This window comes from Asaia spathodeae NBRC 105894, from assembly GCF_025994195.1.
In the GTDB taxonomy this organism is placed as follows: Bacteria; Pseudomonadota; Alphaproteobacteria; order Acetobacterales; family Acetobacteraceae; genus Asaia; species Asaia siamensis.
In genome coordinates this window covers 54,347-104,231 of sequence record NZ_BAPY01000048.1, presented here as the reverse complement: position 1 = coordinate 104,231, position 49,885 = coordinate 54,347, and the positions used below count along the sequence as shown (strand labels likewise).

Here is a 49,885-nt window from a genome sequence, read left to right as displayed (position 1 = left end):
ATGATTTTATTATTAATACTTATTATATTTATAGCTTGGAACTTTATACATGAATACAAGCCATCATATCCGAAATTAAGATTCAGCTACGTGCCAAGAGCAATCGCCAACGATCCAAGTTGGCAGACATTCATTAAGCAACATTGCGAGTCACCTGCTGAAACTGCTTTTTTAGAAGCTATGGTTGTAGCCATGAACTACTTCCAGATAATAGCTCTCCGACTGTCCGACCGAAAATGAGTTGGGTGATTTCAGTAGGTTATGATTCATGGGTTTGCGACAACCTGATGAGATCATGATGGCCTGGACTGAAATCACCCGCGCACAGTATCGCCGGTACGATCTGGAGGTGATGTCACGTTAAGTCTGGCATGGTAGACGCGGGCGATGAGAGCGTCATCTGTGAGCTACAAACGGCACCGTTTTCCGGGTGAGCTGATTGCTCATGCGGTGTGGCTGTATTTCCGCTTCCCTCTGAGCTTTCGTCTTGTGGAAGAGATGCTGCTCGAGCGGGGGATCGTGGTTTCGTATGAAACCATCCGTCGCTGGAGTTTGAAGTTCGGGACAGCCTATGCCCGCTCCCTGCGTCGCAAGGCAGCAAGACCGGATGATATCTGGCACCTGGACGAAGTGCGGATCGTGATCCGGGACCAGCCTCACTGGCTGTGGCGGGCTGTCGATCAGGACGGGTATGTTCTCGACGAGATCCTGCAGCCCCGTCGGAACACCAAAGCGGCAAGGCGTCTTCTGACCCGGCTTCTCAAACGGCAGGGTTTGCGCCCCAGTCGTATGATCATAGACAGGCTCAAATCCTATGGAGCAGCGAGACGCAAACTTGGTCTCTCGATCCGGCATCTCTCGCATAAGGGTCTGAACAACCGGGCGGAGAACAGTCATCTTCCTTTGCGAAAACGCGAACGCATCATGCAGAAGTTCCGCTCACCAGGCGGATGTCAGCGCTTCGTGTCCGTCTTCTCCGCCATCCGTAATCTCTTCGTCCCACCCGCCTCCATTACCACCGCTCTTTCCCGGCACATCCACCGTGTCCGGGCTCTCGCCCAATGGAATAACGCGACCGCTCTCAGCGCCTGAAGATCTCTTTCTCGAGCGTCGCTTACCTCAAATCAGTTAACGTGACAGCCCCCAATTACTCTGTCTTTGTTGACGGATGAATAAATGGATCGTTTGAGGCCGTTCTTTTCCAAAGAGCCACAGAGTCATGGCGGCTTGTGATCGGCTCCTGACCAACACCTGCCGCCCATTCTGATTTCAACATCGCATAAATAAACTCGCTGCCCCATCTGCCATCAAAGCAATCGTTCTCAATGAGATGCGCTTCACATCGAAATCCCAAGCGTTCAACAACGCCGACGGAACGCAAATTTTCGGAGTCAAGGTGCGCGAAAATCCGATGGAATCCGACCTCCTCAAACCCGACCCTTACAAGGGCCTTCACGGCTTCGGTCGCATAGCCTTGGCCACCGAAATCCGGATTGAAAATATATCCGACTTCGCCTTGACGAGCCTGCTTACTCTCCAGCTTGAGAAGAACCTCGCCGATAAGTGCATGATCGGCTTTCTGCACAACCGCCAAGCGATAAACATCAGCATCATTATTGAACCTGACTACCTGCGCTCTCGCGAACTTCTGTTCCAGCGTCGAGCCAGCTGGTGCAGCGGCATACAGGTAACGATAAACGTCAGGTCGGCAATGGTATGCTGCAAATTGCGCTTCGTCGCCAGCCACAAATGGTCGAAGCATGAGGCGCTTTGTCTCGTATGGGGGCTTGAGATTGTTGAGGTTCATTCAATTTCCAGCGCGGATGTGTTGGGTGCTGCAATCCGGAGCAGTTACAGTTCCCTGTAAATTCCAGATCGACCGGGCTCCGACTGCTTTGCAGCTCGACTCTGCCAGCCACGTTTTCTGCCACGAGCTCTCGAAGCAGCAAAGCAGTCGCAGATTCACGTTGCGATCAGTCGCCACTCGAAACGGGCGCAAAGTGAATATCTCCGACATATCAACATGCGGATCTACCACCCAAAAGTTGACGTGACAGTACCAACTAGACTTCTCCAAGATTATGTAGTAACGTTTCTACATAACTATGAGGAGATGCGATATGCCTATCACGACACTCTCCAGCAGAGAGTTCAATCGAGATACCAGCCGAGCAAAAAAAGCTTGCCTTGGTGGGCCAGTCATCATCACTGATCGTGGTCTTCCAGCGCATGTCCTATTAAGCATCGAGGAGTATCGCAGACTGACGGCTCGCCCGAGGCGCATCGCAGAGGCTCTCGCTATGCCCGACGGTCCTGAGATCGAGTTCGAAGCACCGAGAGTCTCTCTTGGTCTGCGCGCAGCGGATTTCGATTGATGTATGTGCTCGACACGAATGTCGTATCCGAACTCAGGAAAGTCCGTTCTGGAAAGGCGGATCCTCACGTGGCGCGCTGGGCGGATCAAGTCGATGCCGGAGAGCTTTACCTGTCCGCCATCTCGATCATGGAGCTCGAGCTCGGCGTTCTTAGGATGGAGCACAAGGACTCAGCTCAGGGTGCCGTCCTTCGGGCCTGGCTGGACAAGCACGTTCTGCCCGAGTTCAACGATCGGGTGCTATCGGTTGATCTCGCTGTAGCTCTCAGATGCGCGCAGCTTCACACGCCTGATCCGGGTGCAGAGCGAGACACACTCATCGCAGCTACGGCCCTCGTCCACGGAATGACCGTTGTGACTCGCAATATCGCTGACTTCCGTCACTCCGGTGTCGCGCTGCTCAATCCCTGGGACCCGGCTGAGCGGTAACGCCGCAGCTGGGGCTGCAGGACAGGAAAAGAGCTGATAAACCTGCCTGCATCAGCGCCATCATTACTCAATCGATACAATGTATCAAGCCCGATATCCCGATCAGAGCCTCCCTTTGAGGCAGCCGCTCATTTCCTTTTTCAAAATCAGAAAAGAGAAAAATCTCCTGCTCATGATCCTGTGGGGTTGTGGTGTGTCGGGAGCCCTGTGGGCAGGGTAAAAGCCTGTCCATAGGGTGCCCGTATCCGCCCTGGCGGCACTCCACAAATCCATAGGATGGACTCCCTGTCACCAGAATTCACTTGCTTTTGCCTGGCGCGTTCTCCTTATGTTCTTTCCAGAAAGGAGGAGCACATGGACAACACCGCACTCGACTCATTGCGCAGACGCATCCGGCAGATCGAGAGACGCGACCATACAGACCACGCCACTCTACGCCTGGAGACAGGCTATGACCCGATCGATCGGCATCTCCGTGGCGGTCTGGCGGCTGGCGCGCTGCATGAGTTTCTGATCGCTTCTCCGCTCGAACGCGGCAGCACGCTCGCCTTTCTCCTGCCTTGCCTGGCGCGCAGCGATCGCCCTGTTTTCTGGCTCTCCACACGCCCCTCCCAACTCTTCGGGGCAGGGCTGGATGCGCTGGGCATCGCACGCCGACGCCTTTTCTGCCTCGAGCTCGTTGCCGATCGTCTTCTGCCGGTTGCCGAGGATATCCTGCGTCACGCAGAGCCCATGATCCTGGTTGTCGAGACCGATCGCGCGCTCACCCTGACCGAAGCGCGCCGGCTCAACCTGGCCGCTGAGGCGACGGGCGCTACCGGATTCATCCTGCGCCAGAGCAAGACAGGCGTGGGTGCTGCTCACGAAGCCTGTGCCTGCGCCACCAGATGGCAGATCACCGCCCAGAAGTCGCGCCCGCTGCCTCTGCCCGGTCTTACGCTGCCTCTTCCCGGCCCGCGCCGTCTGTCGGCCGACCTCCTGAAACTGCGCGCGGGATTGCCCAAACGCTGGATCCTCGATTGCCACGACCATGAGCCGATTCCTCGCTCTCTGGATGCCCTTCTTCTCGACCGAGCAGCTGCGCCGCGAGAGCAGCGCGCTTTATCCGGCCTCGCGCAAGCTGGTGCTGCACGCCACTGAGGGCAACAGACGCGTTGTGACAGCAGTTGATGCACCCGCCTGCCGCGCCGGGATCGGGGCTGGCATGACGCTCGCCCATGCAAGGGCACTCGATCCGGACCTGCTCGTCATCGAGCATGACCGGGAAAAGGACCGCGAGGCGCTCGCCCGCCTGACTACCTGGGGTCTATGGATGTCGCCGCTTGTGGCCGCCGACGCGCCGGATGGGCTCTTCGCCGATTTATCGGGCTGCACCCATCTGTTTGGGGGCGAAACCGCCTTTCTCGAGCGGCTTTGCGCCGATCTGCGCAATTTTGGACACAACGCGTTTGCCTGCATCAGTGACAGTGCAGCCGCCTCTCGCGCAATTGCCCGTTCAGGACAGACGGCGATCATTGCATCTGGAGCACATAAGGCAGCCCTGCGCGCCCTGCCCTGCAAATCCCTGCCGATCGACGAGGCCCTGGCACTGCGCCTTAAACGCCTCGGCCTGAAGACGATCGGAGCCTGCTTCGATCTGCCACGCGCACCCCTGGCCAAGCGCTTCGGGAGCGCCTTTCTCGATTGCCTCGATCAGGCTGCCGGCCTGCGCCCCATGCCCCTGTCATTCGTACAGGAACGTATCGGCGTGCAATGCGCCCGCTCCCTGTTCGAGCCGATCGGCACGGCGGAAGCGATCGCAACAGTGATCGAGGCGCTCGTGCCCGGGATCTGTGCGCAGCTCCTCGAGCGCGGGGAAGGCGCAAGGCTCGTCGATTTCCTCTGTACGCGTGTTGATAACACGATCCAGGCAGTGCGTGTGGGCACGTCCGACGCCACCTGCGATCCCGCCCGTCTGATCCGCCTGCTCTGCGACCAGATCCCGCAGATCGAGCCGGGATTTGGCATCGAGGCAGTGCAGCTCGTCATCGTGCAGTCTGCGCCCATCCGCCAGCATGAGACCGCCCTGCCCGGTTATGGCGAGACGCACAGCACCTGGCCGGCAACGCTGCTCGATCGTCTGGCCAATGCGCCGGGGCTGATCTCCCTCGCGCGGTTGCATCGGATCGATGCCGCCTGGCCTGAAGAATCACGCCATCTCAGCCTGCACGGACCGGTCAAACGGGAGCGCCAAATGGACATTGCTCACCGCCCTGTCGTTCTGCTCGATCGCGCCATCCCGATCGAGGTGACAGCCCTCCTCCCCGATGGAGCGCCACGTCAGTTCCGGCTCGGCCGTATGCTGCATCGTATCGTCTGTGCCGAAGGGCCGGAGCGAATTGCCGGCGCCTGGTGGCAGGATCCGGCCGCATTCGGGATTGTGCGCGATTACTGGACGATCGAGACGGAGAAAGGACAGCGCCTGTGGCTCTATCGTCTGGGAGATGGTGTCCATGACTGGACCGGTTCGGGCCAGTGGCATCTGCAGGGCCTGTTCTGATGACCCAGCCTGTCGATCCCCTGCTGAACGCCCGTCCCGAAGAGCTTGCCGACGCCCTGCAGCATGGGTTGCGCTATGACGGCAGGCGGCGTGTCCACGACGCCGACGAATTCATGGCCCGACTGGTCGCCGAGCGCCTGGTCGCCCATCTGCTGCGCTGCGGCTTCGTGCTCATGCGTCGCCCCGCGCCGGGTGCGCCCGATAGCAGCCGCCACCCTCATCCGCATCGCCGGATCGAGGACAAAGACCGGTCATGACCCAGACCCCGATCGTCGAGCTGGGGACGCTCTCGGCCTTCTCCTTCCTGCAGGGCGCAAGCCTGCCCGAGGAACTGATTGCCCAGGCGGCGCATCTCGGCTTTGAGACGATCGGCCTTGCCGACTGGCACGGCATATCGGGCGTGGTCCGGGCGCATCGGGCAGCGAAAGAATGCGGGATCAGGCTGATACCAGGAACACGCCTTACCCTGTCGGATGGCAGCGTGCTGCTCGCCTATCCGATCAACCGCACCGGTTGGGGCTGGCTGTGCAAGCTTCTCACACTCGGTCATTACCGGGGAGAGCGCGGGGTCTTCTCGCTCGACTGGTCGGATCTGCAACAGGCGGCCGATCACCTCGTCCTGATCCTGCAGCCCGGCATCGCGATCGAGACAACGCGCCTGCAGATCGAAGCACTCTGCGCCATCTCGCCCGATCGCAACAGGCGCTATCTCGGTCTCGTCTATCGGCGCGAGGCCTATGCCTGGCGCTGGCTGCATGGCTTGCAGGCCCTGGGGGCGCAAATGGGGATCGCGACCGTCATAACCGGCGATGTGCGACTGCACGATCCGAAGCGTCATCTCCTGCTCGATGTGCTGACTGCCATTCACACGAACACGCCCCTCGATGCGCTTGGCCCCGAGCGCATGGCCTGTCCGGATCTCGTCCTGCGCGGCCCTGACGAGCAACGCACTTTGTTCGCTGCCTTCCCCGACGCTTTGACAAACCAGAGCCGCATCGCCGATCTGTGCCGCTTTTCGCTGGACGATCTGCGCTACCAGTATCCGAGTGAGGCGACGATCGAGGGGGAAAGCCCTCAGGAGACCCTCGCGCGTCTGGTGCAAGGCGCCCTGCCCCGACGCTATCCGGCCGGAGCACCCGAAACAGTCCGCGACCAGATCAGACACGAGCTCACCCTGATCGAGCGGCTGGGCTATGCGCCCTATTTCCTGACGGTGAACACGATCGTCCAGCACGCCCGCTCGCTGGGCATTGCCTGTCAGGGCCGTGGCTCGGCCGCCAATTCGGCGATCTGTTATGTGCTGCGTATCACCAGCATCGATCCCGTCCGCTCAGGCCTGCTTTTCGAGCGGTTCATCTCCGAGGACCGCAAGGAACCGCCAGATATCGATGTCGATTTCGAGAGCGATCGTCGCGAAGAGATCATTCAGTGGATTTACAGCCATTACGGCCGTCATCGGGCGGCTCTTTGCGCGACAGTCCAGCGCTTTCAGCCCAAAGGCGCCTTGCGTGAAGTCGGCAAGGTGCTTGGCCTGCCCGATGACGTGACCGGCCAGCTTTCGCGCCATATCGCATCCTGTCTGGACGATCCGCAGATCTGCCGCGAGCGTCTGATCGAAGCCGGTCTCAACCCGAAAGATCGCCGTCTCGCGCTCACACTGCACATGGCGCGCCAGCTTCTCGGCTTTCCGCGTCAGCTGGGCACGCATCCCGGCGGGTTCGTCCTCACTCAGGATCGCCTGGATGAGCTCGTGCCATTGCAACCGGCCGCGATGGAAGGACGGCAGATCATCACCTGGGACAAGGATGATATCGACGCGCTGTGCTTCATGAAGGTCGATGTTCTGGGCCTGGGCATGCTGGGCTGTCTGCAACGCGGCTTCGAGCTCATGAGTGAGCATTATCGCCTGAGCATGGATCTGGCCTCGGTACCGGCCGAGGATCCCGAGACTTACAGGATGATTCAGCGCGCCGACACGCTTGGCACATTCCAGATCGAGAGCCGCGCCCAGATGGCCATGCTGCCACGCATGAAGCCCTCGACCTTTTATGATCTGGTCATCCAGGTCGCGATCGTGCGCCCCGGCCCCATCCAGGGCGATATGGTGCATCCCTATCTGCGCAGGCGCGCGAAGATCGAGCCCGTGACCTACCCAACAGCCACACTCGAGAACATTCTTGGCAAAACCCTTGGCGTGCCGCTCTTTCAGGAGCAGGCGATGCAGGTGGCCATCCATTGCGCAGGCTTCACACCGGGCGAGGCCGACCAGCTCAGACGCGCCATGGCAACCTTCAAGATGACAGGGGGTGTCTCTCCCTTTCGCGAGAAGCTCATCGCCGGCATGCAGCGCGAAGGCTATACGGCCGCATTCGCGGAAGAGACCTTCTCCCGGCTGGAAGGTTTCGGGTCCTATGGCTTTCCAGAAAGCCATGCGGCGAGCTTTGCACTCATCGCCTATGCCTCGTCCTGGATGAAGTGCCACTACCCCGACGTGTTCTGCGCCGCCCTGCTCAATTCCCAGCCCATGGGCTTTTATGCGCCTGCCCAGATCGTTCAGGATGCGCGCGCCCATAGCGTCGAGATCCGCCCCATCTGCGTCAACGCATCGCGCTGGGACTGCACCCTGGAAAGATCGGCAAAACCTGCCTCCAACAAAAGCACGGGATTGGCTTTGCGCCTCGGGCTGCGCCTGGTGCGGGGTCTGGCAAACAAGGATGCGGCCGCACTGATCGCGGCACGCATGCCGCTTTACGAGAGTATCGACGATGTCTGGCGTCGCGGCGATATCCCGCTGCAGGCGCTCGAGGCGTTGAGCAATGCCAATGCCTTCGCCTCTTTCGGCGTCGATCGCCGCGCCGCGCTCTGGGCGGTCAAAGGCCTCGATACAGCACCACTCCCGCTTTTTGCGGCGGCCGATCGCGGACGCAACTTCATCGAGCCGGAGGTGATCGAGCCCGATGTGACCCTTCCTGCCCTGCCGACGCCTGACGCGGTGCATGAGGATTACCGCATGACGGGGCTGAGCCTAGAGGCGCATCCGATCTCGTTCCTGCGTCCGCTTTTCGACCGCGAAGGCATGACGCGGTGCGGCGATCTGGCCACCATGCGGGACGGGGCGCGGATCTCGATTGCGGGGCTTGTGCTGATGCGTCAGCGACCGGGTACGGCGCATGGCACCATGTTCATCACGCTCGAGGATGAGACGGGGATTGCCAATCTGATCGTCTGGAAGTCCGTGCGCGAGACCTGGCGGCGACCACTGATCTCGGCCCATCTCATGGTGTGCCATGGCACGCTGCAGAAGGAGGGCGAGGTCATTCACGTCATCATGCGCGAGCCTGAAGACAGGACGGATCTCCTGAAAGGGTCCGAGCCCGTCAAAGCTCGTAATTTTCGATAGGAGAGAGGAATCATGGCAAAAAAGAACCGCGAGCCCGCCTATGAGAGCGGCCCCCAGACGAAGATTATCCTGCAGCCCTATCTGTGGCGCACATCCAAAGATGGAGAGGTTACGCTTGAAACTGCTCCTGCGACCGCGTGTCGCGACCCGGCACATGGTCTGCAGCTCCTCGACCGAATTGGTGCGGGAGGGACGATGTTCGCCGGCGCGCATCTTGTATGTGTTACGGCCGACCCTGAAGCCGGTGATTACAGCGAGCCGGAGTTTCTTGGGGAAATTGGCGACGTGCCGGAGGTCGGAGAATAAGTCACGTAAAGAAAAAAAGTGGCATGACAGGCCCCGGCGAGCAAAGAGCCCTCTGCTCGCCTCCTAAATACTGCCGACCGATCAGACCTGCTGGCCAGTCGGCCTTTTCGCAGCCCATTCACGACGCGTCATCTTGATCTTTCTGTAAAGCTCAGCGGCCACCAGAATGCATCCAGCTGCGCTATAGAAGAGGCGTAGCCACAGGAGAGGTCTGGGCACGCCATGATCGCCCGGCGAGATCACGGAACCATAGAGATCAGGGGTAATTTCACTACGGTTCGAACCAGTAAATGACTGCGTCATGCAATCAGTCCTTTGAAAATCGGATTTGAAAAAACTCTTCGAAGAAGATCGATACTTTGAGGATAAGTGACCATCAGGAGAGCGACCCAAGCAGGGTTATCCGATCAGGCCGCTCTGTTGGAGGCCTTACTTATTCGAAGAGATTGGCAAACGATACAGCAAGGCGCTGCGTCAGAACCGGCATCGCTTCTTCAAGCTTGAGATTGACCTTGTCCGCATAAGCCACGTCACGCAGCGTGTACTTCTTGAAGTCGGAAGTTTCGTCAATGTCCTGGACGCGCACATTCGCGTTGCTGTCACCCGACGAGGCTGCGCCATAGGTCTGTGCAGTGGAATCCGTAACACCGCCCGACAGGCGCGAGCTTCCCGAGCCGTGATGCGTATGCGTGTGCTGACGCACCTTGCCCCCGTTCACCGGTCGTTCCGAAAGCTGGATGTCGACGGTGATCGCATAGGTCACGTCTTGATAAGCGAAGTTGACAAGCGCTGAGGCTGCGGCAAGGCCAAGCCCGACACCCAGCCCTGCTCCGGCATTGCCGGTGAGACCGCCGACCAGACCGCCCGAAGCCGCACCGATTGCGAGCGACTGCAAAGGCTGACCGTAATTCGACGAAAGCAGCGCCGAGGATTGTTCTTTTGTCAGCTTGCCGGCCTGAAGAACATTGGCCTGCAGAAGGTAATGAGCACCCATGGCATCGGGCATGATCGTGTAGCCGCGCTGCTGCATGGCAGACGCAAGCGCGCTGCGGATATCCAGCTCAGGATAATCGGACGTGTTGCGGATACCGAGATAGACCGTCTTCTGGTTCTGCGGGACCGGATCGAGGAACACGGTTTCAGACATATGCGTATGCACGTCGAGTTGTCCGTGATTGGAGACGGCATCGAGGCCACTGCATGCTGTCAAAGCCAAGAGGAAGGCAGAGGCACCGATAATGCGCGGAAAGAAGAAGGATTTCATCGTAACTCCTGAAGCAGTGCGAGAATACACCGCAATGTTTTGTAACACAGTTGAAGAAGACGTTACACATGCGGAATGCAGATTTAGTGCGTTCCACTCGTGAAAGATCAGTGACGGTATTGTTTGTGCTCCCTGAGCACGGATCAGATGCAACTCATGGGCAAATCAGGTATTGAGAGCGCATGTCCTTTTTTCCCCCAGACCTCTTTGAAGAACGCGACCGCCTGGCCTCGGCATTTCCTGCCATGTTCGAGGGCTCGAACCCTTGGGCTTTTGGCATCAAGCAGCAGGTGCTGGCACAGCTTCCAGACGGCTGCTCTCCCGAGCGCACAGCTGCTGTTCTGAGATGGATTGCGACAAGCGAGCTTTATCACCAGGTCGTTCTTTCCGGGGCTGTCCGTCGCAATAGCGACGGAAGCGAGACGGTTCCCCCGACGACAGAGGAACTGGAAAACGCAAAGCGCGCCCTGGACGGGATCGAGAAGAAACGGCGCAAACTTCGTGAAGAGCGGAAGAAAGCGCGTGAACTGGCGAACAAACCGCCCGAGCCGGAAGCCCCGCCCGAGATGCCCCCAAAACGTCCTGTTCTCAAACTCAATTTGTCCGCCTGACTCATTGAGTTCATGATCAGCTACGGGTCTGACCCGTTTTCAGAACCGCATTGGCCGTAGCGGCCTTGGCCGCGCTGATATTATTCAGATCGTCAGAAGACGCCTCTGCCGAGATGGCCGTTTTGCCTGTCGAGATGGTCTTTCTGCCGTCTGTCGCTTCGCGGGACACGGTATCGAGGCTGATTGTCCCTGATTCCGCAGGCGCAAGAGGCGTAACTGCCTTTTCGTGGATCACCAGAGCGCCAGGTGCTGTGACGGCTGGCGCATCCGAGACCACATTGCTGACGCTCGGCACAGTCGCTGTAACCGGGGCCTGCACCAGAGGCGTTGTTGCCTGAACGGGGCCGGTCGGTTCGGCCAGAACGACGGGCTGGCTGTAAGCCTCCTTGTTAAGGATCATATGATCCTGTTCATGCGAGCTGGTCGGATCGGTGTCGTAGATATCGACCAGCTTGTCCGTCGTGCCATAGCAGAACAGAACTGTATGCAGCTGGGGGCGTGTTCCAGCCTTGATCGGTGCCCAGAAGAACTGGGCCACTCCGAGACTGGCGACGCTCGTCAAAATCTCACCTGCCTTCATGGCAGCACGACCGCCCGCGGTCAGGCCGGACGTATAGATTTTATAGATGTCACAGGGCCGACCATTCTTCTGAATCGTCCCATCAGCGCGGCCGACAGTGCTTACGATGTCAAAGCGATCCGTGTTCGCATTGAATTGGCTAAGAAGAACAGGCTCCGGCGGCGGGGCCGAACTGCCGCAAGCTGTGAGCGCAAGAGTAGACGCCAGAAGCGTCAAAAAACCAGCACGATGAGACATAAGGCGTTCCTCACCAAAAGCGTTAATCTTTCAGAAAACCTTTTCGGCCAGCGTGTCCTTGCGGTCGCCGCGTCTCCCGAGATATCTGATGTAACTTTATATATCTTATATAAGTTATCCTCGTCAATAAGTGATATAAGAAATTTCTTGGTCCGTCCTCCAAGATGCTCTAGGCTTGTCGAATGGGACGACCACCGCTCTGGGCTGAAGATATGCGAGCCCGCTTTCCGAATGGCACCTTCTCGCGCATCGCAAAGGTGTTGCGAGAGAGGGAAGACCGTACCGATTTCGTGCGCGAAGCGATCGAAAACGAGCTGCTACGCCGGGAAGCACTCGGCAATGCAACGTCCCCGGAAGAGCCTTCAGACATTTCATCCGACTGACGTTGAGCGTGTCGGCAAACTGGGTCATCGGCCGATCCCCAGCCCGATAGCGTTGCTGGCATCAAGACGAGCCATTGGGGCCTGATAAGTCAGGGCTTCTTCGCGGTTTCGAACATCACGCAGCGCATAAAGGCTCCGATCCAGGAAGAGCGCATTCTGCGCACCCCGCTCTACCAGCGCTCTGAAATACGCATCACGCGCATAGATGACCGCCTGCCTCTCAAGGCGCGACGCCATGACGATCACAGCAACCGCCGCCTGCAATCGGCCGAGCACCGTGCAGCCTTGTGCCCAGGCATGGTAGGACACGCCGATCTGTCCCGAGAGATACTCGGCCGCCTCAATTAGCTGCTCGGCCGTCGGTCTTGCACTTGGGCATATCTCGCGTAGAGCAGAGCAGATCCCCAGGTAAAACTGAGCGGTCCCCCTGAACCCTCGTAGAGCGCTTTCGCGTCCGAGGCGGTGACTTTCGACAGGTTCCTCTGACGGCTCACGCCGCATTGCCTCAATGCGATTGCGGCTGCAAGCCGCTACGGAGACTACTTTTTTGAGAGATAGATTGTTTTTTGTATCTGTATAGTGGGTCTCATTTTGCGTACCCATGGGTGTCATATTTGACGTCACGGACGCGTCGGATACTGCGTTATCCACAGGGGCTGATTGCTTGTACCGAAGGTCCTGGAGCGTACGAAGCAATTGGGCCATCTCGGCGTGTAGCGCGTGGAGTTTTGCCGGCTCGCTCGTCATCAGCCGGATACGCATCAAACGACGGGCATCAGCCATGATCTGGGGCTGATCAAGGGCGTCTGCCAAAAGACGCACCTGCTCATTGAGCGACGCAATTTCCTGTCGCAGAAAGCTGAGTTCTTCTCGCCTGCGCGTCTCTGCACGACTGAGGGCGACGAGGTCAGTCCAGCGATATCGGAGTGAGGCGAGATTGAAGCCGGTACGCATGGACTCCGTGCCCTGCCACCTCTTGCCACGCTGTCCGTTGCGTCCATCCTGAGCCACGAGAAACCGTGCCTCGGCCAGCTCACGAATATGACGCCGCAATGTCGCAAGCGATATGCCAGTCCAGTTCAGGAGCGTCTCATTATGGGCATACACAAAAGGCGTTTCCATCGCCGTCCAGTCTTCCGCCCTGGTGTGCTCGATCATGACGATCAGCGTGCTTGCTGCTGCAGCCGACACAGGCAGCGCGCCCCGCAGGGATTTCAGGAGCCCAAGCACTTCACGCCGAGCCGGATAGTCTGCCGGCACTGTCGTCAACTCTTCCTGCGCTTCGAGCATGGCGGCGCTGAGCCGCCGTCTGCCGGCACGATACGGCACGGCATGCCCTGCCCCGTCCTGCGTTGAGTTCCACATGGTCTGTCCAGTCGATAGATGGTTCTAGGGAACCACCTCCAGGCCAGGCACTGAGACAAACCTCTCCCGTTCGCAATTTAGTGCTTGCGTTTCGATCGGGGATATCGCTAGATGGGGGCCTGATTTCGAGCGGCCCACTAACTAACAAGTCTGTATCTTCCAGAGCCCTGGCTTTCCCGATTTGGCGATCGGGGGAGGCGGGGTTTTTGGTATTCGGGGGTTAGGTCATTGGAGATCCTCGAATTCGACTCGCAGCACGAGTCCCTCTGACGCGCATGCGATAACTGCGGATCGTGCGGCAGATCGCTGCTCGGAACAAGCCAGAAACGTCGCCGGAACAAAACTTTCCGTTTGATCTTGGGAACTTACACGGCATTCCGTGAGAAGGGATGGGCAGCAAGACAGGTAGACCCTTACATTCCAAGCGCGCGGCGATAGATGTCGAGGAGGGTTTCCTGCTCTTCGATCTCACTAGGTTCCTTCTTGCGCAGCCTGATAATGTCTTTGACGGTCTTCACATCGAAGCCTGCTGACTTCGCCTCACTGAAAATATCCTTGATATCTCCTGCCAGAGCTTTGCGCTCCTCCTCGAGCCGTTCGACACGCTCGATAACACTGCGGAGACGATCAACGGCAATACCGCCCACATTGGAATCAGGGTCGACCGCCTGACGCGCTCGGCTGGCGACCGTTTGGTTGATATCGAATGACATATCCATGAATTATTTTTCCCGTTCCGTTCGGATATGCAGGTCGATGCTGCCTGGCCCGAAGTCTTCCCGCATCGGTCAAGGTTACAGCGTGTCTGCAGGCGGCAAGCCGGTCGCATAAGTGCGCTGTTCAAACGTCTCGTAGAGGCGCCGGAAGGTTATCGATGCCAGCGCCTCATGGACGGCACGGCAGCAGTCGTCCGATCTCCAGCCACTCAGCGGATCGAAGATGCAGCCTGAATTTCCCTGGTTCTCTGACGAATTCCACCGGACTGGCCCCCGTCGTGTCACCCCATTCCCGTCTGCCGGGTTTGGCGTCTCTTTACTCACTGGTCGAAGCCTCCTGGCTGAATCTGGACGCGTCGAGGTGAAGGGCGCCCATGAAGCGCGCGAGCATAGGCGCGGGCATTGGACGAGCTGGTGCCCACATGAAAGAGCCCGCACTGGTCGCAAGCATAAGCACCTATTGCGCCCTTGCCCCGCTTTCGCATCGAATGCGCGGCGTCATGGGCGCGCGTAAGGGAAACAAACCTGATCTTGTTCTGGCATCCGCATGAATCTTGAGACATCTGTTCCTCCAGCAAGGCTAGACGACATGGCGCTCGGCTGCGCGTCCTTTGCATCGGTCCTGGAAAGGTTGCCTGTTGTGCAAATTCGACGTAGCCCCCCGGTTATGTCGGTTATAGGCTGATCACCGGCCAATGTCGGGCATCCGTCCTGCGCCAGGCTCTTCCAGCCCCGGGCGGGTGTCTTCCTTCTTCGACATGATGTTCTGATAGGACGTCGTCTGGCCTGCAGTCATGGCGATGATCGTCAGCATCATGGTCTTCCCCTGAGGTTTATGGCTGTGCAGTGTTGAGACGCGTCATTGGGTACGTTCGGCGAGAATTGTGACGCCAACCACCGGCCCCGCGGGCTCGCCATTCGACCTGACGTTTCCGGTCCGCTCTTGCACAGGAGCCACACAGTGAAGTCCTGCAACCGTAACGGAAGGCTGAAAGCCTAGGTCTTTAAAGCGCGGCTCCTCGAGAGAAAGATTACCTAATTTCGCCCCGTCTATTGCGAGATCGTCGGCCAGATGAACATCACCGGCGACGACGATGTTGCCATCCTTGTCCGGCAGTGCGTGGAATGTCCCGGATACGCCAGTGAAAGCAGATCCCGGCTTGACGGAGGTGTTTGAGCGTTTTCTTTCGTGGTTCGAGAGGGTCACTGCTGCCACATAAGCGGTCTCGCGCCCATTTTTGACAGAAATGTCTGAGCCATCCGCTGGCAGATACCCGTCAAATGCGACGATATCCGTCGTCGGCAGCTGAACAGGCGCATTCTTCGGGCCGCCACTGCGGAGCGAGACCAATCCCTCGACCCGTAGCGTCAGATGGATCCAGGCGGGCCCTGTGGTTTTCGGCGCCACTTTTTCACAGGGCGCGGGCTTAAACTTCGCCGCCGCGTGCGTGGGCGTTACTATTGCGGCGCTTACTGCCAGCACAAAGGCACCGACCATGAGCTGATTAAAGCCGGATATATTATGTGTCATGGTTCGCATCCTCATTTTCCCAGAACCTTCTCTGGCAAGGTGAGTGTACGTGCTGTCGATGTGAGTGCGTGACGTACCGTTGAAAAAGCAGTCGCATCGCAGCCCGAAATTAGCGCAACGCCACCTGCCATTCCGACGGCCAGCACGAGAAGGCGCAGCGTCAACACAGCGTGTTTCCCGGCCAGACGGGCGACACGCTGCGCTGGAAGCAGAGCCCCTTTTCCAGCCAGCGCCGTCACCAGGCCAATGCCGATCCAGAATGGCGGCGACCAGTGAAACTGGGGCGCGGGCCAATGACCGAGCAGATATGAGAGACATCCCGTGCGCAGAGGGATTGGCTGGTGCTGGCGCATCCATAAGAACAGCGGCTGAATCTGATCCGCGGTCAGAAAACCGTCTGCAAAGGCGCAGATCAGAGCAACGCACAATCCGCTCCCAGCGAGAATCACTGAAGGGGCCTTGTGAACAAGGTTGCTCGCTAACCGTTGTTTGTGTTTCGACGCGCGTGTCTGCGCATCACGAGCCAATTCGCCCCCCCCAGGATGCAGTCGACATTTTACATCAAACCGCCAGGAAACGGCGCTGCCAGCGGCGAAGGACCGATAGCTTGGTGGCGTTACCACCGCAGGGCCTTGAGGCGCTTGATCAACCAATTTGCCAGAAAGAGAGGGTCTAGCCATTCGTGACCGCCTCTGAGGCACCAGAACCCATGCGCTGCGTCACCGTGCTGTAATATTGCCCGACGGTCCAGCCGACCATATTGTTCTTAGCGAGAGAGCTGCTGGAGACAAATTGACTTAACGGGGTCTGAGAGTCCGGCGCCGAGGCAATCTCAGCACCAGCCTTCGTGCCAAACATATAGGCTCCGTACACCTGTGCCCCTGTGGCGGCTGCTCCCGTCGTCGCGCTGATGGAGCTCGCATAGTCGTCGATAATAGCGCTTGCGACTTTTGCCTGCACGGCAGGGTCAGTGCGATCAGCATCCGACAGACCAAGCTTGGAAGCATATTCGTTCCAGGTACCGTCCGTAACCTGCCAGACCCCGCTTGCGCTCGATGACGCGTTGCCAACATTCGAGAAATGGCTCTCGATCTGCCCAAAGGCCGCGAGGGTGTCCGGATTTATGCCCTGGGCCTGAGCTGCAGCGACAGCTGCTGCGCCGTAGCTTTGCGAAAGCATCGTGCTATAGGCGTCTCCCGTGCCCCAGGCGCCGCTATAGCTGGATGTCGAGGCAGTGCTCGATGCGCCTTGCGCGGAGGCGCTACCGGGAAAAGAGAAGCTTGGTGTGCCAAGCTCTCCCACTTCCGGCACGATCTGGGGCGGAACGGCCAGGCATACAGACGGCACGAACGCGCCTGTGAGTATCAGGTAGACGTTTCGAAGCACGTTATGCCTGCCGTCCATGGTCGTCACTTTGCAGGATGATCAAAAAGGACCATGCCATTGGCGGCCTCGCCTGCGACAACACAGCGCGTCGTGTTGCCTTTGACCAGCGGCTGATAAGGCACGACATCCGCCTCTGGAATCCAGGCAAAGCTCTTGCCCACACGAAGCACCTGACGCCAGCCATGAGTGACGACGGAGGTGACGGCGATCTGCGGCGCGGCCACTCCGACCCGTTCCGAGTTTCCTTCCGGCTCGGCGAAGAGCGGCTCGAAATCCTTTCTCGGGCTGCGGCACTCTACCGACACCGGCAGGGAACGCTTGACGTAAGATTCATGCGTAACGGGCGGCGGCGCCCCCCAATTGCGCGGCCCGATTTCTTTCTGACGTTCCTGCGCCATGCGGTCGAGGTGCTCGGGCGTGAAAGTCTGCGCATGAGCGACTGCACCCATCATTGTGGCGAGGGTAGCGCCTGCGAGACCAAGCGGGCGTCGAATCATCACGTCATCTCCATCAATGCTTGATGATCCGATTTTAGCGCTTCGCGATGTGAGTGCGTGACGCACATCAGGATCGCCTCGCAAGAAAGATGGAAAAAGGACGCATCAGGGGATGCGCGGCCAAGGGTCGCCGTGAAGGCTTCGGCTGCCGAGCGGCCTGACATCTGGTAAGGTGGCGTAGTGTTTCGCGCGTATTGCGCTCGATCGCACGCAGCACCGTATAGAGATCGTCGTCGCCCGGGGCGTACTCGGCGAGCGGGAAGGATCCTGCCATATCGTCCCCGTCGAGAGCCTGCGGGGCCGGGATGTGCTGCCAGTTCTCGGTCGCATAGGTGATCGCCTCGAAAAGAGGCTCTGACAGGGACTCAAGAAATTCCGCCTTTGGCGGGATGAAGGAGCTATGGAGATCTGTGCATTTTTGCTGATCCAGATCGATTGGTCGCCCGCCAATTACCCTGAATGCCGCGCGCCAGGTTGAGAGGTCGTGCTCGGCTGCAAGATAGGGATAGCTGCCAGAAGAAAGCTGCTGATAACGCTCGATGAAGAATATCTCATGCGGCAGGCTGGTTGTGGGGTAGCGTTCGCTTTCCGGGGACGGGAACCAGCGGCTGAGGGAGAACACCTCGTCGGGCCGCAGGAGACTCATCCCTAATGCGCAAGTGCCTGACGTAAAGATCGCACAGAAAACGAGAAGCTCGGGGCGTGGCTTCTCTAGAATGGCTGCCGCTCGATCGCAGATCTCAACCGGAAGAATGGCGCGATCACCGCAATGTCGGAGATCACGCGTGATCGCACTCATATCGACGAGATAGGTATGGGCAGGATCTTCATAGCGCCTCAGCACAATCCCCTGCCGGCTCAGGCGGTAGCGCCACAGCGTGAGCGTGGCATCGACAATATCGGTTTGGGGTGCAAACACTCCTAGCGGGAAAACTTCAGGTTCGCCGTAAGCCTTGAAGCGCCTGCGAACGGCTTTTTCATACCGCTCCCTTGCCGTCGTCTGCCCCACATATGCCGTCCCATCCGGAAAGAGGAAGCATAGCGTGTGTTGGGCGTTGCTGGTGTCACCGGCGTGCCAGGTCAATCGCGCCATCCTATATCCCTCGCCTGCCGTCATGTTTTTGCGCTCCTTGCGCGCCCTTGATCATGACAGGGAACAATGTGAGTGCGAACGTCCGGTGCGTTGTCGCACTCACATCGTTATGAAGGATAGTGATCCCAGGAGGATCACCCCATGCACGTCCCGAAAATACTGAGTGTGTTCGCGCTGCTCACGCCTATGTCCGCTTTGGCACAGCAATGCCCGGCGCCCCCGTCGCTTGCGCATCTTCCCTCAGTGGAAGGCTCGTTGCCACCAATCCTCTCGGCCGAAGCGATCGCGTCCAGCCCCGCCTTGCAGAGACTTGCAAGCCACGGGGCGCAACTACGCGATCTTGGCATTTCACACGGCATGCAAGGGGTGTTTGCCCAAAGCGGCAAGCAGTTTCGCGTCTTCTATCTCGCTCCCGATGGTAGAGCAGAAATAGGCGGAGTGATGTGGGACGAGACGGGCCGCAACGTGACCCGCAATCAGGTAGAAAAAATTCCCGGCGTCATTCCTACCGTCACATGGACGCCGCCTCGAAAATCGAATCAGGCGAGTGCCGTGGGCGCCGCCGAGCCGGCGCCTGCCGATCCTGTCGCTCGCCTTGAAGCGACCGATTATGGCCTGGTCGGACGGGACGGCGCGCCACGGGTCTATATGGTCATCGACCCGCTATGTCCGTTTTCGCAACAGGCCATGAAGACGTTGCAAGGTGCCGTCGATGCGGGCCGCATCCAACTCGCTTTAGTGCCGATTGCGATTAACGATCACGAGAATGGAAATCAAAGCACCCCGGCTGCCAATGCTCTCATTACAGCTGGCCGCGCAGGAATGGACACAGCGTGGCGTAAAATCATGGAGGACGGCAAGCTGCCGGAAAACGCGGAGACGGACCCTACGGCCCCTGCCCAGCTGGCATTGAACATGTCAGCAGCTCACGCCATTTCAATTGGCGGAACACCCACATTCGTCTGGCGCAGTCATGACGGACGAGCCCACGCTCAGGCTGGTCTGTCCGACGATCTCGAAGCCTTCCTCAAGGCGATCGCCTCGTGAAGCCTGGTCTGTGGGGCTTCGCCCGCGCCACTGTCGTATTTATGGTGCTGCGTCCCATGACAGCGCCCTTTCTGGGCCCACTGAACACGCTTCGCAGAGCGCGCAGCCTATTGAAGGAGATGTCAGGGATAGCGCCCCAATCTGCCCCTGAGCAGGAAAGGACCTTGGATGTCCTGAGGGAGGAAACGCGTCCCCTGCGGCGCAGCACGCGCCGCCAGGCGCTGGTTTTCATGCTGCTGAGTATGGGTGCTTGGAGCTGGTGGCTAGGACATATCGTGCTGGGCCGGTGGTCGTTGATCGGCCTGCCAAGTTTGGAGACGATTTTGCTGTGTGGCGCGATGGGACTGCAATGTCTTGTCCAGAGCTACACCAATTGGAGGGCGCGAGGGTATGAGGGCGGGTTCGGCGTTTTTCTGACCAGCGGGCCGAATCTTTGGCCGAGATAGGCGACCGCTTGGGCCTTGTAGAGCGAGTCATCGATCCGCGTTTCCCACCCTACGCAAGTGCTGCGGAACTTGTCTAAGACACCCGGATTAAGTCGAAAAGACACCAGAGGTTCTCGTTCTTTGCTGCTCGGACGTCCAATAGGCAATGCCGTCTTTCACCGGCAATGCCAGATTGAGGAAATACGGGTCGAACGGTACCGTCTCTTAGCGTCGCTTCGTCCTTAGACTGGCTGAGCGCATCAGCCCCCTCCTCCCCTCCTTTTCGAGAACAGAACCTTCCACTGTTCCGGCGTGACATCCTCTCTCTTCACGGGCCTTACGACCGAGGTAGCACGCGCGATCATACTGCGCCCTCGCGCAAAATAGCGGCTTTCCGAGCGTTTAATAAAGACCTCGTCTGCCCCTGGAAAACGGAACAGGGCATCGATAGCGAGATCGGCGAAAACCGTCCGGGGCGCGCAAATACGCGCACGGGAGCGGCTGAACCGCTCCCCGGCCATAAAAATACAGGCGGGGAATTAGGGGATTGAACGATCCACGCGTGCAAGGGGCTTGCACACAGCTCGAGTCCATGTTTGGAAAGCGATCAGCGTCGTCATGAGTTCGTGTCTCTGTCGGCGTTAGCTTCGCTCGTGGTGTTAGCGCACCCGGGCGGAGCGCCCCCCTACAATGGCGGGCAACACGACTCTAGTACAGAACCGGCTGTCGTCCAAGCTTTTTACGGGAAAAGCGCAGAGCGAGGTGGCGATCGACTTTAGAACGTGCCGGCTTGGGACGCCCTGTGCTCGATCGACCAAGGCGCATGCTCGTAATCGGGCCGCTCGGCCTGATCAACAGGATCGTTCGGCTTGATGATGGTAGCAGATCTGGTCGCGATTGCCGGCTTCCAAATCACCGGCGTCGAGCCATAGGCTGCATAGGGGTCGCTATATCGGTTTGAAACATAAGGTGCCTCAGGGCCGCGGAGCGTGCCAGGATCGGCAACGTTAGGGTGCGTGCATGCGCTGAGGCCAAGGCAGATAAAGCTGGCGATGACGGCCTTATGCATCAATCGGCTGCCTCTATGCTGCTCTCGCAACGTGCTCTGAGACGCCGAAGCTCGCTCTCAGCAGAAAGCGCCCGCGCCTCCTGCTCCTCGGCATACTCAACCCACTGGCTATTGTTGCGCTCCATTTTCCTCGCTTCGTTTTCCCAGTGTTCCGCCTTCTTCTCTGCGACAGCTGTCTGCGCTCGCGCTTGCTCGTAGCTGGCGAAGAGTTGGTTATAGGTCTCGACCGGCACGGTGGCACCGCTCCCTTGGGCCTGCACAGTCCTGGTAAGACGCTGGATACCGCGGTTGATATCGCCGAGATGTCCATATTCCAGCATAGTCATAGACATGGTCTTATTCCCCTATCGGTCCGCTACCGTTCAAGAGAGCCTTTGTCGTGGAATCTAGCTCTTGCGGCTTATGACTGTCGATCTGTTTCTCGCCTTTTTCGCCGCCCAGACCATGGGCCATATCGCGAGCCAGCTCTCCACTTTTTTTAGCTATGTCACGCTGCCCCTCGATCGAGGTCTTCCCTGTGATCTCGTCACTATTCAAACGTCCGATAGAGGTCATGTTTGCAAGGGCAACGACATGATGCGGGATGATATTGATCATGCGAAAACAGACTCCGGCCCAAGCAATTTCAGCCGAAACGAACAGGGAGGTCAGCACGATCACACCAATCAGGTTCGTCACCAGATAACCAGCATCGAACACGAAGGCCGCTGCAATCGTAAATGTCTTGAGCAACAGCCAGGAGACGATTTGAAAAAGCGGATAGCTGACCATGAAACCCGCAATCATCAGCAGCGGGCGAAACAGGATCGAAAAAAGGATTTCATAGCCGCGGATGCCGCGCCCATGAATGCCGTCTCCGGCAAAAGTGAGATGTGCAAGCGCCCAGAACGGCACGCCGATGACGGCCTCGATGACAATCAGATACCAGCCGGCCACGCCCGCAATCCAGTAGAAATAGGGCATCATCGGCAGAATGAAGGCGAGACCGATCCCGGGCACGATCAGCCCGGCTGCTGCTGCGAAAATTGGTCCGAGCAATGATTTTACGACGCCGGCAAAGGGCGTCATGGCGAGCGTGCCCGCTGCACCAGCAAAGTTTCCGGTCAGCGCCTCGCCTGCCGCGGCGGCAATATCGGCCGTAGGGTTGGCAGCAATCGCACTGGCAGCGATAACCCCCAGCCCTGTATGCATCAGGAGATGCCCAAGCCCGATCAGCCCGGCAGTAGGGTCATTCGCACCACTGCCGCTACTGGGAGCGGCATAGTTCATAGCACCTGCCAGCAATCGCCTGTTGATACCGACAGCCTTAATGACCTTGGTCAAAAGAGAATAGGGATCGGCCGGGGTATTCGACTGTATGGCAGTATCAGGGTAGAGCGACGGAACGGTGTCCGGGGCCGCCTTGTCATCGGCCAGCCAGGCCCGGCTATTCTCGATTGCCTCATAGCGATGAATGGCCTCAATCATGCCGCCAAGATCCTGATGCAGCGCTCCCCCCATGCCTTCCCAGCTCGGCTTTTCGACGTCAGGAGAGAGAGCAGCAAGCGAGAGCACATCGCCGTTGAGCTTGGCAATCTGCAGATAATACGCGCCAAGTCCAATCCACCCCAGCCCGGACATTGCCGTCATCCCTGAGCCCTTGCCGGATTTATCGCTCTTGTCATAGGCCTTACGCATTTGCGCGATCTCGGCCGACGCCTCCCGGGTAATACTGTCACGGTAGGTCGCAGTATTGGAGGTCAGGACCGCATCCATGGCGCGTAACGCGCTCATCTGTCTAGTCGCCCAAAGATTGGCTGCGATCTGCTCCATAGGAGCGCGGACATTTTGAACCAGCTTTTGCAAGGAATCCTGGCGGGCCGCGGCATAATGAGACCAGTCGATCGCGCCAACTGGATTGCGCAATGTGGTAGAGGCTTGGGCGTAGGTGATTGGTATTTCGAGGCTCAGACTGCCGCACACATTGGACCCTGCCCCATCGCCTTCGGCAAGTGCCCAGTTGACGCTAACCTGTACGCCATTGCTGACGAATTTGGGTTCGGGAACTAGCTGGGTGGTGCCCTGGGTGGCCGTATTGGATGCCTGATTGATGAGCGCCCTGCAGAGTTCGCTTTCCATTACGGCGAGTACGATGGACTGGGTTCCGGGCATGATCGGGGTCGCCAGAGGCAGGGCTTCGGGGCCGATCTTGTTGTCAACGATAGCGTTACCGTGGACGGCGATGCCAAGCGACAATCGTGCCCAGCGCAGCACCAGATCCTGTCCGAGGGAGTAGCCGTTATCGACCGGCAAAAGCAACATAAGCGCCCAGGGTATTCTGACCGGTGCCCAGGCGCTGAAATGCGCTGAGCGCAGTTTCCCGCTCTCGGCGGTGCGATGCACCTGCATGATGGAGGCATAAAATAGATAGAGAGTGGCCAGAGACGTAATTAGCGCTGACAGATAACCGAGCAGAGATCCGATAACGGTTCCTGTCGTCCCGGAGCTTGGGAAAAGTCCGTCCAGCACGGTGGCAGACCAGTCCGATCCGGGATCAAGGGAGCCCCAGTTGATCTCTTCCGTCGTGCTCTGTCCAAAAGCGAAATCGGGACATGACACCATGCCGACAATGAGGAAGATTAAAAAGAAAAAGCTAGGACGGAGAGATGCACGGATCATGACGCGCTTTCACGATGGACGCTCGGGACGCGACAGAGCGTCGCGACCATAGGAAAGGAAAAGGCTTCAGCGGCTTTGCGACGGGCCGGTGTCGCGGTCATGACCCGGTTCCTTTCCCCGCAGATGATCCAAAAAACGGCGGATATTCTCGACGACTTTAGTGACGAACGCGCCTGCACGCTCGAGCATGTTGGCGCCAGGTTCGGTTGATGGAAGCTTCTCCAGCCTGTCGGCGAGAGGAGCCAGTGTCTCATTGGCCTTCCTTACCACGGAGGCTTCTTCCATGCCCGATTGACCGGCTTCCATATTAAGATTGCGTACACGGTTATTCAGCGTGCGAAGCGAAGACTGCAAAGACGCATGCTGTTCGGCGAGTTCGGGGTTTTCGGCAAGTGCCTTGTCAAACTGGCCACGCAGGCGGGCATAAGGCCCTTTCTCGTGCATGCCTGCGATGATTTCCTGGTGGGATTTACCGTCACGCTGCACGACCTTTTCGAGGTCTCCAATGAAGGACGCGCCTTTCGTGCGAAAGGCGGAGATATTGTCGTCGACTGTCTGGACGGCTTCCTCGACCTTGGTAGCGAGTTCCTTCATCCGCCTCTGATCGCGGGCGTCGCCCATGTTTTCGGTCCAGCCCGAAAAGGACGCTCCCAGATCCTTTCCCGCTTCAACCAAACGCTCGATGACGCCAGGGCCATCACGCTCGGGCTTAGGAGCCTGTGGAGGGAAGAGGCTCATTGCGGGGGCGGGAGCCGAGGTAAGAGCCGGGCTGGTGGCGCGCGGCTGCTTCTCTCCTGCCTCGGAGGGCGTTGCTTTAACTGCGGTTTCCGATGGTTGATCGATTTTTTCTCTGGTCGGCTTTACACTTTGAGCTGCCCGTGCCCTCTCCTGATCTTCCTGGCGCATACGTGCATCAGCTTCGCGTGAGAGCGCCTCGTGTTCTTCCTGCTCGGTCTGTGGCGGAGGTGTCTGCCGCTTTTCGCGTTGCGTCTTTCCTTCCTGAGCTGGAGCGGCGGCCTGTTGCTTGCTTGGTGGCGCGGCCTGCTCCCGGGGAGGCGGGCTTGCTTCCTGTCGTGGCTGTTCAGGCTGGACTGGGCCTGACGGTGCCTGACGAGGAGCGGCTTGCGCCGGTGCAGAATTGGGCGCAGGAGCCGCTTTGGCCTGGTCGACGCGCCATTCCAGCACGGCAATTCCCTTGACGATAGCGTGCGCCAATTGTTCTTCTGGCGGCAATTCGGCAACACGCAACGCTTCCTTGCGGAGTTCGTCCAGAAGGCCACGGTCGCGCAGGCCTTCCGAGTTGCGCAAAAGCGCCTTGACGTCATCGTTTTCCAAACCGGGCGGGCACATCGAGAGAGTGCGCATTTCGACGGCAACCTGCGGCGGGAGCCAGGGCTGTTGATTGGTGCCGCTTAGGTTTTTCCAGTCCTGGAGCAACCAGGCGACACCCACGCGAAAGCGCGGATCGTTTTCCAGCGTTGGATCCTGAGCGAGGCGTTCCCGCAGATCGGTCAGACGAGCGTCGAGACCACGATCGTTAGGAGAAACGGCCTGTTGCTGGGCGTCGAGATGGTCGAGCAGGGAGGCAACCATGGATTGTGTCTCGGACATGGCGGTGTCTTTCAGTTACTGGGACTGGGAACGGTCATGGGGGTGAATTTGCGCAGACGATCCCGCTCCATAGAGGATAGCTGCGTTGCCTCCATGAGGGCACGCTGCTGGTCGAGTATGAGCTGCTCGAGCATGATCTTATTGCGCTGTGCATCGAGAAGGGCGATCTGGATAAGCACGGACTTACTATTGGGCATCGCCTGCAGATCGCCCTGCCAGTCCGTGCCGCCAAGCTTGCGGTTGATATCGAGTTCCAGCGCTTCGAGCTGGGATCCCTTATCCGTGTCGATGCGTCCTTCGCGCGTGGCTTCGGTGCGTTGCGCGGTGGTGAGGGTCACGGTCGGCGCACGCCAGCCCTGTATATCGTCCGCCACATAATGGGAAAGGGCGAGAGCCGCGGCATAGGCACGGCGTTCTGGCAACAAGCTTTGGCCCTGGGGTGAGCGGATGGCATCGCCTCGAAGAGCGGGGGGTGCAACAGGCTCAATCAAGCCTTGAGCATAATCATTGGCAAGGTTGATCGCGTCCTGATTGGCATAGACGTCAGGCCTAAGGAGAGAGCCTGCATGCTGGTCTGCATTGATCAACGCTTCCGGTGCGGCGGCGCACAGACCCGCTTCGGCCTCGGCATCGTTGCAGTATTTAGCAAAGTGATGGTTATTCGCGGCTTGGGTTGCCTGACCCGCTCCGGTCCAAGAGGGCGTTCCCTTGCGGGCATCCGTGCGCCTGTTCTTGCCGCCATCAAGGGCGGCGGCCACCTGAACGCCCGAACGCGCAGCCACGACTGCCGCAGCCCCGTTCTGGAGATTAAGGCAGTCCTGCCGATTGACGGCATGCAAGTCGCGGACCTCGGCATTGCGCTCGTCGCGTAATGTCTGGGCCTGGACGATGTTGTTAGCGTCTGCGATCTTCTGATTGGCGGTCACACCGGCGATCGACAGCTTGCTCAGTTGGCCGAACCCGTTGCCTAGACCCGTGTTGATCAAACCCAGTGAGCCGTTGATAACCTTCTGAGCAGTGCCGATCACGGTATTCATGGCCGATTGCAAAGTGGAAATTGCGGTGATGATCGCTGCCGTGTCGATGCCGAACATGGCGTAGGCTGGCCGCGGCGCAAATAAGGTGCCGATCTGGAAAGCAATGACCAGCGCGGCGAGATTGCGTAGACTGAAGACCTTCACAAAATGCATGGCTCAGTTCCCCTGCATATGGGAATAGCCCGTCGAAGGCCCGGCAAGATCGAGCTCGTAGCCGGTTGGGAGCTGGGTCGATCCTTGAGCGTCCCATGAGCTCGATCCATTGGTATTGGTCCCGGCGGTAATGAGCGCATCGCCTCCTCCGCCAAAATTGAGGGAGGGGCAGAAATTACCGCTGCCGAGCGAGCCGAGACCGAAATTTGTATTGAGCCCGGTGACGGTCAGGCCGCATTGCGCGGAGCCCTTGAGATTGTCCCAGGCAGAAGTTAGCTGGGAGCATACTTTGCCCATGGCCGCCTGGGCGAGATCACCAATGTTGAGCCCGTTGGTAAGAACATTCAGCCCCAATCCACCGAAGATGTCGCCCAGACAGGTGAATTTCGAGATCGACTGAGGCTGCCTGATCGTCGCGTCGTCGGCCTTGATCTGATTGGCCATGCCAGTTGCTGCAGCACTTATCAACGCCTGACACCCCGCATCGCTGCTGTCGGCAGCAAGCGCGGCCGGCGGCACGGCCCAAAGCGTTAATACGGTCAAAGCACCGCCAAGGCACGAGGAGACTTTGCTGAAAACGATGTTCCTCATTGATCCCGTGCCTTGGGCCGGGCGCTTTGGGGTGCCGCCGCATCGGCGGTCCGAGGACGCTGCGCAACGATCAGAGGGCCGAGCACATTTCGAGCACGCTCGGGCGTCAGCCAGTCGGTGTGTACGTGCGAGGCTTGCATCTCCTCGGGCGGGGTAGTCAGCAAATCGGATGCAGGCAAGGATGGGACCTCCGGAAGTGTCCCAATCAGAATACGAGGCCGCGATGTGAGTGCCGCACATCTCATAAATTCGGGGCGACGATTCGTAGCTTACTGAAATTACCAATATGTCATTTCTGGGGCATCCCTGCCCCCGATCAAGCCATGCAAAAAAATTATTCCAGCATGCGCCAAGCGCATGGCTCGTTAATAGCGCCTTGTTTCACGGTGAAAAACAGCGTCATTTTCCGAAATATTCCGTTAAAAAAATATTGCTCAACTCCTTTGTCGTAAAAATAACGCTTGCGTCACGACTCAGCTTCCCGTTTTTAACCGTTGATTCGACGCGGTTTTTTGGCGGGAGGTAAGCGGGTGACACCAGAGAATGTTGTAGCCAGTACGTTAACGATGGTTACAAATCATATCAGCACCCCCCGCTCGCTTATAGCATATCAACCGTGGTTGATCGGTACGCTATCGGAATGGAAGGCCTCTCCGTTCTATAAGCCAGCAAAGCCACAGCGCAGGCTCTGGACTCTTCGCGACGAAGAAGTCGTTGCCCGTCTTTATCCGACGCCAATGCCCTCTCGCGACATCGCGAAACAACTCGATCGCTCGATAGGCTCGCTTCGTGCCAAGGCTCGTCAGCTCGGGGTACGCCGCCCTTCGCGCGTCAATGCGTCTGCCGTCGCCAGACCGAGCCCCACATCGTCTCCTGATCTATTCGTCAATTATGTTTCTCCGATTGAGCGGATAAAATCGCTCTTTCAAACACGTGGCAGCCGTCTTTCCTGGTCCAATGACGGGATCGATATGCTGGCAGATCTCTGGAAGCGCGGTTTCGCTGCTTCGCTCATCGCCGATCTGATCGGCACAACACCGGGCGCGATCCAGGAGCGTGCTGGCCGCGCAGGGCTCCCCGCCCGCTATGGCCTAACGTTGATCGAAACCAACGAAAAACACGACCCACTGGATTACCCAATCCACCCTGTGATCGACGCGCAAATCATACCGAGAATTGACAAGCGTACCGGCAAGCGTTGGTTCGTCCAACCCAAGGATAAGAGGCGGTTTCATCACTCCAGAGAGACGCGCATGCGTAATGCCCGTATCGCCGACAACGAAGTCGATATGGGCTCAGAGTACTCTGATGCCAGTGGCGTCAATTGAAATGCGCGGCTCGCATAGAGCGATAGAGCGTCTGCTCGTCGATCCCGCTTTCCTTCAGAAACTCTCGCGGTGGGCTATCCTTGCGGCACTTTTGCTCGGTGCCGTTGTCGTGCTGCAAAGTATCGTGATTATCATCCTTGCAACGCATGCACCACGCATCAAATATATCTATCACGACGGTTTCAATAAACCTCGCGAATTGCTTGTCACCGACCAGCCTTATTTCACCAATTCTCAGGTCATGAACTGGACCGTTGATAAGGTAACGACGCTTTATACACTGGATTTCGTCCATATTGAAAAGCAGCTCGACGCCGCTAGCGGCGCCTTTGCACCTCCTGCCTGGAATGCTTGGGGGCAGTCATTTCAGGGGTCAGGAAACATTCAATATATCAAGGACAGACGCGTCTTCGTCACAGCCACGCCGCGCGGAGCGGCTTCCGTCCGCTCCGTTGGCGTAAAGAACGGCGTCTACTTCTGGAAAATCGATTTTCCGATGGATCTGCGTTTTGAAAACGAAAGCGGTTCGAAGAATAATCTCCTGTCCGTACACGTAACGATCTCAAAGACGAACGATCCCCTCCATCCGGATGGGTTGGAGATCACCGAACTTAGCGCCCCGCTGGCCGATCGCGACGGCTGATATGCGTTTTCATCCTTACCTGCTTGGCGCGGCCCTCGTATGTTCCGGTATGACAACGAGCGCCTTTGCGCAGCAGGATCAGCAGCAAAAACCACTCGATCCGATATACGCCGATCTCCCTCCGCCTCCTGGGGCGGTTCAGAACGCCTATCATCAATATGATGAAGGTGAGCGTCTCAAGGACGGCGCGGAAGACCCTTACCGTATGGCCGTGCCCCAGTCGCGCTCTGTTACCGTATCGATGCAACCGGGCGGGCAGACCAATATCGTGCGCCTCGCTCAGGGCTATCCGTCGTCGTTGACATTTCTCGACAGTACCGGTCAGCCCTGGCCGATTGCGTGGAACCTCATGACGAACAAGACAGCCGATTGCGACCGTCAGGGCGGCGGCGAAAACGCCGCCATTCGCGCTGTTGGGATCAATGCCTGTGTCCCTGTCGCGGGATCGAACGTCGTCCAGCTCACTCCACTTTCCCGTTACCCGCGTGGCGGTGTCCTGATCAGCCTCGAGAAAGCCAGACAGCCGATTTACTTCGTCATTATTGCCGGACCCGGAGTCTATGATGGCCAGATGACTGTGCGGGTCAAGGAACGCGGGCCCAGAGCGCAGGATCTACCCGTTCTGGAGGCAGATGCCCCCGAAACAGGCGCGCCGTGGCTTACCGCGCTGCTGGATGGTGTTCCCCCTGAGCAAGCTACGCCGCTAACTGTAACCGGTGTCAGCGCGGACGACCTACGCGCCTGGCGGTATCGCGGGCAGGTTTTGTTGCGAACCCGATACGTACTCGATTCACCCGCGCCAACCGCACATGAAACCGAATACGGTGTGACTGCCTACGTCCTGCGCGACACCTCTCGTCTTCTGATGACGGTTAATGGCCAGCTCACCGGTATTTCTCTCGGAGAAGAAGGTCCATGAGCGAAAGCAATTCTTCCGAACAGGACGCTCTCCGCAATCCGACCCGCGCTCCGACAAATTTCGGGCAAAGCGTACGCGGCGCACGCAGACTGCTCCCTTGGGTAGCGGCTCTCTTTATTGTCGTCGTTGTCGGCATTTTCTGGCTATCCGGCGGTCGCCATGACGAAAAGCCACGGTCTGCCGCTTTTACACCCCCGCAACTCCCCGTACCCGCCGGGGGCGAAAACAATTCTGCGGTCATGGACAAGACCACACGCGATGCGGATCGGGCTGCGGCTGAGAAAGCAAAGCGGGAACACAGTTCCTACGCCAGCCCCATACAGGGGAACTCGCCAACGGGGTCGGGAGACGGCGAACTGGGCGACACGCCGATGGACAAGACCAGAGGCGCCGCAGCGGAGGAAAAGCTGCGTACGGATGATGCGCCTCCCGCGGCGTCAGCAGCCAAGCCGGGCACAACGCCGGACAAAGCATCAACACCGGGTGCTGGTGCTGCAGCTGCGCCAAAATCGGAGGCGCCCGCGCTTGGTTTCACGGTTGACGACAATGCGACGCCCTCTCGTCCACCACGGCCTGACTCTTTGTCCGATGCGCAAAAGGCCGAACTTTTTGCGCTATGGGGTGGCCATCCCGCACGTCTGGATGTCGTGCTAAAGGGAAACGCCGACGGTGCCGGCAATACGGGCGCCAGCACATCGACGTCCGGATTTGCATCCCCATCAAGTGCAGCAGATGGAACAGGGAGCGTTTCGCAGACTGCGAGCTCGGCCACGTCAAGCGTGTCTGTCACGCAGCGAAAAATGCTGCTGCGCGGCGGTCGGGGCATTTATGGCCATGCGGTGCTGACCGTGAACAGCGACCTTGGAAGCGATGTCTTACTCGAGGCCGATAGCGGTCCCTTCGCCGGGGCAAGGATGACCGGGACGTTCACGATGCAAAGCGATCTTCTGGTTATCAAGATCACGAAGCTTATGATCGACGACAATCCGCCCATAGCCGTCAACGCTTTTGTCGTCGCCCCCGATAGCGGCGAGAGCGGCGTTGCAACGCAAATCAATGAGCATCTTGTGACGCGTGTTGCTCTTCCCGCGGCGGCTGCCTTCGTGCAGGGGCTGGGTACGGCACTGCAGAACAACAACACGCAATCCTATACAGCAGGGCTCGGGCTGACGTCCTTCACGCATTACACCCTGCCCCAGCAGCTAGGCATGGCAGCTGGGGCAGTAGGACAGAACCTCGGTCAGTTCCTTCAAAAACAGACACCCCAAAAAGCCACGGCAAAGCTCACGCAAGGGGCTGCGGTCGGTATTGTCTTTCTCGAGCCTGTTTACGCGCCGTAACGACGACAAGCCGAGCCGCACTCACATCGCGGTCCGGTACCATGCGGGTATCGAAGGAAAGGAACAGCCTCATGGCCGCAGTTCAGTCAAACGAGAAGGGCACGCACAAGGTCACGCAATTGCGCACGCCACCGCGTGCAGGCGCCGAGACCGAAGACGTGCCTGGCGACGACACAATCATCGAGACAGATGCAACGCCTACGGTCAGCAAGGCACGTCTTGCCAGTCCAGAGCCCCGGCGCTCGCGCTTGCGCGGACGTGCCCTTTCGGTTTCCGTCGTTCTCTTGGCTGGTGTGGCTTTGGGTGGCGCGGCACTTTACGGGATCAGGACGGTGACGCAGCATGGCGTGACAGTGCCTTTCGTTAATGATCGAGCACCCGCCCTCCCGTCGCCTACGACAACGCCTCGTCGCGCACCCGCGCAATTCGCTTTCGATAGCGCCCCCATGCCGCAGCCGGGGCCGCAGGCGACAAATATGCAAGGCGTTACGGCGTCGGCCGCGCAACCGGCCGCACCGATTGGCGCAGAGCCCACGTCGCAACCCGCGTCTGCGACAGTGGCTGGTGGTCAGGCGGCGCTGATCCTCGAACTCGCGCGCCAGATCGGTGCGGTTAAAACGCAGAACGAAAAGATGGCGGCAGATCTTGCAGACGCTAAGAAGGAGCTCGCCACCCTGGTTACGGATAATGCCGCCGGGTTCGGTACGGTCAACGGCGCGCTCGGCGAAATCCGTCATCGCGTCGACAGGATCGATGACAGCCTACGCGCGCGCGCCGAGCCCGCGACGACAGAGCCTTCTGAAAAGCCCGCTCAGGCCGCCGGCGCTAAAAATACAGCACCTGCCGCCGCCAGTCAGCCACACCCGCCCTCTCCTGCAGCGTCCGCAACCGCGGCCGCGGCAAAAACCAGGCCAGCCGTGCCTCTCCCCGCCCGAAAGGCCTATCGCGTGACCTCGGGTTCCCCCTCCGTCGCCCTGATTGTCGGCAATGATGGCCAGACGCGCATGGTTCATCCAGTCGGCATGGCAGAGCTGCCCGGAGACTCCTCGCTGCCCGGCTGGGGCGCCATCACGGAGCTGCGCCAGGTCGGCGAGAACTGGGAAGTCGTCACTGAACACGGCGTGATCCGCTAAACGTGGTCGGCGTTCTTTCCTTCGCCTCGTCGCTGGGCAATGCAATTGGCTGGCTACTCCCGACCCTGTGCTACATCGTCGGCGGCTCGATGATGATTTCCGCGATCTGGGGGTTTTACGCGCGCTCGACGCTGCAGAACGGGCTCGTCACGAAGGGATTTGCCCCCGAAATCCTGTTCCTAAGCTCGGGCATTTTCCTGTGCTTTCCAAAATTCCTGAACACGCTGAACGCGACCTTGGGCTTCACCGCCACCGCATCGCTCGTTCAGGGACAGGATGGCAGCGTAGCTCCTTACAGCTTTGACGCAGCTAGATTTACCCAGTCGGTATCCCAAGGCCCAACTGCGCTGATCAAGACGATGATCGACGTCTTCGACCCGTATTTCATCAGCTATGGCGCGCTGATCGCCTTCCTCATGGTCAAACGCGAGACTGATCGGGCCCGTGGCCGGAACGATTCGACCTCCGGCGTCAATATGACGGGGCTGGCTTGTTCGTTGATCATGATGAACGTCGAAAAAATCAGCCAGTTCGGCACCTGGGCCACCCACAACCATTGATTTTCTTCAACTAAAAGGGCTTTTTCCGATGACCAAAATCTCAAAGGCACGCCTTCTGCGCCGGCTGCTGCATCCCTCCAGCCTCTTTCTGGGTGTTATCGCTGCGGCCATGCTCCTTATTGGCGCACCTCACGCACAGGCTCAGGCGATCGACGAAATCGTCCGTACGGGCACAGGGCACATCAACGATTCTGCAGCGATGATTTTCAACACCATCTGCTGGGTAGGTGGCGGAGCATTGTTCATCATTTCAGGTTTCGGTTGGTACAGGCACTCTACGGGACCGAACGCTGGTATGAGCTGGGGCAGAATTGGCACAGGCGTGGCCGTTGGCAGTTTCCTCGTCATGATGCCGTTCATGGTGCGCACGGCGACCTTCACATGGTTCGGTACTGGCGCCAGTGTCGACGGCAGCCAGCAGATGATGCGTTTCGACAAGTAAAGCTACCTCATCATGCTCGATCTCGTCCGCTACGCGCGCGCTGATAAAGAACTGAATGCACAGAAGCTCGTGGGGCCAAAGTCGACAATCTGCGCCTGTTGCCAGCATATGCCCGCAACGGCGACGGTGGGTGACACAACGCTCTGTCCAACCTGCCTACCTGCCTTTGCCCTGGATGCGAGCGGGATCGATCACGTGGCCTCCCTGATCTGGCTTCCCCAGCTCGAGCAGGGCGTCCTTTCCCGCCTTGTCCTGACCCTGCACGTCACCTGCGCGCGACAAAGCGTCACGGTTCGCACCGCCGCCACAGGTGAGGCTGGCATTGCGGCGATGAACTTCGAGCTTCTCAAGAGACGTGAAACTGCGCTCGTCAACAGAATCGGCACAGCGAAGATTTCAGAGTTTCGCGAGGCTTGCAAAGAGCTGAAAATCGACCCTGTGCAGCGTGCGCATTTCGTGAACGGGATACGCGTCCTGCATCATGGATGCTGGTTCGGAGACGCGCCCCAGCTCTATGATAACTACCTCCGCGCCCTCATAGGAGGTGTGCCGTTTTGAGCGATCACCCAACCATCCCAGCACCCGCGCCCAGACTGTTCAGTCGCGGCTTCCTGCCGCTTGTAGTGCTACAGGGGCTTGGTGCGGCCATCTGGAGCCGGTTCCGTCTCCCCCTTACAGCGTTTTGCGATCTGGCAACCTGCAGCGAAGCAGGTCTGATTACCTATGGTGGGGATTACGCCTCCATCATCCGTATCGACGGCATGCGCAAACTTGCCACTCGCGCAGAAATCGAGGACCGCGCTCGCGACATTTGCACCCGCCTCGGATCGTCTTTCGAGCAGCCTGGCCATGCTGCGCAATTCGTCTACGTCAGTGATCCCCATGGGGCGGGAGACACAGTCGCGCGTTGGATTGAGGATCGCAAACGTCTCGCCAGAGGATTGAACGCCAATTTCGATGACATCTTCGCAGAGCGTCTCAAGATCCTGCCCCAGTATATGCGTCAGGAACGGATCTGGCTCGTTCTGTGGACCCGACCGGGCCGTCTTTCCCGCGGAGAGCGCCGCGCGCATACAACGGACAAACAAAAAGCCGCCGGGGCTCTGCCGCCCTTCGGGGATGCCCAGAACCCGCTTCTGCATGACCCGGCTCTTGCCGCCATTCATCATGCATTCGTCCGTAATGTCGCTCAGCTTTTCGCTGATCGTGACGTGCAGACCGAGGTTCTTGAATCAAAAGCCGCGCTGAGGATCATCAGGCAGGAACTCTATCCCGAAACGATCGGCAGCGACTGGGATCCAATAACACCGGCAGATCCTCCACCCGATACGCTGCCTGACGAGGAGCGTCCCCGTAATGCAGAAGCCTCACTATGGCCCTCCTTGCGTGAGCAGATCTTCTGTGGCGACGCCGAAACGGATGGCTTTTCTGCAGCTCGTCTTGATACGCGGCTCTGGCTGCCACTGGACGTTAGGAGTATCGGCCAGGTACGCCCGCCGATCGTCGAACTTATCGCCAATCGTGGCGCACGGTCCCAGCCTTGGCGCTTTTCGGCCCTGATCGAGGGGGCACCTCCAACATTGATGCTCTGGAAAAAGACCTTGGCCGGCATGCTGCGCTTTGGTGCGAACAAAACGGTCTTTAATGCCTTCGAACAGATCGACGCGATGCGCGAGCGCCGTACCGATGCGATCGTCAAGACACGCATGAGCTTTGCGACATCGGCCCCTGATGGAGAGATTGAGCTTTTGCGCCGGCGCGCATCAAGCCTAGGTCAGGCCATTGGAACCTGGGGCGGCATGTCTGCGACTACCTTATGCGGCGATCCACTCGCCGGTACACTCTCGAGTGTGCCGGGCCTTGCAATCGCGTCTACGGCGCCCCCAACCGCGGCACCGCTCAGCCAGATCATGACCATGATGCCGTGGGCGCGCGCTGGCATGCCTAGTAGTGAAGGCGCTGCCCTGTTCAGAACGGGCGATGGAACAATCGTGCCGTACGATCCTTCAGGGCGGGACCGTAGTGCCCAGCTTGACCTGTTCATCGGCGGCTCGCGCACCGGCAAATCGGCCCTCATGAACCTGCTGCTGCTCGCGACCATCACCAGCGAAGCCATCATGACGTCGGACGGTTACCGCATGCCGCTTATCGGCAAGCTCGATATCGGCGATTCCTGCAGTGGCTTTGTCGACATGGTCCAATCGGCCCTCCCCGCCGATCAGGCGCATCTCGCGGTGCATATATCCCTGCGCCTCATCGATGAACACGCGATCAATATCTTCGATACCGAGCCCTGCTGCCGCCGACCGCTCGATTATCACCGCATGTTCCTGACAAATTTCCTCAATCTGGTCTGTGCCAAACCGGATGGTAGCGCGTATGACGGCATGAGCCAGCTGCTGCACGACGCAATCGACGCCGCCTATGCTCTTCGAGGGGATATCGGCCCCAGTACCAAGCCCCGCAGGTACCAGCCACGGGAAGAGCCGGTTGTCGCGCGCAAGATCGCGGCACTCGAGATCGAGCTTCCGGCCAATCCGACCTGGTGGGACGCCGCCGACGCACTGGGGCGTGCCGGTGATCTCCATGGCGCCAGTCTCGCCACCCGTCGCGCCGTCCCGACGATAAGAGATTTAATCGACATTCTGTCTCTCTCTGGATCGATCAGCGCGGACTACAGAATGGTCACGCCCGGAACAGGGAACGAAAACATTATTGATACCTGCCGCCGCTACCTCACCAGTTTTATCAAGCAATATCCGACCCTGTGCCAGCCGACGCGCATCGATCTCGGCGCGGCACGGATTGTCGCACTCGATATCGATGCGATTGCCCCCGAAGGCAGCACGCCCGAGGCGCGGCGCCAGAACGAACTGATGTATCTTCTCGGCTTCAATATCGTCTCGCGCCAGCTTTTTCTGGTGCCAGAACATGCGGATCAGGTGCCCAAGCACGTAAGAGAGGCGCTGCGCGCGAAATTCCGGGAGATTTCGGAATCGTTCAAGCGTCTTGAATGTGACGAATTCCAGCGTACACAAGGCGCGCCTTACGTCCGGGCACAATTCGAGGATGCCGCCCGACGGGGCGCGAAACGGAATTTCACGATCGGCCTCGCGAGCCAGCGCTTGGTGGATTTCGGCGACTATCTTTGCAATCACTCCACCGGACGCTTCATCCTCAGCACAGACGGCCCCGAGGAAGCAGCGTTGTGTCGGGAGAAATTCGCCCTTACCAATCAGGGTAATGCGCTACTCCAGACACTCACAGGACCTCGCGATGACGGAAGCGGCTCACCCTTCCTTCTGCAGATCAAGATACGCGACCAGATTTATGAGATGTACCTCGTCAATCTGATGGGACCGGTCGAACTCTGGGCGCTGTCAACGAAGAAAGTCGATTCAAGTCTGCGCCGTCGTGTTTACGATGCCCTGGGCTCGACGACCGCCCGGCAACGACTGGCGCGCGTCTTTCCTCATGGCTCTGCCGCAAAAGAAGTCGGGCGGCGCCAGGCAGCCCGCATGAAAGCCGACTTATCAGAGGAAATGGTTCGTGCGGGCGTTATCGACGAGATTGCGCTTGAGATCATCAATGGTGTCGGTCTCGGGGCCGTTATTCGAGACGACACGCACTCACATCGCGATGAGGCACACTATGTCTCATGAACCACGCGTCTCAACGTCGACATAGACTCTGCGCCACCCTGGTTGCGCCTGTCCTCATATCTCTCGCAGGATGTGAAGCAGAGCGAACCGCGCCTGTCGCGCTCGAAGTGCCAGGACTACCGAGCCCTGAACGCGCCTTGCAAGAGGCTCTGGACCGTACGCATGGCTTCATGGCGAGCCTGAACGAGCGGATTGCAACGCCGGCGCGACAGGATCTCCCACTCTCAACGACAAACATCTATCACGGAGGCCCTCTGGTGCTGCATCCCGCCGGCCCCGATAATAGGGCTGCGCCAGGCGGCGCTTCGCACGGCGAAGCAACACCGCGTTTTCTGCGCTCCGGGGCAAGCTGGTTCGGCTATGCCGACGGCCCCCCCCGTATTCATTGCCGCCCCGGACAGATTTGCGTCGTCACCCTGCAGGCCGGCGAGCGCATCGAGGATAACAGCCTCGAAACCGATCGCGCCGCCGGATGGAGCGTCACGATCGTTAAAGGCACACGGGGCGTCCATGCGAGCTGGGCCGTAGCCCTCACGCCGCATATCGAGGCGACGCCCGCAGTGCTTCATATCGCAACCACGAAGCGTCATTACACCCTCGTGCTCGACCCGACGGGCGACACGATGCAGGCAGTTCGCTTCCTCTACGAGCGAGACGACCCGGACACGCAGCCAGAGCCTCCGGCCGATGCCACGAGGAGCAACGCCCTGCCTTCCCTCTCCCGCAACAGCCCGCCTGCAGGTGCGCCAGATTTCGACTTCGTAATCTCAGGAGCCAATCCAGTCTGGAGGCCATTGCGCATCTACCGGCAAGGCTCGCGCACCTACATCCAGTTTCCGCCCGGCGCGATCGTAGCGCGTCCGCGCCTCGTCGTTCTGGCGCCAGGCGGCGGCAAGACCGGCGATTATCGTACGGTCGGAGATTCCTACGTCATCGACCAACGCATTGAGGATGCCCTGCTCATCGGCGCCGAGCCCGATGCGCCCAGCGTCCGCTTAACCCACAGGAGGGCGCCATGATGCGTCGCGTAGCAGGCGCAACCGCCATGCTGGTCTCTCTTGTCGCCTGCACAACAGGCGATGAAGCGCGAACTTCTCACATCGACATTTCCAGTTTCCGCGACATTTCGGCGCTTACCGTTTTTATCGCAGATATCCTCGCCGAGAGTCTTGATGCGCCGAAATCCACGCTCCGCCTCGCCCCCTTCATGGGGCAAGACCCAGCCCATGCAGAAATCCTCCTGACTGACACATTGAGGGAGCGCGGCTTCGGCATTGCTCCTGATGGGATGGCTTACCCAGGCGCGCATGCGGTGCGGTACAGCGTAACGCCGGTAGGACAGAACATCATGCTGGCGCTCGATGTCGATGATGCTTCAGCGACCTGCCTCTATAACCACGCGGCCGATGGTGCGACGCAACGCGTCGGTCAATGCACTGTCCGCAACGGGCTCCACCTAACGCTACGCATTCCGCCGCAAACCCTCCCCGGCCCAGTGGTCAAACCTGAGCCAGTTACGGCGTCCCCTCTCCCATCTACCGCCACACCTCCGCGCCCCGAAGTGGTTAGGGGAGCGCCGATGGTTCTCTCTCCTCTTGCATCAGCCAATCCGGTGCGCAGCGCTGCCGCTCCTATCACGGTGCAACAGCCGATTTCGGTTCCTCCGGCGTGGCAATCCACATGGTCTCTGGTGGAGGGACAGCCCATTCGCGAACAGATGTTGGCTTGGGGTGATAGAGCCGGGTGGACCGTGATCTGGCCCAAAAATATGAACTGGGTGGTACCCGTGACCACAACGTTCTCCGGACCCTACGAGCACACTGGTCCCGCCGGAAATGAGGATGGTGTCTTTTCGGAGGTTGTTCGTGCGCTGGCCTTACAGGGTAAATCTTTGAGCCTGAAATTCTGGACGACAAACCACACGGCTGTCGTTAGCAACATGGGAACCAGCCAGTGATATCCTTCTCTGTATCACATCGTCTCGCTGCCGGTGTCGCACTGGTTGCCATCCTGGCCGGATGCCAGGACTTTGAAGCCGCGAAGGGCCGGGAGGATGAGACGCAAAAGGTCATCAACTCCGAGCACCTCCCCCAGACAGCCTTGGTCAGCACTGTTGATGCTCCCTATTTGCTTGGAGACCCGGTGAAGGATCAGGTCGAGATACCAGCGATACTCAGGCCGCATGCTGGAATGGCTGTGGCTCTTCCAATCTCACTGCGTGAAGCCGCCATTCTCGCCTCCAGGAAGACCCACATTCCTGTAGTCGTCTCTCCCGATGCCGAGGACGATGACTATGGCAGTGCTGCGATCAGCAGCATGCCGTCAGCAAGTCCTGGCAGTTTCAACGGACAGGCATTGCCCGCGCCTCCCTCTCTCTCAGGAGGACAGCCCCTACCCACACAATCTACCCACACTCGTGGGAGTGCCTTGAACGCGTGGCGGGGTGCTGGTCCTTGGATCCAATACGAGGGCGATCGTAACGGTCTCTTCCAGGCAATCGCAACGCGATATGGCGTCTGGGCCGAGTACCGTGACGACCATGAGGAGTTTTTTCGAAACAGGACGAAGACCTTCATCGTGCCTGCGTTCAGCGGCGCATCGACGATCAATGATTCCATTTCGGCGTTCACTGGCGGCAGCTCTTCGGGCGGATCAGGTGGAATGGGCGGCTCGGGCGGGGGCACGGGTGGCGGAATGTCTGGCGGTAGCTCCGGGGGAAGCTCAGGCAGCTCCGGCGCGTCGACAGGTGTATCCTCCGTGTCCTACAAATCAACAGCTGACCGGTGGAAGGGACTGCAACAAACCGCTCAAATGATGGCCGGTGGCGGGCGTGTTTTCGCTGACGAAGGGCTTGGAACGATCTCGGTTTCGGGCACCCCCGAAGAGGTCGCTCGTGTCGAGGACTGGATGCACGATCTGAGTGAGACAATGCTCAAACAGGTCGCAATCGATATCCACGTCTACACGCTCAAGATAACGCATGAAACCGGTTACGGCTGGAGTCCAAAAGTAGCATTCGAAAGTGCTGCCAAGACTTACGGAATGACAATGGTGCCAGTCGCGGCCCCCATTATCCAGTCGACGACGACGCCTTTTAACTTCGGGGCAACAATACTCAATTCAGCGAAGGGCACGGCTGGACAATTTGCAGGCTCAGGCGGTGCTATCCAAGCGTTGTCTGAGATCGGCAACGTGACTGAGCTGTATGAGCGCCCCGTAGTCACGACCAACAACATCACTGCGCCTTTCCAGAATGGGGTGAATGACACCTATGCTGCGCAGACGTCGAGCGTTTTGGCTACCAATGCCGGATCATCGTCCAGCATAACGCCTGGCATTGTCATGAGTGGGTTCGCTGGCCATGTGACGCCAAAAATCATTGGCGACCGAATCATGCTGCATATCGATGCTGTTCTGCAAACGCTGCTCAACATATCGACCTTCGGTCAGAATGGGTCACAAATTCAGGAACCGAAAACCTCGAGTACATCCCTCGAAAATCAGGTTGTTCTCAAATCCGGAAGCACCCTGATGCTGACAGGCTACATCGATGACGCTTCTTCTCGTAACAGGACAGGTGCTGGTAGCGCCATGAACTGGCTCTTCGGGGGAGGCGGAGACGCTCAGATCAACAAGACCCAGATCATCGTAACCGTGGAGGCCCATACCCTATGATGCGTGATCTTGCTTTGCACGTTGCCCCTAAGACTGTCTGTCTGTCGCTCATATTTACGCTCACCTCTATGGGAGGTGTGGCGCAAGCGGCTATCCCTCAATGCGCAAGTCATCTCCAGGAGCCGGGAGCCGACGGGATACTGACGCCACAGCAATTGGCGATGAATGCGGCATGCATCCAAGCGCTGGCAGATTTTCAAAAGGTGGCAGAGGCCAAGGCTAAAATCGAAGACGTCGAACACAGAAAGGACAAGACGGGAGATACACCCGCTGCGCGAGTTCCTCCGGTGATACCAGGGTACCCGGGCATTTCTCTTCCGCCAGAACTGCTGTCTCCGACGCCGCACCCAGCCGAAATGCAACCAGGGGAGGCAAAGCCCTCTAAAACCCAGACAGACGAGCCCAGATTACCTGTGATCGTCATGATCCTCAGTGACGAGAAAGAGCGACCAACCGCGACGCTGCGAATGCCAGACGGCAACACGATCGAGGTAACTCGAGGAAGTCTTCTTCCGGACGGCTCCTCGGTCGCAACTATCGAAGGTAGCGCCGTCTACATCAGACGCGGCCACACTCTTGCGAGACTTCCCATGGATGGTGGGCAGGCACAGCCTCAAACTCAGGCAAACCCGAATTCGACAAGTGCAAGCAGCCTCTTCGGGGCCCCTACCCCTTCACGGCCGCCTGCAGGCTATCCACGCGGAGCTTACCCATGAGCATTGATCTCCGCACAGATGACGGCCACCACTGGGTACTTGACGCAACGTGGATCATTGTACCGCGCAAGCCTTCCCACGCCGCCTTGCGCAACCAAGCGCGTGCTCTGGAGGCCACCCACTACGGCATATTTGGTAACAAGCCATATTCGATCGGCTTCTTTAATTTTCGTCAGTATGGCGATAAGCGAAAAACAGCAAATCCTCTTGCACCAGTTTTGGCACAGACCCTTGGCCCGAACGTCTATGCTGAGTTCACCCTTGATGATGGATCTGTCTGGTATCTCGCGACCGACGGAGAAGGTCAGCTAAAGGCGGGCACCGATCGCGTCATCTCGATCGATAATCGTGACGCAATCCGCAAGAGATATGATGAGGAGCGCTTCTCAGACCGTCGTTACGTCGATAGTGCCGGGTTGGAAAAACTCATTGCACCTTTAAGCGAGGTCAATGTTAATCTTTACAGTGCCTCACTCACCTCTCACTGGAAGCCTGTGGCAGCCGGCCTATCAGCGGTTCTGCTCTGTGCTGCTGGCACGCATATCATTCAGGTCCATAACGAACGCGTACGGCAAGAAGAAGCACGAAAAGCGCTTGCTTTAGCCCGTCTCAGGGCAGAGCAAGAAAGGCGCCTTCACCTACCTGTGGCTACCAGCGTCTGGGTGCAGGCTTGCATGATCACAGCGATGCGGCAGAGAATTTTTCAGGACGGTTGGACGCAGACGTCTTGGACTTGCTCCGGTGATACACTGAACATTGAATGGGCACGTACCGGCGGCACTGTTGGCTCTGCGCCGGCCGGCACGATCGCGCAGGACGGCGAGACTATCAAGCAGGCTGTACATCTACCGCCCCTCAAATCGGCTCCGACCGCACTCCAAGGCACGGGCGGAGTAAAACAGCTGGTCGCGTTTCTGCAATTGCTTGGCGTCCGGCCGCAGGTCAGCATCGCGATGAACCCTGGGCCACCTCCCGGTCTGAACGGAGGCCCGTATCCTGATCCAATTGCAGCCAACACGTTAACCCGTGTGGAATGGACACTTACGTCTGATCCACGAAGCGCTTTTTGGAGCAAGGTGCCTGGCTTGACCATTCAAACGCTCCACCACGTCAACCGGGTAGCCGGGGGTAACGTGAGCGATGCAACAGCTTACTCCTTCGATTTTTCGGCGACAGTTTCGGAGCCGGTTTCGTTTCCGGCACCAAATTGAAAATTCATATACGCACTCACATCGCAAAGCCGGATGCTGATCCTCACGGGACTGATCTCGATCGAGGTAGGTGATTCTATGAACTTGGGTGAAATCGCTGCGCTTGTGGAACTGCTGGTGGATTTTCCGCGCACGGCCTCTTGGCCTTTGTTCAGCGGGAGACATGCGAAGCTGCGCAAGAAACGTAGCTTCGGCTCGGAGCATCACGCGCCATGATGCAAGGTTTTTTCTCTAGGTTCAGGAAGGGGGGGAACGCCCTGACCCTGGCACCTGATTTGCAAACCCATGTATTCCTCGATGCCTACAAGCAGATCGTTTACGTTGATATTGCGAAGCGCGACGATCCCGATCTTGCTCTTTTCCTCGAGCAGCATGACCGTGCGACGGGAACCGCATGGGATATACAGCACGAACATTACGCGGATCTGCAGAACCGGCGCGCGCAAGAACGCCAACGCGCTCATGTCGCACATCCGACATCGGCGAAGACTACCAATACGGATAACAATGCCCGCAGCCAGGCGTTTGCGCTGATCCGTCAGGCGGCTCAGCTTGGCGCGAGTGATATCCACATTCACAGACTGAAGGATTACGCAGAAGTTCGTGTGCGCATAAAGAAGAACGTTCTCGTTCTGAAAGACATGAGCATCGCAGAGGGTGATGCCTTACTTGTGGCACTCTACCGGCTTGGCTCGACCCAAGACCCTACCATCAGGGAAGGAGAGACGCAGGATGGCGGTATCTCGGGCAGCGAGCTCGAGGGCACCGGTCTTGAGAACGTCCGTATTGTCCGTGGACCGTCATACCCCGCAATAGCAGGCGGCGGACATATGGAACTGCGGCTACAATATAAGGAGCGGGCAGGCAGCAACAGTTCCGCGAGCCGCGACGTGGAGCTGCGCAAACCGCGTACGCCTGCAGGCGATCTTATGTTGAAGAGTTACGGCTTCGACGATGCCCAGATCGATAAACTTCTTTATATTGCATCCTCGCCATCAGGTCTGTTGCTGCTCACAGGGCCAACAGGATCAGGCAAGACAACCTCGATCTTCGAACTTGCCAAGTGGCAAGCACGGACGTCGCCCAACAAGCGCACCGTGACGATCGAGCAGCCGGTCGAGTACCCGATGCCGTGGGCGGTGCAACTGGAGATATCCAATGCCCTTACCGGTGAGGAAGCAGGTCTCCAGTTCAAGGAGAACCTGCGCTACTCGCTACGAATGGACCCCGACCGGCTCGTCATTGGTGAAATCCGCGACGCCGAGGTCGCACTTACGAGCTTCGACGCATCACAGACGGGCCATAGTGTCATGAGTACGTTGCACATCGAAGATCCGTTCGACTTCCCACTGCGGTTCCAGAACATGAACTCTGAGAAGCTCCCATTCCGGACGACATGCGTCAGTACTATCATCCGCGGCGTGGTTGCACAGCGCCTCCTCCCATTGCTGTGTGATCACTGCAAAAAGCGTTGGGACCCGTCTGATCCCCGCTTGCCTAAGCTGGCTTGCGAGGCGCTCCTGACATGGGGTGACTCAACGTCTATTTGTCAGATCAACCAAGAGGGGTGCGCCGAGTGCAGTTATACCGGCGTCGCCTCAGTAACTGCTGTCGCGGAGGTCGTTGAAACCGACGAAGAGCTGATGAACGATTTCATCACGCGAGGCGTGACGCCTGCGCGGCGCCGCTACCGCTCTCGTCCTGATGCAGATAAGCCAATGGTCGAGCGCGCAATTGCAATGGCGCTAGACGGCAAGGTCGATCCCCAGGCAATCATCTCAGAGGTCGAACGTATTCCATTCCGGGACAAGGTCGAACGAGATCGTCGGATTGGTCGGCGTGAGCGGGAGTTAGATGCTCGAAAGGCTGAAGAGTTTCTCAATGAGGAGCCTGCCTGATGTCATTCGAGCTCATTTACAAGGACCGTCGTAGGGATCAGGGGATGTCGGGCCTCACCCCGCTTCGTCGGTTCGCCGCATTATATGATTTTCGATGGAAGCGTCGCGCAGGGCTCTATGAGTTGATGGTGCCTCGCCTGCGTGAGAGGCAAGCCACAACGCCTGAGCGCATGTTCGAGATGTATATCAAGCGTCTGAGGCGCACCTATCGCTATGCCACTGCGAGAGTGGTCGAGCGCGCTCATTACGAAATGGCGTTTGACGGTCGCAAACTAGCTGCAGCCTTGCGCCCGGTCATACCAAATGACGAATATGCGATCCTCCATGCTGGCGAGATCGGTGGCTGCCTCGATACGGCCCTTGAACTATTGCTCGATATGCGCGCGCGCACGCGCAGAATCGTCAACGCAGTGATCAGCATGTATGCGACCTTTGTCAGCTACGCTCTGATGATTTTTGTGACGCTCTATATTGTGGCGCAAAAGGCGATTGTCCCGCTTCAGACCTTTGCACAGGCTACCGGCCAGCCGCCGAGTACAATGAAGTCTATCCTCATTGCCGCAGCGGACTGGACCTCTGGGCGGGGGCCGATGGTTGCCGTAGGGGGCGCGCTTTTTTGCTCCGTTCTGATGATCGCGAGCCTTACCCTGCTGAGAGGTCCACTGCGGGTTCGCCTCGAACGATTTCCCCCGTGGTCAACATACCGGGCTATTCAAGGATATGTATGGCTTTCGACATACATCATTCTGGTCAGGTCAGGACGGCCGGAAACGAAGGTCCTCGAAGAGCAGGCCGAGCGGGCCTCGCCCTGGCTAAGGGAACGTCTTGAAGCGATAGCGGAGTTGATGAGCGAGCACGCTCGTCTCTTACCTGTGGCTCTGGAAGAGGCCGGGTACCACTTTCCCTCGCCAGACATGATCGACGACATCGGCAACGCCTGGATAGGAGCTTCAGACGCCTATGATGCGCTGCTGGTGAAGGCGCGGCTTTTTGCCGAGGAAATGGAGAAATCCGCAGTGTTCTGGTCCCAAACGTTCAGAGGCATCGGTCTCCTGGTGATGTACGGCCTCGCCCTATTTATTGGCATGGCCCTGAATACATTCCTTCCAAGCAACATCTGACAATAATTCACTTCAAAGGATAAGCTTCCATGTGGGCACTTGGTGCACTTTTCGCCGCGCTGGTCATCGGCGCGATTATGCTGGGACAATCGGGAGCGCTTAGCAACTTGGGTTATACGGCGTCGGGAACCGAAGTAGCGGCGGCCCAAACCAAAACAATTGCCGACAGCATCAAGCAGGTACTTGGTGGCGCGGGAGGAGCGGGGGTCGCCAATTTTACAGGGCTCTCAAATTCGCTCGCAATCAAGCTCGGCTCTGTGCCTTCCAATATGACTAACGGCGACGGACAGACAATCACGGGCGCGTGGTCATCTGCAATTAGCATTACGGGTTCGGGAGACGGCAATACCTTCTATGTACTATGGCAAGCCGTCCCCAGCACCTCCTGCGCCAAGTTGGCCGTGTCTCAATCCGTAAATGGCGTATTGATTAACGGAAACTGGGTAGCAAGAACGGTGAGCAACTTCCCCGCTTCTGTAGCAGCACTCTGCAATCAGGGCGTCAACTCATTCAGCTCTGTCTCCTTCAGTTTCGTCATGAACTACAACTGACCCATGGCTGCGTTCGCACTGCTCGTGTTTGTTGCTCTTGCTCTCATAGCAGGAGAAATGAAGCGGCACGAAGTAATCACGAAAGGAGCCTGGCCCCTCGCAACGGATGCGACGGGCCCTTCTCTCTCCTATCTCGCCTATAAAAACGCAGTGCAAGTATATGTCATGCGTAATCCTGGCACGAATGGCTCAATCCCTACCTACGCGCTCGATCTCGATCCGTCGACCACTTCAACAATTAACCCTGGGAATCAGATAATTCGGACAGGAAACGGGACCCAGATCGTCACCTGGACGACAAGTCAGCCTGGATTACTGTCGGCCATACTCCAGGCATCGAGTGGCGACGCGTCAATCGGAACCTCCACAGGCTATCGGTGGACGACCCCCCTATCAGGTGACATGGGACCTCTGCCGCTACAGGTGCCAGTAGGCGACATCGTGTCATTCGTAACATTCACAGGTGTCGGCTTATGAAACCGTCCGAGCAGCGCAAAAATAAACAAATGCTAAGGGGTTCCTGATCAATGTGGCAACTTGCTTCACTATTTGGCGCAATTCTCGTTTCGGCAGTTCTTATGAGCGGTTGGTCTGGCGTGGTCCAAGTTGGACAGAACCGCCAAATCTATGCAGCAGCAGCCAGTGAATTTCAGGATCTGCTTACCGCCACGAATAAATACGTAGCGACGAATAACAGCCAACTGGTGACTTGGGTGTCTGCAGGCGGCACTTGGCTCGGTATCGACACTTTGATCGCAAATAATCTACTTCCTCCTAACTTTAGTTCGCGCAACCCCTTTGGACAGGTGTGGGGTATTTATCTTCGCCAACCTCAGAGCGGACAAATCCAAGCGGTCGTGCTTAGTACCTCTGGTACTGTACTTGCTTTACCCGCACTCACCGCCGTTGCCGGGATGGCAGGAAGCCAATCAGGTTTCGTCCCACCAGACAATGTCCTCCCTAACGCAAATAGCGGGATGGCAGTGGGAAATATGGGAAAATGGCGCATGTCACTGGCGGGTCTCCCCAATCCTGGGAGCGGCCACTTCTACGGCTTGGGGACCAGCGCGTCCAACGCGCAATACAACAACGACTATCTATACCGTGGAAACATAGCGGGACACCCTGAATACAACACGATGAATGCACCGCTCAATATGGGGGGTAATGATATCAATAACGCGGCTACCGGACGCTTTTCAGGCCCGATCGGCACTATGGGAGTGGATCCGAACACCAAGCCCCCGGGTTGGGTTGGCGGTCTTTCGACCTATGACGTGACGGCCTTGGGTACCGTCGCTGTTGGCCCGGCAAATCAAAACCCAGTCGCCGGCATGAACTCGGGTGGTGACGGGTGGTTTAATCGCAATGCCTATGTCGGCAACCAGCTATCCGCCGCGTCCGTACAGGTAAACGCGGGCAATAACGTCAGAATTGGTCCCAATGCTACCCTTTACGGAGACCCCAACAATATCGCTCTTAGAACACCTGGCACTGTGTATATGCAGCATCAGGACGGTTCACCTGCCAATATCGCAGCTCAAGATGCTTATGTTAACTACGTATGGGCTAATAGGGTCAGTCTTCCAGGGGGAGAGAACCTGTATATTGGAGATGCAGCCGTATTGGGCGACGCCTGGAACATCGCGCTGAGGCCAGCAAATGGACGTGTCTACATCCAGAACCGCTATGGGCTTGCCGCCGGAGACATGGACCTCGGACAACTCGAAACACATAAGGGCGTATTATTCGACCGCACCGACGCCAATCCCGGCTATGGTTGTGGCCCTAATGGCATCCTGGCGGGTAAATACGACGGGAGCGGTGATGTTCTTGCCTGCGTCAATGGCATATGGAAGAGCATTACAAGTAAACCCATAAACACTTACGTCCCTCCTACAAGCAACGGATTTGGAGGTTATGCACATCCCAATCCCGCTACGGGCGGATACTGGTGTGAGTCTGGGACAAACGATACGCCTGCCATCACCCTGTGGTACGGTGACTATGGTTATTCCGGCCTACACGTGTGCGAACCTCAATGACGGCCCTCCCGCCCTGCACCGCAGTGATGGCTCAGGCCTACAAAGTGCCGATTGCAATCATCGAGGCCGTAAGCACGCACACTCACCCGGGAGGCATTGGAATCATGGGCATAGACCCGGGTTGGCTACCGATCTTGGAGCGCGCCGGTTTCGATGCTCAGGCTATACGAGAGAACGTCTGCATCAATATTGCTGCAGGCGCATGGGTTCTGGCCTGGGCGAACGCAGGGAAGACGGCGCCTAGACCTGTGCAAAACCACAGCAAACCAACCTCCTTAGACCCCATCCCACCACCCTCGCCTGTCATGGAGAATTTTGGCGATTGCATCCGACACGCATCGCAGAAGTACCGGCTACCTGAGGTGCTCTTCAGGGCCATCCTTCTGACAGAAGGCGGACACGTGGGGGCAATTACGCATAACAAAAACGGGTCCTATGATATGGGCCCGGCCCAGATAAACTCGAGCTGGCTCCCCCGCCTTTCTGTCATGGGTATTGCGCGCGAACGCGTTCTCAATGATGGATGCCTCAACATCCATATCGGCGCATGGATCCTTGCCACAGCTCTTGGTGGCCAGACACCGGATAATCCCGCCGAATTCTGGCGGCGCGTCGGGAACTACAATTCGGGAACACCGGTTTTCAATAAGGCCTATCAGGCCCGTGTCTGGGCAAACGTCACACTTCTCTCGCGCACCAGGCCCGCCGCAATGGAAAAAATTGCTTCGGCAAACTGACGCAATGCACGCACTCACATCGTCATGAGTCACAATGCAGACATGAAGAAGCATGCTGCATCCGGAGTGAGAACCTATATTGCCTGACGCATCATCCGATCGGGTGGACCTCACCCACGTCAAACCTGACACCTATGCGCTCACCCCCTCCTGGCTCCTGCGGTTGCGTCAGGAGATGATCCGGCATCGCCATAGGCGGTCGACAAAAATGCCAGATTACGGCACGCGAACGATCGCAGGACGTAATATCCGGCATATTGCGTCCCTGGGCACGCATTGCCTTGCGTCAAGCCTTCTCAAGAACGCAGGACTCAAACGTTATTCACTGCCCTTCGACTGGGGGTGGGCCACACCTGGTATGGTGCTGCATTGCCTCAAAACGGATTTTAGCGACTTCCTGCCTGAGCCGGGATGCGATGGGCATCCCTTGTATCATCGTCAGTTTGGCATCAAGTGCGTCTTTGCCCATCGCGATCTACGCGATGTAAGCGACCGCGCGTATTACGAGCGTTGCATAAGCCGCATGCGCCGCCTGGTCCATTCCCGCGACGCGAAACTCTTCCTGATGATCGCCCGCCCCGATACGCCGATCGGCTGGCACT

52 protein-coding genes (1 of these 52 only partly in view) are annotated in these 49,885 nt (G+C 58.4%); 33 read left to right on the top strand and 19 right to left on the bottom strand.

All coding sequences use genetic code 11. The features are described 5' to 3' along the window. Together AA105894_RS12940 and AA105894_RS12935 are read left to right on the top strand one after the other, a co-directional pair. On the top strand, positions 1 to 240 hold a 240-nt coding region (locus tag AA105894_RS12940; protein WP_267312116.1), incomplete at its 5' end, for a hypothetical protein. 147 nt (positions 241 to 387) lie between these two features. Next, complete coding sequence (locus tag AA105894_RS12935; protein ID WP_267312115.1) at positions 388 to 1,092, top strand: IS6 family transposase; 705 nt, start codon at positions 388 to 390, stop codon at positions 1,090 to 1,092. Positions 1,093 to 1,147: 55 nt separating this feature from the next. On the opposite strand, the gene AA105894_RS12930 is transcribed toward AA105894_RS12935, so the two are convergent. Next, a complete protein-coding gene (locus tag AA105894_RS12930; RefSeq protein WP_267312114.1) occupies positions 1,148 to 1,807 on the bottom strand; it encodes a GNAT family N-acetyltransferase in 660 nt (219 codons plus the stop codon). Positions 1,808 to 2,105: 298 nt separating this feature from the next. On the opposite strand from AA105894_RS12930, the gene AA105894_RS12925 reads away from it, so the two are divergent. The 7 genes from AA105894_RS12925 (at position 2,106) to AA105894_RS12895 (ending at position 9,048) form a co-directional block, all read left to right on the top strand. Further along, positions 2,106 to 2,375 (top strand): type II toxin-antitoxin system Phd/YefM family antitoxin, encoded by a 270-nt coding sequence (locus AA105894_RS12925; protein ID WP_373316781.1) that lies wholly within the window; start codon positions 2,106 to 2,108, stop codon positions 2,373 to 2,375. Beyond that, positions 2,375 to 2,803, top strand: coding sequence for a type II toxin-antitoxin system VapC family toxin (locus tag AA105894_RS12920; protein ID WP_267312112.1), 429 nt, complete (start codon positions 2,375 to 2,377; stop codon positions 2,801 to 2,803). The genes AA105894_RS12925 and AA105894_RS12920 overlap by 1 nt, the downstream gene beginning before the upstream one ends. Positions 2,804 to 3,157: 354 nt before the next feature. Then, positions 3,158 to 3,943 carry an ImuA family protein gene (locus tag AA105894_RS12915; RefSeq protein WP_267312111.1) on the top strand — a complete coding sequence of 262 codons (786 nt, stop codon included), beginning with the start codon at positions 3,158 to 3,160 and terminating at the stop codon, positions 3,941 to 3,943. After that, the gene (locus tag AA105894_RS12910; RefSeq protein ID WP_267312110.1) at positions 3,834 to 5,342 is read left to right on the top strand and encodes a Y-family DNA polymerase; all 1,509 of its coding nucleotides are present in this window, start codon (positions 3,834 to 3,836) and stop codon (positions 5,340 to 5,342) included. Before AA105894_RS12915 ends, AA105894_RS12910 begins: the two co-directional genes overlap by 110 nt. Beyond that, positions 5,318 to 5,599: a hypothetical protein gene (locus tag AA105894_RS12905; RefSeq protein ID WP_267312109.1), complete on the top strand. Its 282-nt coding sequence runs from the start codon at positions 5,318 to 5,320 to the stop codon at positions 5,597 to 5,599. The genes AA105894_RS12910 and AA105894_RS12905 overlap by 25 nt, the downstream gene beginning before the upstream one ends. Continuing rightward, entirely contained in the window at positions 5,596 to 8,742 is a 3,147-nt protein-coding gene (locus AA105894_RS12900) for an error-prone DNA polymerase (protein ID WP_267312108.1), read from the top strand. Before AA105894_RS12905 ends, AA105894_RS12900 begins: the two co-directional genes overlap by 4 nt. Before the next feature lie 12 nt (positions 8,743 to 8,754). Next, the gene (locus AA105894_RS12895; RefSeq protein WP_267312107.1) at positions 8,755 to 9,048 is read left to right on the top strand and encodes a hypothetical protein; all 294 of its coding nucleotides are present in this window, start codon (positions 8,755 to 8,757) and stop codon (positions 9,046 to 9,048) included. Positions 9,049 to 9,129: 81 nt separating this feature from the next. On the opposite strand, the gene AA105894_RS12890 is transcribed toward AA105894_RS12895, so the two are convergent. Together AA105894_RS12890 and AA105894_RS12885 are read right to left on the bottom strand one after the other, a co-directional pair. Further along, on the bottom strand, positions 9,130 to 9,351 hold the full coding sequence (locus AA105894_RS12890; RefSeq protein WP_267312106.1) for a hypothetical protein: 222 nt from the start codon (positions 9,349 to 9,351) through the stop codon (positions 9,130 to 9,132). A gap of 130 nt (positions 9,352 to 9,481) precedes the next feature. Next, positions 9,482 to 10,312 (bottom strand): complement resistance protein TraT, encoded by an 831-nt coding sequence (locus tag AA105894_RS12885; protein ID WP_267312105.1) that lies wholly within the window; start codon positions 10,310 to 10,312, stop codon positions 9,482 to 9,484. A gap of 182 nt (positions 10,313 to 10,494) precedes the next feature. Here AA105894_RS12885 and AA105894_RS12880 point away from each other — a divergent pair, with 182 nt between their 5' ends. After that, positions 10,495 to 10,923: a ProQ/FINO family protein gene (locus AA105894_RS12880; protein ID WP_267312104.1), complete on the top strand. Its 429-nt coding sequence runs from the start codon at positions 10,495 to 10,497 to the stop codon at positions 10,921 to 10,923. A gap of 16 nt (positions 10,924 to 10,939) precedes the next feature. Here the strand turns inward: AA105894_RS12880 and AA105894_RS12875 are convergent, their stop codons facing one another. Further along, positions 10,940 to 11,740, bottom strand: a complete 801-nt coding sequence (locus tag AA105894_RS12875) for a hypothetical protein (protein WP_267312103.1) — start codon at positions 11,738 to 11,740, stop codon at positions 10,940 to 10,942. Between the two features lie 182 nt (positions 11,741 to 11,922). Between AA105894_RS12875 and AA105894_RS12870 the strand changes: the two genes are divergently transcribed. After that, positions 11,923 to 12,123 (top strand): hypothetical protein, encoded by a 201-nt coding sequence (locus tag AA105894_RS12870; protein WP_267312102.1) that lies wholly within the window; start codon positions 11,923 to 11,925, stop codon positions 12,121 to 12,123. A gap of 24 nt (positions 12,124 to 12,147) precedes the next feature. On the opposite strand, the gene repC is transcribed toward AA105894_RS12870, so the two are convergent. The 8 genes from repC to AA105894_RS12830 all read right to left on the bottom strand — a co-directional run bounded on the left by repC (position 12,148) and on the right by AA105894_RS12830 (position 18,711). Then, the gene (repC, locus tag AA105894_RS12865; RefSeq protein WP_267312101.1) at positions 12,148 to 13,488 is read right to left on the bottom strand and encodes a replication initiation protein RepC; all 1,341 of its coding nucleotides are present in this window, start codon (positions 13,486 to 13,488) and stop codon (positions 12,148 to 12,150) included. 413 nt (positions 13,489 to 13,901) lie between these two features. Beyond that, the gene (locus AA105894_RS12860) at positions 13,902 to 14,201 is read right to left on the bottom strand and encodes a DUF2312 domain-containing protein (RefSeq protein WP_267312118.1); all 300 of its coding nucleotides are present in this window, start codon (positions 14,199 to 14,201) and stop codon (positions 13,902 to 13,904) included. A 688-nt stretch (positions 14,202 to 14,889) separates the two neighbouring features. Continuing rightward, positions 14,890 to 15,021: a hypothetical protein gene (locus tag AA105894_RS12855; RefSeq protein ID WP_267312100.1), complete on the bottom strand. Its 132-nt coding sequence runs from the start codon at positions 15,019 to 15,021 to the stop codon at positions 14,890 to 14,892. A gap of 42 nt (positions 15,022 to 15,063) precedes the next feature. Continuing rightward, positions 15,064 to 15,735: a hypothetical protein gene (locus AA105894_RS12850; protein WP_267312099.1), complete on the bottom strand. Its 672-nt coding sequence runs from the start codon at positions 15,733 to 15,735 to the stop codon at positions 15,064 to 15,066. Between the two features lie 11 nt (positions 15,736 to 15,746). Continuing rightward, positions 15,747 to 16,088 (bottom strand): hypothetical protein, encoded by a 342-nt coding sequence (locus tag AA105894_RS12845; RefSeq protein WP_267312098.1) that lies wholly within the window; start codon positions 16,086 to 16,088, stop codon positions 15,747 to 15,749. 319 nt (positions 16,089 to 16,407) lie between these two features. Continuing rightward, positions 16,408 to 17,082, bottom strand: a complete 675-nt coding sequence (locus AA105894_RS12840) for a lytic transglycosylase domain-containing protein (protein WP_267312097.1) — start codon at positions 17,080 to 17,082, stop codon at positions 16,408 to 16,410. A gap of 62 nt (positions 17,083 to 17,144) precedes the next feature. Further along, entirely contained in the window at positions 17,145 to 17,618 is a 474-nt protein-coding gene (locus AA105894_RS12835; RefSeq protein ID WP_267312096.1) for a hypothetical protein, read from the bottom strand. Positions 17,619 to 17,685: 67 nt separating this feature from the next. Then, on the bottom strand, positions 17,686 to 18,711 hold the full coding sequence (locus AA105894_RS12830; protein WP_267312095.1) for a hypothetical protein: 1,026 nt from the start codon (positions 18,709 to 18,711) through the stop codon (positions 17,686 to 17,688). Positions 18,712 to 18,852: 141 nt separating this feature from the next. Here AA105894_RS12830 and AA105894_RS12825 point away from each other — a divergent pair, with 141 nt between their 5' ends. Further along, the gene (locus tag AA105894_RS12825) at positions 18,853 to 19,758 is read left to right on the top strand and encodes a thioredoxin domain-containing protein (protein WP_267312094.1); all 906 of its coding nucleotides are present in this window, start codon (positions 18,853 to 18,855) and stop codon (positions 19,756 to 19,758) included. 364 nt (positions 19,759 to 20,122) lie between these two features. On the opposite strand, the gene AA105894_RS16020 is transcribed toward AA105894_RS12825, so the two are convergent. The 7 genes from AA105894_RS16020 to AA105894_RS12795 form a co-directional block, all read right to left on the bottom strand. Next, positions 20,123 to 20,350, bottom strand: coding sequence for a BrnA antitoxin family protein (locus AA105894_RS16020; protein ID WP_373316780.1), 228 nt, complete (start codon positions 20,348 to 20,350; stop codon positions 20,123 to 20,125). A 608-nt stretch (positions 20,351 to 20,958) separates the two neighbouring features. Then, complete coding sequence (locus AA105894_RS12820) at positions 20,959 to 21,252, bottom strand: hypothetical protein (RefSeq protein ID WP_267312093.1); 294 nt, start codon at positions 21,250 to 21,252, stop codon at positions 20,959 to 20,961. Then, positions 21,252 to 21,584, bottom strand: coding sequence for a hypothetical protein (locus AA105894_RS12815; protein ID WP_267312092.1), 333 nt, complete (start codon positions 21,582 to 21,584; stop codon positions 21,252 to 21,254). The genes AA105894_RS12820 and AA105894_RS12815 overlap by 1 nt, the downstream gene beginning before the upstream one ends. A 4-nt stretch (positions 21,585 to 21,588) precedes the next feature. Beyond that, positions 21,589 to 23,853 carry a DotA/TraY family protein gene (locus AA105894_RS12810; RefSeq protein WP_267312091.1) on the bottom strand — a complete coding sequence of 755 codons (2,265 nt, stop codon included), beginning with the start codon at positions 23,851 to 23,853 and terminating at the stop codon, positions 21,589 to 21,591. 123 nt (positions 23,854 to 23,976) lie between these two features. Then, positions 23,977 to 25,521 carry a hypothetical protein gene (locus AA105894_RS12805; protein ID WP_267312090.1) on the bottom strand — a complete coding sequence of 515 codons (1,545 nt, stop codon included), beginning with the start codon at positions 25,519 to 25,521 and terminating at the stop codon, positions 23,977 to 23,979. Between the two features lie 11 nt (positions 25,522 to 25,532). Beyond that, on the bottom strand, positions 25,533 to 26,711 hold the full coding sequence (locus AA105894_RS12800; RefSeq protein ID WP_267312089.1) for a hypothetical protein: 1,179 nt from the start codon (positions 26,709 to 26,711) through the stop codon (positions 25,533 to 25,535). 3 nt (positions 26,712 to 26,714) lie between these two features. Next, on the bottom strand, positions 26,715 to 27,230 hold the full coding sequence (locus tag AA105894_RS12795; protein WP_267312088.1) for a hypothetical protein: 516 nt from the start codon (positions 27,228 to 27,230) through the stop codon (positions 26,715 to 26,717). Positions 27,231 to 27,922: 692 nt separating this feature from the next. Between AA105894_RS12795 and AA105894_RS12790 the strand changes: the two genes are divergently transcribed. The 21 genes from AA105894_RS12790 to AA105894_RS12700 all read left to right on the top strand — a co-directional run. Then, positions 27,923 to 28,630, top strand: a complete 708-nt coding sequence (locus AA105894_RS12790) for a hypothetical protein (protein WP_267312087.1) — start codon at positions 27,923 to 27,925, stop codon at positions 28,628 to 28,630. Further along, entirely contained in the window at positions 28,611 to 29,273 is a 663-nt protein-coding gene (locus AA105894_RS12785) for a DotI/IcmL family type IV secretion protein (RefSeq protein WP_267312086.1), read from the top strand. Before AA105894_RS12790 ends, AA105894_RS12785 begins: the two co-directional genes overlap by 20 nt. 1 nt (position 29,274) lies before the next feature. After that, on the top strand, positions 29,275 to 30,192 hold the full coding sequence (locus AA105894_RS12780) for a DotH/IcmK family type IV secretion protein (RefSeq protein WP_267312085.1): 918 nt from the start codon (positions 29,275 to 29,277) through the stop codon (positions 30,190 to 30,192). Then, positions 30,189 to 31,532: a DotG/IcmE/VirB10 family protein gene (locus AA105894_RS12775; RefSeq protein WP_267312084.1), complete on the top strand. Its 1,344-nt coding sequence runs from the start codon at positions 30,189 to 30,191 to the stop codon at positions 31,530 to 31,532. Before AA105894_RS12780 ends, AA105894_RS12775 begins: the two co-directional genes overlap by 4 nt. 71 nt (positions 31,533 to 31,603) lie before the next feature. Continuing rightward, the gene (locus tag AA105894_RS12770) at positions 31,604 to 32,665 is read left to right on the top strand and encodes a hypothetical protein (protein WP_267312083.1); all 1,062 of its coding nucleotides are present in this window, start codon (positions 31,604 to 31,606) and stop codon (positions 32,663 to 32,665) included. 2 nt (positions 32,666 to 32,667) lie between these two features. After that, complete coding sequence (locus tag AA105894_RS12765; protein WP_267312082.1) at positions 32,668 to 33,225, top strand: hypothetical protein; 558 nt, start codon at positions 32,668 to 32,670, stop codon at positions 33,223 to 33,225. A gap of 28 nt (positions 33,226 to 33,253) precedes the next feature. Further along, positions 33,254 to 33,667 carry a hypothetical protein gene (locus tag AA105894_RS12760; protein WP_267312081.1) on the top strand — a complete coding sequence of 138 codons (414 nt, stop codon included), beginning with the start codon at positions 33,254 to 33,256 and terminating at the stop codon, positions 33,665 to 33,667. 12 nt (positions 33,668 to 33,679) lie between these two features. Next, positions 33,680 to 34,225 (top strand): hypothetical protein, encoded by a 546-nt coding sequence (locus tag AA105894_RS12755; RefSeq protein ID WP_267312080.1) that lies wholly within the window; start codon positions 33,680 to 33,682, stop codon positions 34,223 to 34,225. Beyond that, positions 34,222 to 37,329 (top strand): type IV secretion protein DotO, encoded by a 3,108-nt coding sequence (locus tag AA105894_RS12750; protein ID WP_267312079.1) that lies wholly within the window; start codon positions 34,222 to 34,224, stop codon positions 37,327 to 37,329. Before AA105894_RS12755 ends, AA105894_RS12750 begins: the two co-directional genes overlap by 4 nt. 137 nt (positions 37,330 to 37,466) lie before the next feature. Beyond that, positions 37,467 to 38,348 carry a TrbG/VirB9 family P-type conjugative transfer protein gene (locus tag AA105894_RS12745; protein WP_267312078.1) on the top strand — a complete coding sequence of 294 codons (882 nt, stop codon included), beginning with the start codon at positions 37,467 to 37,469 and terminating at the stop codon, positions 38,346 to 38,348. Further along, positions 38,345 to 39,286, top strand: a complete 942-nt coding sequence (locus AA105894_RS12740) for a TcpQ domain-containing protein (protein ID WP_267312077.1) — start codon at positions 38,345 to 38,347, stop codon at positions 39,284 to 39,286. Before AA105894_RS12745 ends, AA105894_RS12740 begins: the two co-directional genes overlap by 4 nt. A gap of 233 nt (positions 39,287 to 39,519) precedes the next feature. Further along, positions 39,520 to 41,004, top strand: a complete 1,485-nt coding sequence (locus AA105894_RS12735) for a pilus assembly protein PilN (RefSeq protein WP_267312076.1) — start codon at positions 39,520 to 39,522, stop codon at positions 41,002 to 41,004. Beyond that, positions 41,001 to 41,720 carry a type IV pilus biogenesis protein PilP gene (pilP, locus tag AA105894_RS16015; protein WP_373316779.1) on the top strand — a complete coding sequence of 240 codons (720 nt, stop codon included), beginning with the start codon at positions 41,001 to 41,003 and terminating at the stop codon, positions 41,718 to 41,720. Before AA105894_RS12735 ends, pilP begins: the two co-directional genes overlap by 4 nt. Continuing rightward, complete coding sequence (gene pilO2, locus AA105894_RS12730; protein ID WP_267312075.1) at positions 41,717 to 42,931, top strand: type 4b pilus protein PilO2; 1,215 nt, start codon at positions 41,717 to 41,719, stop codon at positions 42,929 to 42,931. Before pilP ends, pilO2 begins: the two co-directional genes overlap by 4 nt. 212 nt (positions 42,932 to 43,143) lie before the next feature. After that, positions 43,144 to 44,829, top strand: coding sequence for a GspE/PulE family protein (locus AA105894_RS12725; RefSeq protein WP_267312074.1), 1,686 nt, complete (start codon positions 43,144 to 43,146; stop codon positions 44,827 to 44,829). A 170-nt stretch (positions 44,830 to 44,999) separates the two neighbouring features. Next, positions 45,000 to 45,950, top strand: a complete 951-nt coding sequence (locus AA105894_RS12720; protein WP_267312073.1) for a type II secretion system F family protein — start codon at positions 45,000 to 45,002, stop codon at positions 45,948 to 45,950. Between the two features lie 29 nt (positions 45,951 to 45,979). Next, complete coding sequence (locus AA105894_RS12715; RefSeq protein ID WP_267312072.1) at positions 45,980 to 46,501, top strand: type 4 pilus major pilin; 522 nt, start codon at positions 45,980 to 45,982, stop codon at positions 46,499 to 46,501. A 3-nt stretch (positions 46,502 to 46,504) separates the two neighbouring features. Beyond that, positions 46,505 to 46,978 carry a type IV pilus biogenesis protein PilM gene (gene pilM / locus AA105894_RS16010; protein WP_373316778.1) on the top strand — a complete coding sequence of 158 codons (474 nt, stop codon included), beginning with the start codon at positions 46,505 to 46,507 and terminating at the stop codon, positions 46,976 to 46,978. Between the two features lie 50 nt (positions 46,979 to 47,028). Further along, a complete protein-coding gene (gene pilV, locus AA105894_RS12710) occupies positions 47,029 to 48,546 on the top strand; it encodes a shufflon system plasmid conjugative transfer pilus tip adhesin PilV (protein WP_267312071.1) in 1,518 nt (505 codons plus the stop codon). Beyond that, entirely contained in the window at positions 48,543 to 49,283 is a 741-nt protein-coding gene (locus AA105894_RS15925) for a transglycosylase SLT domain-containing protein (protein WP_306414315.1), read from the top strand. Before pilV ends, AA105894_RS15925 begins: the two co-directional genes overlap by 4 nt. A gap of 79 nt (positions 49,284 to 49,362) precedes the next feature. Continuing rightward, positions 49,363 to 49,885 carry the 5' portion of a papain-like cysteine peptidase gene (locus tag AA105894_RS12700; RefSeq protein WP_267312070.1) on the top strand. The gene runs 254 nt beyond the window's last position, so the window shows 523 of its 777 coding nt (coding positions 1-523); its start codon is at positions 49,363 to 49,365; its stop codon lies off the right edge, out of view.

Bases quoted from the DNA above. Each gene is read 5' to 3' on its own strand.
- AA105894_RS12935 (WP_267312115.1), top strand. From the start codon at position 388: ATGAGAGCGTCATCTGTGAGCTACAAACGGCACCGTTTTCCGGGTGAG.
- AA105894_RS12930 (WP_267312114.1), bottom strand. From the start codon at position 1,807: ATGAACCTCAACAATCTCAAGCCCCCATACGAGACAAAGCGCCTCATG.
- AA105894_RS12925 (WP_373316781.1), top strand. From the start codon at position 2,106: ATGAGGAGATGCGATATGCCTATCACGACACTCTCCAGCAGAGAGTTC.
- AA105894_RS12920 (WP_267312112.1), top strand. From the start codon at position 2,375: ATGTATGTGCTCGACACGAATGTCGTATCCGAACTCAGGAAAGTCCGT.
- AA105894_RS12915 (WP_267312111.1), top strand. From the start codon at position 3,158: ATGGACAACACCGCACTCGACTCATTGCGCAGACGCATCCGGCAGATC.
- AA105894_RS12910 (WP_267312110.1), top strand. From the start codon at position 3,834: ATGAGCCGATTCCTCGCTCTCTGGATGCCCTTCTTCTCGACCGAGCAG.
- AA105894_RS12900 (WP_267312108.1), top strand. From the start codon at position 5,596: ATGACCCAGACCCCGATCGTCGAGCTGGGGACGCTCTCGGCCTTCTCC.
- AA105894_RS12895 (WP_267312107.1), top strand. From the start codon at position 8,755: ATGGCAAAAAAGAACCGCGAGCCCGCCTATGAGAGCGGCCCCCAGACG.
- AA105894_RS12890 (WP_267312106.1), bottom strand. From the start codon at position 9,351: ATGACGCAGTCATTTACTGGTTCGAACCGTAGTGAAATTACCCCTGAT.
- AA105894_RS12885 (WP_267312105.1), bottom strand. From the start codon at position 10,312: ATGAAATCCTTCTTCTTTCCGCGCATTATCGGTGCCTCTGCCTTCCTC.
- AA105894_RS12880 (WP_267312104.1), top strand. From the start codon at position 10,495: ATGTCCTTTTTTCCCCCAGACCTCTTTGAAGAACGCGACCGCCTGGCC.
- AA105894_RS12875 (WP_267312103.1), bottom strand. From the start codon at position 11,740: ATGTCTCATCGTGCTGGTTTTTTGACGCTTCTGGCGTCTACTCTTGCG.
- AA105894_RS12870 (WP_267312102.1), top strand. From the start codon at position 11,923: ATGGGACGACCACCGCTCTGGGCTGAAGATATGCGAGCCCGCTTTCCG.
- repC (WP_267312101.1), bottom strand. From the start codon at position 13,488: ATGTGGAACTCAACGCAGGACGGGGCAGGGCATGCCGTGCCGTATCGT.
- AA105894_RS12860 (WP_267312118.1), bottom strand. From the start codon at position 14,201: ATGTCATTCGATATCAACCAAACGGTCGCCAGCCGAGCGCGTCAGGCG.
- AA105894_RS12855 (WP_267312100.1), bottom strand. From the start codon at position 15,021: ATGATGCTGACGATCATCGCCATGACTGCAGGCCAGACGACGTCCTAT.
- AA105894_RS12850 (WP_267312099.1), bottom strand. From the start codon at position 15,735: ATGACACATAATATATCCGGCTTTAATCAGCTCATGGTCGGTGCCTTT.
- AA105894_RS12845 (WP_267312098.1), bottom strand. From the start codon at position 16,088: ATGCGCCAGCACCAGCCAATCCCTCTGCGCACGGGATGTCTCTCATAT.
- AA105894_RS12835 (WP_267312096.1), bottom strand. From the start codon at position 17,618: ATGATTCGACGCCCGCTTGGTCTCGCAGGCGCTACCCTCGCCACAATG.
- AA105894_RS12830 (WP_267312095.1), bottom strand. From the start codon at position 18,711: ATGGCGCGATTGACCTGGCACGCCGGTGACACCAGCAACGCCCAACAC.
- AA105894_RS12825 (WP_267312094.1), top strand. From the start codon at position 18,853: ATGCACGTCCCGAAAATACTGAGTGTGTTCGCGCTGCTCACGCCTATG.
- AA105894_RS12820 (WP_267312093.1), bottom strand. From the start codon at position 21,252: ATGCATAAGGCCGTCATCGCCAGCTTTATCTGCCTTGGCCTCAGCGCA.
- AA105894_RS12815 (WP_267312092.1), bottom strand. From the start codon at position 21,584: ATGTCTATGACTATGCTGGAATATGGACATCTCGGCGATATCAACCGC.
- AA105894_RS12810 (WP_267312091.1), bottom strand. From the start codon at position 23,853: ATGGTGTCATGTCCCGATTTCGCTTTTGGACAGAGCACGACGGAAGAG.
- AA105894_RS12805 (WP_267312090.1), bottom strand. From the start codon at position 25,521: ATGTCCGAGACACAATCCATGGTTGCCTCCCTGCTCGACCATCTCGAC.
- AA105894_RS12800 (WP_267312089.1), bottom strand. From the start codon at position 26,711: ATGCATTTTGTGAAGGTCTTCAGTCTACGCAATCTCGCCGCGCTGGTC.
- AA105894_RS12785 (WP_267312086.1), top strand. From the start codon at position 28,611: ATGCCAGTGGCGTCAATTGAAATGCGCGGCTCGCATAGAGCGATAGAG.
- AA105894_RS12780 (WP_267312085.1), top strand. From the start codon at position 29,275: ATGCGTTTTCATCCTTACCTGCTTGGCGCGGCCCTCGTATGTTCCGGT.
- AA105894_RS12775 (WP_267312084.1), top strand. From the start codon at position 30,189: ATGAGCGAAAGCAATTCTTCCGAACAGGACGCTCTCCGCAATCCGACC.
- AA105894_RS12770 (WP_267312083.1), top strand. From the start codon at position 31,604: ATGGCCGCAGTTCAGTCAAACGAGAAGGGCACGCACAAGGTCACGCAA.
- AA105894_RS12760 (WP_267312081.1), top strand. From the start codon at position 33,254: ATGACCAAAATCTCAAAGGCACGCCTTCTGCGCCGGCTGCTGCATCCC.
- AA105894_RS12755 (WP_267312080.1), top strand. From the start codon at position 33,680: ATGCTCGATCTCGTCCGCTACGCGCGCGCTGATAAAGAACTGAATGCA.
- AA105894_RS12740 (WP_267312077.1), top strand. From the start codon at position 38,345: ATGATGCGTCGCGTAGCAGGCGCAACCGCCATGCTGGTCTCTCTTGTC.
- AA105894_RS12735 (WP_267312076.1), top strand. From the start codon at position 39,520: ATGGCTGTGGCTCTTCCAATCTCACTGCGTGAAGCCGCCATTCTCGCC.
- pilP (WP_373316779.1), top strand. From the start codon at position 41,001: ATGATGCGTGATCTTGCTTTGCACGTTGCCCCTAAGACTGTCTGTCTG.
- pilO2 (WP_267312075.1), top strand. From the start codon at position 41,717: ATGAGCATTGATCTCCGCACAGATGACGGCCACCACTGGGTACTTGAC.
- AA105894_RS12725 (WP_267312074.1), top strand. From the start codon at position 43,144: ATGATGCAAGGTTTTTTCTCTAGGTTCAGGAAGGGGGGGAACGCCCTG.
- AA105894_RS12720 (WP_267312073.1), top strand. From the start codon at position 45,000: ATGTTCGAGATGTATATCAAGCGTCTGAGGCGCACCTATCGCTATGCC.
- AA105894_RS12715 (WP_267312072.1), top strand. From the start codon at position 45,980: ATGTGGGCACTTGGTGCACTTTTCGCCGCGCTGGTCATCGGCGCGATT.
- pilM (WP_373316778.1), top strand. From the start codon at position 46,505: ATGGCTGCGTTCGCACTGCTCGTGTTTGTTGCTCTTGCTCTCATAGCA.
- pilV (WP_267312071.1), top strand. From the start codon at position 47,029: ATGTGGCAACTTGCTTCACTATTTGGCGCAATTCTCGTTTCGGCAGTT.
- AA105894_RS15925 (WP_306414315.1), top strand. From the start codon at position 48,543: ATGACGGCCCTCCCGCCCTGCACCGCAGTGATGGCTCAGGCCTACAAA.